Genomic DNA, 55,943 nt, shown 5'->3' with positions numbered 1-55,943 from the left:
CGGTCCAGGCAGTCGTGCAGTTCGTCCCCGGCGACGTCGGCGCCGACCGGTGCCACCAGCACCGCCCGGCCGCCGAGGGCGGCGACGTTGACGGCGGTGTTCGCGGCCCCACCCGCGGCGGAGATCCGCCGGCGCAGGGTGAGGACCGGGGCGGGCGCCTCCCGGCAGAGCCGGTCGGAGTCGGCGAACCGCCATTCGTCCAACATGGCGTCACCGACGATCAGGACTGGGCGTCCGAGCCAGCTCTCCACGACGGTGGCGAACCGGCGCTGCTCCGCTGCTGCTCCTGCCATGCCTCCCCGGGTCCCCAGCGGCCTGGCCGACAAACCTGCGCGCCGACCGGTCCCGCCGCTGGTCAGGCGCTCGTCGGCGGCTCCCGACCGGTCCTCACCGGTCCGAACCTGTCCGACCTGTTTCGGGCGTTCGAGGGCGGGAAGGGGATTGAGGTACCCCCCGGAAAGGAGATGTACCGAGATGGCAGCGACATTGCAGGGCAAGCGGATCGCCTTCCTGGCCGCCGACGGCGTCGAGGAGGTCGAGTACGTCCAGCCACGCGAGGCGGTCGAGAACGCCGGCGCGACGGTCGAGCTGGTCTCGCTGAAGCCCGGTTCCATCCAGTCCTTCAACCACCTGGACCACTCAAAGACGTACGACGTGGACGTCACCGTCGACAAGGCCGACGCCGCCGGCTACGACGCGCTGGTGCTGCCCGGAGGGGTGGCGAACCCGGACTTCCTGCGGGGCGACCCGGACGCGGTGCGGTTCGTGAAGGCGTTCTTCGACGCGGGCAAGCCCGTCGGGGTGATCTGTCACGGCCCGTGGACGCTGATCGAGGCGGACGTGGTGCGCGGCCGGCGGATCACCTCCTGGCCGTCCCTGCGTACCGACCTGACCAACGCCGGAGCCACCTGGGTGGACGAGGAGTGCGTCACCGACGGCAACCTGACCAGCAGCCGCAAACCCGACGACCTCCCCGCCTTCTGCGCAGCAATCACCAAATCCTTCACCACCCCCTAACCGGCCCCCAGCCCTTTCCCCCAGCCCTTCCACCCGGTGATCAAGAGGTTTGCGTCACGCGACGCCGTGCGTCATGACGCAAACCTCTTGATCAACGCCAGGACGCGGGAGCAGGACGCGGGAGCGTGCGAGGGGCGCTGGGTTGGTTTTTTGGTGGTTGGGCGCATGTTCTGCGGCTCGCGGGATAGAAGGCCACATGACCACCGAAGCCTCAGATGCGCCGGTGCTGAACCGTCAGCAGATCCGGCTGCTCATGTTGGGCCTGATGACCGGCATGCTGCTGGCCGCACTCGACCAGACCATCGTTGGCACGGCGCTGCCGACCATCGTGGGCGAGCTGGGCGGGATCAACCACTACTCCTGGGTGGTCACCGCGTACCTGCTCGCCTCGACCGCGTCGACGCCGCTCTACGGCAAGATGGCCGACCTGTACGGGCGTCGGCCGGTCTTCCTCTTCTCGATCGGCACGTTCCTGCTCGGGTCGTTGCTGGCCGGGCTGTCGCAGAACATGACCCAGCTGATCGTCACTCGGGGTATCCAGGGTCTCGGCGCCGGTGGTCTGCTGACGCTCGCGTTCACCATCATCTCGGACGTGGTGTCACCCCGGGAGCGTGGTCGGTACCAGGGCCTGTTCGGCGCGGTCTTCGGGATCTCGTCGGTCGCCGGGCCGCTGGTGGGCGGTTACTTCGCGGAGACCGACTGGCGGTGGATCTTCTACATCAACGTGCCGCTGGCGATTCTGGCCATCGTCGTCTGCTACCACGTGATGCGGTTGATCCCGTTCGAGCGTCGGGACCACTCGATCGACTGGCTCGGCGCCGGCCTGCTGGTGGCCGGGGTGAGTTCGCTGCTGCTCGCGCTGAGCTGGGGTGGCAACGAGTACGCCTGGGGCTCCGGCGTGATCATCGGGCTCTTCGTGGCCGGCGTGGTGCTGGGGGTGCTCTTCGTCCTCCAGGAGGCCCGGGTGGCCGAGCCGATCCTGCCGCTGCGGTTGTTCCGGAGCGCCACCTTCGCGTTGGCCAACTCGGCCCTGCTCATCATCGGTCTGGTGATGTTCGGTTCGATCATCTTCATCCCGCTGTACCTGCAGATCGTGAAGGGCGCCTCGCCGACCCGCAGCGGTCTGCTGATGCTGCCGATGATGGCCGGCATCATCATCACCTCGATCCTGACCGGCCGCGCGATGACCAGGATCGGCCGCTACAAGTGGTTCCCGGTGGCCGGTTCGGTGACCCTCCTGGTCGGCATGTTCCTCTTCACCCAGTTGGCGGTGGCCACCTCGCTCTGGGTGGCGTTCGGGTACATGGTGGTGATCGGCGTCGGGCTGGGTCTGTGCATGCAGTCGCTGATCCTGGCGGTACAGAACGCGGTCTCGGTACGGGACCTGGGTGCCGGCACCTCCTCGGCGACCTTCTTCCGGTCGCTGGGCGGTTCGTTCGGGGTGGCGATCCTCGGCACGGTGCTCTCGTCCCGGCTGACCAGCGGACTCGCCGACCGGTTGCCCGGCGCGATCGCGCAGCTCCCGCCGCAGGAGCAGGCCGCGGTGGCGGCGAGTGGCGGCGCCAACATCTCGATCAACGATCCGGCCACCATCCTGGCCCTGCCGGGGCCGGTGCGCGCGGCCATCCAGGGCGCCTTCGTCGACGCGCTGGACATGGTCTTCCTGACCGCCGGCCTGATCGCGATCGTGGCGGTGGTGGTCACCCTGACACTGCCCAACACGCAGCTTCGGGGTGCCGGCCCGAAGGGTGCCACCGGCGGTGCCGACCCGCTCGGCGGGGAGGCCCCGGCTCCGGGCGGCAAGCCGTTGACCCGCGAGTCGAAGGACGAGGCCGCCGCCGACATGGAGGCCAAGTCGCAGACGATGATCTGAGCATCTCGACACCGATCGCCCCGGGCCGCCCCGGGGCGATCGGTGTCGGCCGGGACCCAGGGGTCAGGCGGGGCGGCGGTAGGCGCCGTACCACCAGGTCGCGGCCAACTCCCGGGCGGCCGCCGCGTCGGTCTCGGGGTCGGCCGAGGTCGTGCTGACGTGGTCGGCGAGGAAGCGGTCGCCGCCGACCACGATCAGCCGGCTGGCGATCACCACGTCCAGGCCGGCGGGGGTACGCCCGGCCTGCTGCTCGATCCGAAGCGCGTCCACGGTGCGGGCCACGAACTTCTCCAGCCCGGCCGCCCAGTACTCCCGGACCGCCTCGTCGTACGCGGCGACCTCGCTGACCGCGGCCAGCACCGGGGCGTACGTCCGGTATATCCGGATCACGTCGGCGAAGACCTCGGTGAGTCGCGCGAGCGGGTCGCCGGGGCCGCCGGGTTCCCAACTGCCGGTGCGGTCGAACGAACTCTCCCGCATGGTGCCGGCGAGGCGCATGAGCAGTTCGGTCTTGTCCCGGAAGTGGGTGTAGAAGGTCGACCGCGCGACGCCGGCCTCGGCGGCGATCCGCTGCACGCCGAGGTCGGTGAAGCGGATCCCCTCCTTCAGGAGCCGTTCGGTGGCCGCCAGCACCCGCGCTTCGACGGCCGCGCGTCCGTCAGGGTTGCGCGGGCGGCGGCGGGTGATCGAGGGCATAGCCGGAATCCTAGGTGGCCGGGGGTCGGGTCGGCGACGTACGCTCGTTGCCGGACACAGTGTCCGACATAGTGACCACGGAGTGCCTGACCTCGGCCTCCGACCCACCACGAGGAGCGACACACGTGAAGTACCGACTGCTGGGCACCACCGGGGTGTACGTCTCGGAGATCTCGCTCGGCGCGATGACCTTCGGCGGCAGCGGGCATCCGCTCTGGGGCACCCTGGGTGGGCTGGCGCTGCCCGAGGTGCAGCGGCTGGTGGACACCGCGCTGGACGCCGGCGTCAACTTCGTCGACACCGCCGACGGCTACAGCGACGGCGAGAGCGAGGAACTGCTCGGCAAGGCGCTCGGCAAGCGGCGTCGAGACGTCGTACTGGCGACGAAGGTGCACTCCCGGACGGGCCCCGGCCCGAACGACGTCGGCACCTCCCGGCTGCACATCATGCAGAACCTGGAGGACAGCCTGCGCCGACTGGGCACCGATCACATCGACCTGTACCAGATCCACAACTTCGACCACATCACTCCCATGGAGGAGATGCTGCGCGCGCTCGACGACGCGGTTCGGCAGGGCAAGGTCCGCTACATCGGCGCCGCCAACTTCGCCGCCTGGCAGATCTCCAAGGCGCTGGGTATCTCGGCCCGGGAGAAGCTGGCCGGGTTCGTCTCGGTGCAGGAGTACTACTCGCTGCTGGGCCGGGACGTGGAGCGCGACGTGGTGCCGATGGCGCTCAACGAGGGCGTCGGGGTGACCGTCTGGAGCCCGCTCGCCGGTGGTTTCCTCTCCGGCAAGGTCAGCCGGGACGGTGCCGTCGCCGACAGCGGCGCGCGTAGCGCCCAGCCCGGGTACGCCAGCTTCACCCCGTTCGACCCGGAGCACGCCTTCGGCGTGGTCGACGTGCTCAAGGGTGTCGCCGAGCGGCACGAGGTGAGCCCGGCGCGGGTGGCGGTCGCCTGGCTGCTGTCCCGACCGGCCGTGACCAGCGTGATCGTCGGTGCCCGCAAGCACGAGCAGTTGGTCGACAACATCGCCGCCTCGGATCTCACGCTGACCGAGCAGGACCTCACCGAGCTGGACGAGGCCACCAAGCTGCCGGTCGCGTACCCGAACTGGATCCAGGAAGGGTTCTTCGCCGGGATGCGCTACCCGCAGTAACGCGGCCCGGCCGTCCTACTTGAGGATGAGCCGGTTCGTCTGCTCGAAGACGTCCAGGTCGGCCAGGGTCTCGATGACCGACGTGGAGAGTGGGGCGGGAAACCGGTCGCGGGCGAAGAAGCCGGCGTCGGTGGTCTCGTCGGTGACCCGGGCCAACTGCCCGTCCCACTCCTCCACCTTGAACGCCGTCGTGAACACCTGGTACGTGTGGCCGTACATGTTGGTGCTCGTCCGGTCCGGGCCGGTGTAGAGGGCGAACGCGCAGACCCGCAGCGCGCGCAGCCCGGTCTCCTCACGGACCTCGCGTACCGCGCAGTCGGCGATCGACTCGCCCAGCTCCATCGCGCCGGCCGGCATGGCCCACTGGCCGTTGTCCGAGCGTTTGATCAACAGAATGCGTCCGGTGTCGTCGTTGACCACGGCACGGGCGCCGACGAACATCAGCGTCCGGTCCCCGGCGAGCGCGCGCAACTGCCCCACGTACGAATCGGCCCAGGAGATGCTCACCTGCGACAACTTACGGGGGTTCCCAACGTGTGACCGCCGACACTAGCTTGTTACCCATGCGTAGCACGATGATGGACGCCCCTCTGCAGATCTCCCGGATCCTCGACCACGGTGCAGTGGTGCACGGCACGGCCGAGGTGGTCACCTGGACGGGTGCCGAACCCCGCCGGATGACGTACGCCGAGGTGGGCCGGGCCGCCGCCCGGCTGGCACACGGGCTGCGCGACGAGTGTGGGGTGACCGGCGACGAGCGGGTCGCGACCTTCATGTGGAACAACAACGAGCACCTGGTCGCCTACTTCGCGGTGCCGAGCATGGGCGCGGTGCTGCACACGCTCAATATCCGGCTCTTCCCCGACCAGGTCGTCTACATCGCCAACCACGCCGAGGACCGGGTGGTCCTCGTCGACAGCACGCTGATCCCGCTGCTGGCCCGGGTGATCGGTGAGCTGACCACTGTGCGGCACGTCGTGGTGGTCGGCGGTGGGGACCCGGCGCCGCTGGTGGCGGCGGCCGGCGACCGGATCACGGTGCACCACTGGGACGCGTTGCTCGCCGACCGGCCCGACACGTACGACTGGCCCGAGGTGGACGAGCGCGACGCCGCCGCGCTCTGCTACACCTCGGGCACCACCGGCAACCCGAAGGGCGTGGCCTACTCGCACCGGTCGATCTATCTGCACTCGTTGCAGGTCTGCATGCCGGAGGGTTTCGGTCTCGGGCCGACCGACCGCGAGTTGGCCATCGTACCGATGTTCCACGCCATGTCCTGGGGCCTGCCCTACGCGGCCTTCCTCTCCGGCGCGTCGCTGATCATGCCGGACCGGTTCCTCCAGGCCGCGCCGATCGCCGAGATGATCGCCGCCGAGCGGCCCACCCTGGCCGGTGCGGTGCCGACCATCTGGACCGACCTGCTGGCCTACCTGGACACCCACGACGTGGACACCTCCTCGCTCGGTGAGGTGATCGTCGGCGGCTCGGCGTGCCCACCGGCGCTGATGCACGCGTTCGACGAGCGGCACGGGATCGACGTCATCCACGCCTGGGGGATGACCGAGATGTCCCCGCTGGGGTCCGTCTCGCGTCCGCCCGCCGGCGCGACCGGTGAGCAGGCCTGGCGCTACCGCTACACCCAGGGACGGGTGCCGGCGGGCGTGCAGGCGCGGATCGTCGGCCCGTCGGGCGACCCGATGCCCGCCGACGGCACGGCCGTGGGCGAACTGGAGGTCCGGGGGCCGTGGGTGACCGCGCGGTACGTCGGTGACGACGCCCCGGACGAGGAGAAGTTCCGCGACGGTTGGCTGCGTACCGGCGACGTGGGCACCCTCTCGCCGGACGGGTACATCAACCTGACCGACCGCGCCAAGGACGTGATCAAGTCCGGTGGTGAGTGGATCTCGTCGGTGGAGTTGGAGAACGCGCTGATGGCCCACCCGGCGGTGCTGGAGGCGTGCGTGGTGGGGGTCCCGGACGAGCGGTGGGACGAGCGTCCGCTGGCCACCGTGGTGGTCCGGGAGGGCGCTTCGGTGACCGCCGAGGAGTTGCGGGACTTCCTGGCCGGGTCGGTGGCGCGCTGGCAGTTGCCCGAGCGCTGGGCGTTCATCGACACGGTGCCGAAGACCAGCGTCGGCAAGTTCGACAAGAAGGTCGTCCGTTCGCGGTACGCCGGGGGCGAGCTGAGTGTCCGGGAGCTGACAGCCCCGTAACGTTTTCCCCGGCACTGTCGCCTGTTGGGGCGGGAGTACTCCTAACCCTCCCCAGGGGCGGCCCCGGCGTTCGCACCGCGCCGGGGCCGCCCGCTCCACGCGGGGTGACCCGCACCGTCATTGTTGCGAAAGTTGTTCGCTTCTGTCCTGCTGACGGGGAAATCGGGTGGTCAGCGACCCGATCAGGCGTCGCTGGTGGTGATGAGCACCTTGCCCACCGTCGAGTCCTCCACCGCCTGGTGCGCCGCGGCCGCCTCCGCCAACGGGTAGTAGTGCAGCGGCAGACCGGCGTCCGCTCCGACCCGGATGCCGCCCTGGCTGGCCGCCGCCGCCACGTCCTTCACGCCCTGCGCCTTCGCCGCCTTCGGCTCGGTGTAGACCAGGACGAACTGCCAGCGGGCGTTCGGCGCCATCATCGCCCGGATCGGGATGCTCACCTCGTCCCCGCCGTTGTCGGCGTACATGCAGACCGCGCCGCCGTGCCGCAGCACCCGTGCGTCGACCGAGGCGTTGTGGGCGGGAGAGACCTCCACGATCGTGTGCACCCCGTCGGGGGCGATCTTGTGGACCTCCTCGACCACGTCCTGCTCCCGATAGTTGATCACGAAGGAGGCGCCGGCCGAGGCCGCGAGCTGGGCCTTCTCCGCGCTGCTCACCGTGGCGATCACCGTGGCGTCGGCCCACCTGGCGAGCTGGATCGCGGCGTTGCCGACAGCGCCCGCGCCGCCCTGCACCAGCACCGTGTGATCCGCCAGCGCGCCGGCCCGCAGTGTGTCCGGCATGAACTCGCCAGCGGTCAGACAGCGGTGCGCGGTGAGGAACGGGATGCCCAGGGCGGCACCCAACTCGAACGGGGCGGGGCCGAGGCGCACCGCCTGCCGGACCGGCACCAGCGTGTACTCCGCCGTCGTGCCCCACGGTCGCTGCCAGGCGGCCTCCCAGACCCACACCCGCTCACCGATCAGGTCGGGGTCGACCCCCTCGCCGACCGCCTCGACCACCCCCGCGCCGTCCTGCCCGGGGATCTGCCACCCGTTCGGCGGGGCGTTGCGGCGGGACTTCCAGTCGGTCGGGTTCACCCCGGAGACCGCCATCCGCACCAGGACCTCGCCCGCACCCGGCTCCGGCACCGGGCGGTCGACCAGATCGAGCACCGAAGGGTCGCCGTTGCGCTCGTACACGATGGCCTTCATCCGTGGTCTCTACCCGGCTCGACCCGGGTCAACCCAGCTCGTCCACCAGCTCCGGGGTCAGCTCACCGATCGCGTTCAGCGTCGCCACCGCCAGCCGGGCGGCGTCCGGATCGAGCGGGTACGAGCCGTGCGGCACCGCCACCACCCGCATCCCCGCCGCCGCAGCGGAGCGCACCCCGTTGGACGAGTCCTCCACCGCCACACAGCGGGCGGGGTCGACGCCGAGGCGCTGCGCCACGCTCAGGTACACGTCCGGCGCCGGTTTGCCCCGCTCGGTCTGCTCGGTGGAGAGGGTCGCGCCGAACGCGTCGGTCAGGCCGGTCGCCGCCAGCGCCGCCTCGATCAACCGGGTCGGCGACGAGCTGGCCAACCCGAGCGGCCACCGCGCGGCCAGCCGGCGGACGACCTCATCGGCGCCGTCGATGAGGGGTACGTGCTCCCGGTAGCGCCGGGTCATCTCCTCGACCACCTCGACGGCGACCTGCTCGGCGGTGCGGTCGACGCCCAGCTCACCGCTGAGATAGTGGGCCCACTCACCGGTGCTCATCCCCATGAGTCGACGTTGCGTGTCCGGCTGCCACGTCCCGCCGTGCGCCGCCACGTACGCCCGACGGACCTCCTCCCACACCGGCTCGGAATCCACGATCACGCCGTCCAGGTCGAAGACCACCGCATCAGTCACGGGCCCATCCTGCCCGACCGGCGGGTGCCCGGTCAGCCGGGCAACGCGGGCAGACCGAGCGGGCTGCCCTCGGGGAGCAGTGTGTGACCGGACCGGGCGATCGGCTCCAGCAGCTCCCGGAGCCGGTCCGTGTCGTGGGCGCCGAGCGCCTGCCACGGGTGCGCGGCGGCCCGGTCGGTGGCGTCCTCGATGGCCTGGAACTCGGCCCGGGCGTGGTCGGTGGCCGCGCCGTCCCCGGTCAGCCAACCGCGTTCGGTGAGCCGCCCGCGGGCGGCCTGCCACTGCTCCTCGGACCAGCCCCGGCCCAGCAGGTACTGCGGCGGTGAACCGTCCAGCGCGACCCGCCCGGTGAGCGTCTCCACCGGGTCGAGGCCGGCGGCCACCAGCGCTGCCACGTGCCCGTCCCCCCGGTGCTCGCGCAGCGTGGTGGCGGCCTGCCAGAGCCGCGCCAGCGGGTATTCGCCCGCGGGGAGGGCTGCGTTGGCCGCACCGAGCACCCGGCCGGCGGTCTGCGCCGCCGCGGCGGCCCGCTCCAGCAGGTCGGCGGCCTCCACCAGGTGCGACTCCGGAAGCTCGTAGGTCAGCTCGGCGAGCGCCTGCACGGCACCCGTCAGACGGGCGCGCAGCGCCTCCTGCGGGGTGGCCAACCGCCACACCGCCGGCAGTGCGCGGGCCACCATCGGCGGCGCGAAGTTGAAGAAGGCGGCGATCACCGGCGCCGCCTCGGCGGCTCCCAGCGGCGCGGCCCGGCCGGCGAAGTAACCGCGCCAGTAGCCGCGCAGCCCGACCGCCTCGTACGCGGCCCGGGCCCGGGGGTGCAGGTAGGTGACAGTGTGCACCGGCTCGAAGTACGCCCACATCGACCGGGCGGTCCGCCCAGGCTCGTCCAGCGCCGTCACATGCACCTCCGCGTCCCGGTTCCGGATGCTCACCCCGGGCGGCGAACCGCCCGGGGTGACGCCGAACCTACTGCCGCAGGGTGACGGGCCGGAAGCCCCATGTGAACAACTCCATCGCGCCCCGGCGACAACCGGGACGACCCGGACAGGTCACTGGGCGGCGAGCACGTCCACCACGAAGCGCAGCGGACCGGTGGGGCGTCCACCAGCCTTGGCCGCGTCGTTGCCGTACGCCAGCTCGCCCGGGATGTCGAGCTGCACCCGGCTGCCCACCGTCACCCCGACCAGACCCTGGTCCCAGCCGGGGATGACCTGGCCGACGCCGATCGGGAAGGTGGCCGGCTGCCCGCTGCTCCAGGAGGAGTCGAACTCCTTGCCGTCCTTGAAGAACACCCCCACGTAGTTGGTGGTGATGTTCTGGCCCTTCTGCACGGCCGGGCCCTTGCCCTTGATCAGCGGGGTGACAGTGAGCTTCTTGAGGTCGCCCGAGCCCGGCGTCACCGCCGGCTTGGTGCCCAGCGCCGGGTCGGCGCCCTCGGGCAGCTGCGGAGCTGGGGGTGCGCCGGCCTCGTCGGGGGCCGGGGCGGATGCGGACGGGGTGGCGTCGGCCTGGTTCTTGGGCTTGTCGTCGCCCCCGCCGATCGCCACGAAGACGGCGATCAGCCCTCCGACCACGGCGACGGCGAGGAGACCGCTGAGCCACGCGTTGCGCTTGCGCCTCGCGTCGGCGGCCTTCTTCTCCGCCAACTGGGCGGCCAGGCGGCGCCCCGACTTGGTTGCCGGGCTCTGGTCCGGGCCCGTCTGCTGCGTCCGCTCGCTCACGTCGTCGACTCCCTGCTGCGAAGTGTGGCCGGCACCCGGTGCCGGGGGGAAAGCCGACGCACACGGTACCCGCACCGCGGCCTACCGTGCCCGCCGCGGACGCCTCGGATCGCCCAGCGCGACAGTTCCGGGGCTTTCCGGGGCGGTTATTCCGGGACGACCATGAAGTCGGTCACGAACGACGTGATCCGGCCGTCGGCAGCACGGCCGATCCAGGTGCCGTAGCAGCCGTCGCCCCAACCGGTGGTCACGGTGACGACGTTGGCGCCGCTGGCCTCGTCCAACACGGCGCTGATCAGCCCCGGGACCGGGGACGAGGGCAGCTCGGTCGGAATGAAGACCTCCTCGACCCGGTCGTAGTCCCAGCTCTCCAGGACGGCGAGCGCTGTCGGGTCGGCGAGGGTGCCGACGCCCGCGTCCACCCCGTAGCCGAAGTAGTCGTCCGCGCCGAGCGTGGCGACGTCCTGGTCGCCCGCGACGGCCGGCTCCCACCGGATCGTCGGTTCCGCCGAGACCACCAGCTCCAGCGCGGCGACCCGGCGGTCCACCTCGGCGTCCTCCCGGAGCACCACCGCCACCCAGGCGCGGGCGGGATGCCGCCCCGGTGGCACTGTGACCGTGAAAGGCTCGGCCTCCGGGCAGACCAGCGGGTCACACCCGACCACCTGGCCGGTGGGCAGCACGATGTCGCCCACCGGGTGAACCTCGATCAGATATCCGCCGTGCTGGTCGGTGAAGCGGGCACCGGGCGTCAGCAACCGGTCCAGATCAGGGGTGTACGGCATGGGGGCTCCTCCGGTCGCCAGCGGCCGGCGGAGCGTACCCGGCGAGGCGGACACCGCCGCCGCTGCCGTACGGTCAGGCGCTCTTGCGGGGTGCGGTCTTGCGGGCGGCGGTCTTCTTCGCCGGCTCCGCCTTCTTCGCGGCGGTCTTCTTGGCGGCGGTCTTCTTCGCCGGCTCCGCCGCCTTCTTCTCGGCCGTCTTCTTCGCCGCCGTCTTCTTCGCGGGGGCCTTGGCCGCCTTCTTCTCGGCTGCCTTCTGCGCCGAGCGGGCCGACGAGATGGGCGTCGGCTCGCCGCCGCCGCCACCGCGAACGGGCTGCTCGCCGCGCGCCGCCTTGGCGCGCTCCACCGAGGCCTTCAGCGCCGCCATCAGGTCCACCGCCGCGGCCGGGGCCTCCTCGACCTCCTCCGGCTGGACGACCTCCCGACCCTCCACCTTGGCGTCGATGACCTCCTGCAACGCGGCCCGGTAGTCGTCGGTGAAGACGTCCGGCTCGAACTCGCCGGTCATCGAGTCGATCAGTGAGCTGGCCATGGCCAGCTCCGGCGGGCGCACCTTGAGATCCTCGTCGAGGAAACCGAAGTCCGGGGTACGGATCTCGTCCGGCCAGAGCATGGTGTTGAGCAGCAGCACACCCTCGCGGACCCGCAGCGTGGCCAACTGCTCGCGCTGGCGCAGCGCCACCTTGACGATGGCCACCCGCTCCGAGTCGATGAGCGCGTCGCGCAGCAGCACGTACGGCTTGGTCGCCGCGCCCTCCGGCTCCAGAAAGTACGCCTTGTTGTAGAGGATCGGATCGACCTGCTCGGCCGGCACGAACTCCAGCACGTCGATGGCACGGGAGCTGGTCAGCGGCAGGTCGGCGAAGTCCTCGTCGGTGAGGATCACCATTTCGCCGCCGCCGATGTCGTAGCCCTTGGCGATGTCGTCGTAGGTGACCTCTTCGCCGCAGACCGAGCAGGTGCGCTTGTAGCGGATCCGGCCGCCGTCCTCGCGGTGCACCTGGTGGAACCGAATGTCCTTCTCCTCGGTCGCGGAGTAGAGCTTCACCCCGATCGAGACGAGCCCGAACGACACGGCTCCCTTCCAGATGGCACGCATCCTGTGCTCCCTTCCCCGGTATCGACCATGCTCGCATCCGAAAGAACCGGACGCGAGGTGTTCGGGCTGCTACTACAGTCGGGTCGTGCCCGGCGCGCCGCTCAAGCCGATGCTCGCGATGACCGGGCCGCTCCCGGCGGGTGACGGCTGGGCCTACGAGTTCAAGTGGGACGGCGTCCGCGCGTTGGCCGACATCTCAGGTGGCAGTCAGCACCTGTATGCCCGTTCCGGCGTGGAGATCACCGCCGCGTACCCGGAGTTGGCCACCCTGCCCGAGCAGGTCGACGACGCGCTGCTCGACGGTGAGGTGGTGCTGCTCGGCCAGGGTGGGCAGCCGTCGTTCACCGCGCTGGCCGAGCGGATGCACGTGCGGGACCGGGCCAAGGCGGCCCGGTTGGCAGCGGTCATGCCGGTGACGTACATGATCTTCGACCTGCTCCGGCTGAACGGCGACGACCTGACCGGTTGGCCGTACGAGCGCCGCCGGGAGGCGCTGGAGGCGCTGGCGCTCGGTGGCCTCCGGTGGGCGGTGCCGCCGATGTTCGCCGACGGGCCGGCCACCTACGAGGCGGCCGGTGAGCACGGCCTCGAGGGTGTGATGGCCAAGCGGATCGGGGCCGTCTACCGCCCGGGGGTGCGCTCGCCGGACTGGGTGAAGGTCAAGCTGGAGGTGACCGGCGACTTCGTCATCGGCGGTTGGCGACCTGGCGCGCGCCGGATTGGCGGGCTGCTGGTCGGGGTGCCCGGCCCGGACGGCCGACTGATCTACCGGGGTCGGGTCGGCGGCGGGATCGGCGCGGCCATCGAACGGCAACTCCTCGCCGAGCTGGAGCCGCTGCGCTCCGGCGTGTCACCGTTCGCGCCGGGTGTGCCGCGCGAGGATGCGCGGGGCGCCATCTGGGTAACACCCCAGGTGGTGGTGGAGGTGAAGTACGGCCAGCGCACCCCCGACGGCCGGCTGCGCTTCCCCCGGGTGCTGCGGTTGCGCCCGGACAAGCCTCCGGAGGAGGTCGACGATGCCGGCTGAACGGCTACGGGTGGACGTCGAGGGCCGCGCGCTGGAGTTGTCCAACCTGGACAAGGTGCTCTACCCGGCGGCTGGTTTCACCAAGGGTGAGGTGATCGACTACTACACCCGGATCTCCCCGGTGCTGCTGCCGCACCTGCGGGACCGGCCGGTCACCCGGATCCGCTTCCCCAACGGGGTGGACGACAAGTCGTTCTTCGAGAAGAACACGCCGGCCGCGACGCCGGACTGGGTGCGGGTGGAGAACCTGCCGGCGCCCGGGTCGACGAAGGGCCGGGAAACCATCGACTACGTGGTCGCCGACGACCTGCCCACCCTGGTCTGGCTGGCCAACCTGGCCGCGTTGGAGCTGCACACACCGCAGTGGAAGGTGGGCGAACACCCGGACATGATGGTCGTCGACCTGGACCCGGGGCCGCCGGCCGGGCTCGCCGAGTGTTGCCCGGTGGCGGTCCTGATGCGCGACCGCCTCGCCGACGACGGCATCGAGTCGTACCCGAAGACCTCCGGCAAGAAGGGCATGCAACTCTGCTGCCCGATCGCCGGCACCCAGTCGTCCGACCTCGTCTCCGACTACGCCCGGCGGATCGCCCAGGAGTTGGAGAAGGCCCACCCGAAGCTGATCGTGTCCAAGATGGCGAAGAACCTCCGACCGGGCAAGGTCTTCATCGACTGGAGTCAGAACAACGCGGCGAAGACCACAGTCGCGCCGTACTCGTTGCGGGCCCAGTCGGTGCCGTCGGTGTCGACGCCGCTGACCTGGGACGAGGTCGAGGCCGGCGCGCGCGGCCGGAAACCGGCCGTCCGCCAGTTCACCGCCGCCGAGGTCCTGGCCCGGGTCGAGGAGTACGACGACCTGCTCGCCCCCCTGCTCGACGGCGGCCCGGAACTGCCGGTCGAGGGCTAGCAGTGGCTGGGGCCGTGGGGCAGTCAGCGGTCGGCGCCCGGCGGTGACCGTCGGTCACCGACGCCCGGGCGGATGCGACAGCGAGCGGTATACCTCAGAGTCATATTCATACCTCTGAGGTATACCGCTCAACAGCACATCGGCGTGACGGCCCTGCCACGCGGGCGATGCGGATCAGCGGCGGCCGAAGACCTTGCGGCTGTCGCCGAGACGCAGCAGCACCGTCTCACCGGTGGCGTCCTGGACCCCGTCGTTGTCGGTGATCGCGTACACCTCACCGTTGCCGGCGACGGTCAGACCCTCCAGCTTCTCCTGCGTCCACCCGTTGGTGGCGCGCAGCGCGGGCAGCACGTCGACGGCGAGCGTCTTCGGCAGCACGGTCAGCGGGCCGGTCGCCGCCGCGCCGGGCAGCGGCACCGTGTAGATCCGCTTGACAGTGGCGGCCGGGCCGTTGAGCTTGTCCCGTTCGATGACCGCGAGCCGGTCACCGACCACGGTGATCTCGGAGAGGCCCATCCAGTCGCCGGGCACTGTGGTGGCCCCCAACTGGTAGCCGAACCAACTCCAGGTGCCCGCCGCCACGTCGTACCGGCCGAGCCGGACGATGCCGGCCCGGTCGGTGCTCAACTCCCGCTGCACCGCCACCCAGACGATCTCCCGGCCCTGCCGGTCGGTGGTCGCGGTGACCCCTTCCAGGCCCTGCTTGCCGAGACCGGCGGCGACCTCGGCGGGCAGCGGAACGGTCTGCCGGGTCACCCCGGCGGCGTCGAGCCGGACCAGCGTGTTCTCCGCGCCCTTGGCGCCCTCCACGGCCAGCCAGAAGCCGCCCTGCGGGCGGGCGAAGATGCCCTCCGCGTCGTACCCGACCGGAGCGCCGACCGCGTCCCGAACCGGCAGCGCGCCGGTGATCACGGCCGGTGTCCGCTTCGCGTCGATGCTGAGGATGCGGGTCTGGCTGTACGCCGCGTCGGTGACGCTGTAGAGCTGGTCCCGCTTGCCCGGGGCGGCGCTCAGCGCGCCGAGCGCGCCCCAACCGATCGGGGCGCCGGTCCGGTCGGTGCCGGAGACGATGCTCGGGAACGTCGGGGCGGCCTTCCCGAGCTGGAAGAGCGACACCGAAGCCCGAACGTTGACAGCGGCGTCGTCCTCCTCGCTGGAAACCGCGAGCAGCCCGCGCGACGGGATGGGCAACAGCCCCTCCGGACCGTTGGTGGTCGGCAGGACCTGCCGGAACACCGGACGGGTGGGGTTGCCCAGGTCGTAGACGGCGACGAAGTTGCTCCGCTCCGAGCCGACGAAGGCGTACCGGACACCGCCGTACTCGGCGACGGCCACACCCTCCGGCTCGGTGCCCTTCTTGCCGGCCCGGTCCTCGTTGTGCAGCCCGTAGCTGACGGCGAGCCGCTCGAAGGTGTTGCCGGCGTCCCAGGCGACGCGTCCGCTGCGGCTGTCGAAGATCGACCAGCCATGGGTGCCGCCGTGCCAGTCGCCCTCGTTCGCCGTGGCGAGATAGCGGTCGTCGACCCAGGCCACCGCGTCCGGCTCGCGCGGCACGTCGGTGATGCCGCCGGTCAGGTCGATGACACCGTCCTTCTTGGTGTCGATGCCGCTGACCGTGGCGGTGCCGGCGCTGAACACCTTCGTGATCCGGCCGGTGGGCAGGTCGACCACTGCGACCCCGTTGTTCTCCTGGAGCGTCACGGCCAACTGGTTGCGGCTGTTGATCGAGACGTACTCCGGCTCGGGGTCCGTGGGCGCGGCGAGGCCGGCCTGCGTCAGCGCGGGCAGTGCACTGCCGTCGGCCCCGGTCAGCGCGACCGGCCGCAGCCGCCAACCGGCCGGAGACTTCCCGACCAGGTCGACGATCTGCACGAAACCGGCCGGCGCCTGGGGCAGGTCGCCCTCCTCGCCGCCAGGCGGGGTGGCCTCCTCGTCGCGCTCGTTCTCGATGGCGATCGCGGCGTACCGCTTGTCAGTGCTGATCGCGATCGAGTCGGGCTGGCCGCCAAGGTCGAAGCTGGCCACCCGCTTGCGACTGGCCAGCTCGATCACGTCGAGGCGGCCGGACGGCTCGGTGTAGCTGGCGCTGGTGTTCACCACCACCAGCACGTACCTGCCGACCACGGCGACCGAGGTCGGCTCGTCCTCGGCGTCGCCGAGCTGGTCCAGGGAGAGCGTGCCGAGGCCGCGCGGCCGGTCGGCACGGGAGATGTCCAGGAAGCCGATGCGCCGGGCCAGCGCGTCGGTGTGGATCAGGGTGCGACCGTCCTCGCTGACCGCCGAGATCTCGGCGACCGTCGCGGTCGTCGGATCCTCGCCGGCCGGACGGTTCTGGAACACCGGGTACGTGGCGACCCGGTCGAAGGTGAGCGACGGGTGGTGGTGGTGCGCGCCGGCCGACGCGGGGGTGGCCCCGGTCAGGCTGGCGGCGGCGACACCGGCTGCGGTGAGCGCGGTGAATGCTCTTCTGAGTGTCAAGGACTTCCTCCGTTAGGTCGTACCCGCACGGAGGCTGACAGTTGCCGGGGAGCATCAGCTTGCGACGACGTGAACAGCCGGCGAAGCACGGCCCAGCCGCCACCAGGCACCGCCGACCAGGGCGACAGTGATGACGGTGACCGCGATGTCGCCGGCCAGGGCCGCCGCCGGGGAGGCCGGGGAGTACGGCGGCACCAGGTACGCGAACGCGGCGGCGCTGACCACGCTCGCCGAGCCGGCCGCGAGCAGGTGCCGCTGCCCCCAGTTCACGCCCGACGACCAGTGAGCGACCAGGCCCCCGACGGCAGCCGCGAGCCCCAAGGCGATGGCCACACCCGCCCAGCCGGGGGTCAGGTCGGTGCCGAGATGAACGAGGACGATCAGCAGACCCACCCACAGCGGATGCGGCGCCCGACGACTGCGGCGTGGCTCCCTTTGCTCTGCTGCCCTCCATGCGCCACCGGTCGTGCGACCCGGGCGTCGCCAGTGCGGCAGGAGGGCCGTCGTGACGAGTGCGAGGACCACCATCGCGGCGAAGGTCAGTTGGAGTGGGCTGGCCAGGAAGTTCTTCCGGCCCCCGTCGGACGCGAAGATCAGCAGGCTGCCGAGCAGGTACAGCACGGTGACCACGGCCAGCCCGCTCCGGCCGAGCCACGGCCGCAGCCGGCGGTCCGATCCGAGGAACGACTCGATGAGCACGATCGGCGCGCAGATCGTCAGCACGATGTGGTTGCCGACGTAGTCGAACGCCTGCCGGAGGCTGAATTCGAGCCCCGGCACGAGCGTCGCCTCGGCGGCGGCACGGGTGTCGGCGTACTGGGTGTCGTCGAGGAAGTCGCTGTTGAACAGCGACTGGTCGACCAGCCCGGCCTGGAGTACGCCGAACGCGGCGGCGAGCAGCACGATGGTCGGCCAGCCCGCGCCCAGGTGCCGTGTGGTCTCCCGGATGAGGATCGCCGCACCGCCGTACATCGGGCCCAGGAAGATCAGCACCGGCAGGAAGTCGTCGATGGCGAAGCCACCCCACGAGCACTCGGCCGCCCACGGCGCGAGCAGCAGCAACGCGATCACCGGCAAGAGCCGTCGGTGCAGCGGCAGACGCCCAGCGGTGGTGGGGCGGTCGCCGGCGGCATGGTCGCTGGCGACGGGATCGGGTCCGGTCGGCATGGGCGCTCCTCGGCGGCGTTTCGGGGATCGTTCCCTGCACCGTGCGCGGGCCACCCGATCACCCGATACGGCCATCGGCCGACGACCGGTGCTACCAAAGTCGTTGAGTACTGTGGTGCCGACGTCGACCCGGGGAGCGTGGAGATGCAGCCAACAGTCACGGCCGACCTGGCAGCCCCGTTGCTCAGCTACCGCGACGAGGCGACCGGCGAGCGCGTCGACCTGACCGCACAGCAGGTCGGTCAGTGGGCGGCCCGCAGCGCGGGCCTGCTGCGGGACGGCTGTGGGCTCGGCCCCGGCAGCCGCGTAGCGGTCCTGCTGCCGCCGCACTGGCGTACCGCCGCGGTGTTGTTGGGCGCCTGGGCCTCGGGCCTGGCGGTGTCGTTCCGACCGCGCGCCACCGCGGGCCTGGCGGTGCTCGAACCGGGCGGCGACCGGCCGTTCGACGCGGTCTTCGTGACGCCGGAGCGGCAGGACGACTGGCTGGAGGACGTGCCGGACGCGCCGCACCGCTATCTCGTCGGCACCGGGCCGGGGCGGCTGGACGACGTGCCGTTGGGCTGGTTGGACTGGTCCGCCGAGGTGCTCCGGCACGGCGACGGCGCGCCCGACCACACCGCCATCCACCCGTCGGACCCGGCCACCGCGGACGGCACCACCTACGGCCAGTGGGGTGCGCTCGCCCAGGAGTTCGCCACGATGCTGGACCTGCGCGCCGGCGATCGCCTGCTGGTCGACGCCGCCGAGACCGAGCAGCCGCTGAAGTGGCTGCTCGCGCCGCTTTCGGCCGGCGCGTCCGTGGTGATCAGCGCCAACCTCGACCCGGCGCGGCGGGACGCGGTCGTCGCCGCCGAACAGGTGACCCGGGTCCTCTGAATTCCGCTGGACCGGCCAAACAGCGCTGGCCGATCCGGTTCCGTTACATCGCCATCTGCCCTGCTCAGAGGGTCTTTTGTCGATGCCGTCGGCGTGTTCTCATACCCGAACAGCGACGTCATCGACCCCGCACCGCCACCCTCATCGAAAGGTGCACCGATGCGCAGAAGACCAACCTTCCGACTGGCGGTCCTCACCGCCACCGCCGCGACGTTCCTGGCGTCCGGCGGTGCCTCCGGGGCGCTCGCCACGGCCGCGCCCGCGACCGCCTCCCCGGGCGTCACCGCGTGTGAGCCAGGCGCCGACGCGCACAGCGCCGCCCGGCTGGCCGAGGGCGCCACCGCCCAGGAACCGGAGCTGTACTCCAAGAACGAAGCCAACGCCTACGGCGTGATCAAGGACGCGCCGCGCCTGCCGAACGGCAGCGTCACCGTGCCGACGGTCTTCCACATGATCTCCGACCATCCGCTCACCGCAGCCGAGACGACCAGGTGGAACACCCTGATCGCCGCGCAGATGACGGTCCTCAACGACTCGTTTGCGGGCCGCACGGCCGCAGACGCCTCCAACACTCCGTTCCGGTTCTCGCTCGTCGACACGACGTGGACGGTGAACAGCGCCTGGTACACGGTCGTGCCGGGCAAGAACGAGCGGGACATGAAGAAGGCGCTGTACACCGGCGACTCGGAGACCCTGAACGTGTACGCGGCCAACATCGGCGGCGGGCTGCTCGGCTGGGCGTACTTCCCGAAGGGTTACAACAACGGGCGCGACTACATCGACGGCGTGGTGATGCTCGACGAGTCGATGCCGGGCGGAACGGCCGGCAAGTACGCCCTGGGTGACACGCTGACGCACGAGGTCGGGCACTGGCTGATGCTGGAGCACACCTTCGCGCACGGCTGCTCCGCGTCCGGCGACTTCGTCGCGGACACCCCGCGCGAGGCGGCGCCGCAGTTCGACTGCCCGGTGGGTGCGGACTCCTGCACCGCGCCCGGGCTCGACCCGATCCACAACTTCATGGACTACACGCAGGACTCCTGCATGAACATGTTCACCGCCGGGCAGGCCGACCGGATGAGCGACGCCTGGGTGGCGTTCCGGGCCGGCGGCGCCGGGTAGCCCACTGGAAGTCGGGGGCCGGCGGGTCGCTCTGCGGCGAACCGCCGGCCCCTTTCGCTTCACCCTTCCGGTGGAGCCCCCTCGTTCCGTCGATTCTCACGTTCTGCCTGCTCCTACGCTTCGCCGAAGGCAACTGGCACTTTCGTCGGCGGAGGGCACATGGCGTCGTGGCGTACACGTCGGACACTGGTGTCGGTGGTCGCCGGTGGACTCTTCGCCCTCGGGGTGGTCGCACCCGGCCCCGCGGCGGCGCCGCTGCCCCGCGCGGCCCAGGCCGACGGCCCGACCGTTTCCGAGCCGCGTCCACCGCTGCTCCCCGCGGACTTTCAGGGCACCGGCCGTTACATCGTGCGGGACCTCGGCATCGAGGTGCCGTTCACCTGGCAGGGCCGCGACGGCAACAGCCAGATGACCGCCGGCGGTCCGGATCACCCGATCTGGTTCACGAACCTGATCTACGAGAACACGCTGTACACGCTCACCTACAGGTGGCCGAACATCCCGCTGTTTCCGCCCCGCGCGTGTAGCAAGGTGCCGGGGTTCTTCAACCGCCAGATCTTCAACGACAAGCTGAAGACCGCCCGCTACGTGGGGCCGGAGATTCTGCAAGGTGAGAAGGACAGGCACGTGGACCACTGGCGGGTCGGGGTCGTCGGCGGTTCCACAGTGCCGGGGGAGTTCTTCCGGTTCCCGATCGCGCTCGGCGACATCTACGTCGACCAGCACGACCCGAGCCGGTGGTGGCAGGTGTTGCAGTTCGGCCTGCAGAACCTCTTCGACCCGGAGCTGGACGAGTGGTTCACCCTGGACACCTTCGACCACCGCCCCGGCGAGGTCACCCTCCCCTACCGCTGCCCACCCCCCACGTCTTGATCAACGCAGGCAGGGTCAGGTTTGGGGCCGAGTCCGGTTACAGGGCGAACAGCAGGGCGGCGTCCAGGAGGACGACGGCGGCGGTGGCGAAGTGGATGCCGAAGGCGACGGCCTTCGTCCCGCCGTTCCGCAGCACGATGAGGGTGTCGCCCAGCGGGACGAGCGCGACCACAAGCATGAACCAGGCGACCGCGTCGGCGGTCGTGAAGGCGATCAGGGCGAGGCCGAGCAGGCCGAAGGTGAGGTCTTTCAGCCCTTTGACCGTCAGATAGGCGGGATCGCCGTCCGGGCGGGCCGGTACGCCGTACCCGGCGGCCGCAGCCTGCGGCACCAGCAGGAACCGCCCGCCGATGAAGGCGACGAAGAGGCTGAGTACGACGGCGAGCCCGTAGGCGAGGGGTGCCAGCATGAGTCTGCTCCATTTCCTAGCGCTGCTAGATATAGGAGCGAAGCTAGCAGAGCGTTGGCAGGAACGCTAGCGATGCTAGGATCGCTTCCATGTCGACACAGGCACGCCGGGAGCGTGAGCGGGCTGAACGGGAGCAGGCGATCATCACCGCGGCACGGGACCTGGCGTTGGCCGAAGGCTGGGACGCGGTGACCACCCGACGGCTCGCCGCCGAGATCGAGTACAGCCAGCCCGTCCTCTACAGCCACTTCAAGGGCAAGGACGCCATCATGGCGGCGGTAGCCGTCGAGGGCTTCGCCGAGCTGGCCGACGCCCTGACCACGGCCCGGGCCTCGGCCGCCAATGCCCGACAGGCGGTCGCCGACGTGGCGGCGGCATACGTCGCGTTCGCCGAGCAGCGGCCCGCGATCTACGACGCGATGTTCACCCTCGCGGTGGACCTGCCGTTCGCCACTCAGGACGTCCCGACGGACCTGGCCCGAGGCTTCGCCGAACTGGCCGAGACGGTGCGCCCGGTCGCCGGGGACCACGACCTGGAGACCTTCACCGAGACGTTCTGGAGCGGCCTGCACGGGCTGGTCACGCTCATGCGCAGCAACCGGCTCCGCCGCCCGGGCCACGACCGCCGGCTGGCGGTGCTGGTGGACCGCTTCTCCCGGTGAGCGTCGCCGTCAGAGTCGGGCGCGCTGAGGCCTGAGGCGGCGCACAAGCCTCCCAACTAGAGCTGCCCGTGGTCGCCGCCCACGTGGACGGCCGACTCGTCTACGACATCAGCTCCATAGCGAGTGTGAGAGACGCTTGGTCCCGGCGCCCAACGCTCTGATCGACTTCACTCTCCGTGCAGCCGGGCCGCGAATCTGCCCGGACCCGCGACTTCTTGGAAGCTGGGCGGATTTTCCGTCCTCATTGCTGAGTCGGAGACGACCCAGAACGCTGAGGCGTCATCTGATCATGCGCCGATATGCTCGGCCCCTTCGATGGCGACCCACGTCATCGTCAACGGGGGGAGGGCATCGTCGTGCGCGTACGAAGATTACTGGCCGCGTCACTCGGCGTAGTGCTCGGTGCGGGTCTGGTCAGCGTGACCGCAGCGCCTGCTCAGGCATACCAGCAGCAGGAGGTGGGCAAGTCGGGTTGGGCTTACACCGACTCCCAATTGCCGAAGACGTCGTTTCTGAACACCAGCGGGGACGCGCCGATCGGCGCCTGGACCGACGCGGGCGGGAAGAAGCACAAATCCCGGTCCTATTTCAGCTTCGACATCTCACGTTTCAGTGGAAGCGTCATCCACAAGGCTGATCTCGTCATTGCCGAGCGGTCGGCGACCGACTGCGCCTCGGCCCAGCCGGTCGAGCTGTGGCGGGTCGATGAGATCAAGGCGACGACGAGCTGGGATTCAGCGCCGCGTCGACGTGAACTGCTCGGTACCGTGCAGGCCGGCGGTGAGGCGACCTGCCCCGGCTATCTCGCTTGGGACATCATGCCCGCACTGCAGAAGCTTGCAAAGCAGGGCAAGAAGACCCTGACCGTCGAGATCCGGGTGCCGCACGGCTACGAGGGCGACCTTTCCCACGGCCGTAAGCTCCGCCCGTTCCCGGCGATCCGCAGCGAATTCAACCACGCGCCGACGGTGACGCAGATCGGGCTCGAGTTTCCGTCGTGGTCCTGCGGCACCAAGGACAAGCCGCAGCCGGTGGGGGCGCGCAACTACGCCTTCATGGTCCGGGGAGCGGACGCGGACGCCAACGACTACAACTACAACGGGCAGTTCGCCGCGTGGCCGGTGGGCCATGAGGACCAACGTTCCGAGTTGTTCGGATCCAGCTACGGAGGTGCCCTCTCCAAGGTCGCCTGGGACATGGGGCAGTACCCCCACGGCACTGTGGTGGCGTGGACCGCCCGCGCCTACGACGGGCACGACTACTCGTCGTGGGCGAAGCCGTGCTTTGTGAAGATCGACGGCGAGCGGCCCGCCACACCCCTGATCAGTTCCGTCAAGTACCCGGACGACGGCCAGTCACACGGCGGGTCGGGCGTACCGGGCACGTTCACCGTCAAGGCGAACGGGTCGTCGGACGTGGTCGGCTACTACTGGGGCCGCTTCGGCGGGACGTACAACTACGTCGCCGCACCGCGCCCGGGGGCCGACGTCACCTTCGAATACACGCCCACCTCGTTCGTCGAGTACCTGAGCGTGCGCAGCGTGGACAGCGCGTCGAACTCCTCCGAGGTGGTTGACTACCGGTTCTTCGTCAAGTCCACCGCGCCGCAGGTGCAGGTGACCGTCGGCGGTGTCGACCTGCCGAGCAAACTGGCGATCTCCACCAACGTGGATGGCGTCACGGAGTTCGGTTACCGCATCGGCGACGATGCAGAGGTTCGGGTCCCGGTGGAAGCCGATGGGACGACTGACGTCCCGGTGGTGTTCACACAGAGCGGCGTCGTACGGCTCCAGGTGCGCAGCTATGTCGGCACAGAGATGGTCGGCGCGTACAGCGAGGACATCCGGGTTCGCGACACCCCCGTCGTGGAATCGGCCGACTTCGCCTTCCCCGACCACGACGGCGTGGTGGACCGTGCCGGCAGCTTCACGTTCCGGCCTGGCCGGTCGGGAGTGGTGGCCTACGAGTACGCGTTCCTTCACGACGAGTTGCAGCGCATCGACGCGGCAGCGGACGGCAGTGCGGTGCTGCGCTGGACGCCGACGGCGCCGAACTGGTACACGCTGAACGTGCGTAGCATCAGCGCCGACGGCACCGTCTCGGAGGTCGAGCAGTACGAGTTCAACGTCATCGACACCAAGCCGAGCGTCTCGTCCAGCACCTACTACGAGTACGGCGCGTGGGGCGGGGTGGGCATCCCCGGTGAGTTCAACTTCGACACCGCGATGCCAGACGTGGACGCCTACGTCTACCGGTTGAACGACGGGCCCGAGGAGATCACCGACCCCGAGTACAGCTGGGCTCGGGTGACGCTCACCCCCGACCACTCCGGCAGCAACACGCTGACGGTGCGTACGCGCTTCCTGGACGGCTCCTTCTCGCCGACGCGGACCTACACGTTCGAGGTCAGCGATGCTCCCGTGGTGACCTCCAGCGAGTACCCGGAGAACGCCGAAGGTGGCCAGCCCGGCCAGCCGGGTCGCTTCACCTTCAATCCGGGCCGCTCCGACACGGTGGAGTACCGCTACGTGCTGGAGTACAGCGGCGAGGAGCAGGTGGTGGCCGCCGGACCGGACGGCAAGGCGACCATCGAGATCACGCCCGCGCACTCCGGGTACACCCTGCTGACGGTCACCAGCCGGACGGCCGACGGCACGGCCAGCGCCGAGCGGCGGTACTACTTCCGGGTACGCGATCCGCGGGTGAACGTGAGCAGCGCGTACGACGAGTACACCCCGCGTGGCGGGATCGGCGCGGTCGGCAGGTTCGGTGTCTACACCGAACTCGGCGAGGTGACGACCTTCGAGTACCAGCTCAACGGCGGCGTCTGGCAGAGCGTGCCGAAGACGCCCGACGCGCTGGTCACCGACATCTCGGTGACCATGGATCGCAACGGCGCGAATGTGTTCTCCGTGCGGGGTCGCACCGAAGCGGGCGAGTACACGCCACAGACGGACTACCCCTTCCTGGTCGGCACCGCGCCACAGGTGTCGTCGACCACCTATCCCGAGAGCCAGTGGGCCGGTGGTGTCGGCGTGCCGGGCGACTTCACCTTCGCCCAGGGCAGCCTCGGCGTGGTGGAGTTCGAGTACACGATCGACGGCGGGGAGCCAGCGACGGTGGCGGCGAACGCCACCGGGGTCGCCACCGTCACCTACACGCCGACCTCGACCAACTCGCACACCATCAGCGTGCGCGGACGTACGGCCGACGGCGTGTGGACCGACCCGACGAACTACTACTTCCTGGTCGACTTCTCCTGATCAAGCGACGAGGCGGTGGGCCGCCCCCGTCCGGGGCGACCCACCGCGCTCAGTCGAAGGACGGCAGGGACGGGCCGAGGACGTCGTCGGCGTCGACGATCGTGTACGCGTAGCCCTGCTCGGCGAGGAAGCGCTGCCGGTGTGCCGCGTACTCCGTGTCGATCGTGTCCCGGGACACCACTGTGTAGAAGTGCGCCTGCCGGCCGTCGGCCTTCGGCCGGAGCACCCGACCCAACCGCTGTGCCTCCTCCTGGCGTGACCCGAACGTCCCCGACACCTGGATCGCCACCGCCGCCTCGGGCAGGTCGATCGAGAAGTTGCCGACCTTCGAGATCACCAGGGTGCGCAACTCACCGGACCGGAACGCGTCGAACAGCCGCTCCCGTTCCTTGTTGGTGGTCGAGCCCTGGATGATCGGCGCGTCGAGGTACTCGCCGAGCTGGTGCAGCTGATCGATGTATGCGCCGATCACCAGCACCTGGTCGTCCGGGTGCCGGTCGACCAGCGCCTTGACCACCGGCAGCTTGGTGCGGGCGGTCGCCGCCATCCGGTAGCGCTCCTCGGCCTCCGCCGTCGCGTACGACATCCGCTCCGCGTCGGTCAGGGTCACCCTGACCTCGGTGCACTCGGCCGGGGCGATCCAGCCCTGCGACTCGATGTCCTTCCACGGCGCGTCGTACCGCTTGGGCCCGATCAGGCTGAACACGTCACCCTCGCGGCCGTCCTCGCGTACCAGAGTCGCAGTGAGGCCCAGCCGGCGGCGGGCCTGGAGGTCCGCGGTGAACCGGAAGATCGGCGCGGGCAGCAGGTGCACCTCGTCGTAGACGACCAGGCCCCAGTCGCGGGCCCCGAAGAGGTCCAGGTGGGTGAACGCGCCGCCGCGCCGCGAGGTGAGCACCTGGTACGTGGCGATGGTGACCGGGCGGATCTCCTTGCGCTCACCGGAGTACTCGCCGATCTCCTCCTCGGTCAGCGAGGTGCGGGCGATCAGCTCCCGCTTCCACTGCCGGCCGGCGACCGTGTTGGTGACCAGGATCAGGGTGGTCGCCTTCGCCTCGGCCATCGCCGCCGCGCCGACCAGGGTCTTGCCGGCGCCGCAGGGCAGCACCACCACCCCCGACCCGCCGGCCCAGAACGCCTCGACGGCCTCCCGCTGGTACGAGCGCAGCGTCCACGGCTTGCGCCCGTCCTTGCCGGCCTCGGCCAGCTCGATCGGGTGCGCCTCACCATCGACGTAACCGGCCAGGTCCTCAGCCGGCCAACCCAGCTTGAGCAGCGCCTGCTTGAGCCGGCCACGCTCGGACGGGTGCACCCGGATGGTGTCGTCGTCGATCTTGTCGCCGAGCATCCCGGCGAGCTTCTTGCTCTTGGCCACCTCGATCAGCACCAGCCGGTCCAGTGCGCGCAGCACCAGCCCGTACGCCGGGTCGTTGGCGAGCTGAAGCCGGCCGTACCGGTCCATCGTCTCGGCCACGTCCACCAGCAGCGCGTGCGGCACCGGGTAGCGGGAGTACTTGAGCAGCGAATCCACGACACCCTCGGCGTCGTGCCCCGCCGCGCGGGCGTTCCACAGACCCAGCGGGGTCAGCCGGTAGGTGTGCACGTGCTCCGGCGAGCGTTCCAGCTCCGCGAACGGCGCGATCGCCATCCGGCAGGCCTGCGCGTCGGGGTGGTCGATCTCCAGCAGCAGGGTCTTGTCCGACTGCACGATCAGTGGTCCACCGCTCACGCCAGCGTCCTCTCCTCGGTTGGCCGACCGGCCGAAACGGGTCGCATACCCGCTGCTGGCCGACCATCCAGTGTTGCACGATGCGGGACGGCGCAAGAAAGATGCTCACCGGGCGCAACCGTGATGGCACTCACGAACGTCTAGTAAAGGGACGACTGTCTGGGGAGGGCCCATGAAGCATGTCCGGATCACTTCCCGACTGGTTGCTCTCGTGGTGGTCGTGCTGGTCGGCGCGGGAGCGTGCGCGTTCGATCCGCAGTCCGGCGGGAGTGGTGGCGGGGGAGCCGCCCCAGCCGGCGCGGCGGAACAGGCAACGGGGGCGGGCGACACGCCCGGGCCCGACCAGCACGGCCGGCCAACCCCGGCCGCGCCCACCCCGAAACCCTCCCGGAAACCCACGCCGAAGCCGACCCGCCCGGCACCCACCACGACCCCCGGCACCGGTACGCCGACCGTCGCCGGCTGCCCCCAGGGGCAGCACCAGCGGGCGGTGGAGACCCACCTGGCCCGGTTGGGCGGGTTCGGGGCGGTCACCGTGGACGGTCGGCAGTCCGCCGCCGACTGCGCGGCGATCAAGAAGTTCCAGAAGAGGTACGGCATTCGCCCCGTCGAGGGTCGCGCCGGACCAACCACCCTCGACGTGGCCCAGCGCCTCGCCACCACCGCCACAGCCAGCTGCAAGGCCGGCGCCGGCACCACGTTCTGCGTGGACCTGACCCGGCAGACCGTCTGGGCGCTCCGCGGCGGCAAGGTGATCATGGCGCCGACGGTGACCCGTACCGGCATGTCCGGCTACCGCACCCCGGCCGGCACGTACGCCGTCAACTACCGCAACCCCAAGGAATGGTCCGACCCGTACGAGGTGTGGCTGCCGTACTGGCAGCACTTCACCCAGGGGATGGGCTTCCACGAGACCACCACCTACCTGCACGACAAGTCGATCGGCTCGCACGGCTGCGTCAACCTGCTGCACGCCGACGCCGTCCGGATGTGGGAGCTCGGCAAGGTCGGCACGCGGGTGGTGCTGATCGGCCGGCGCCCCGGCACCTGAGTGACACGGAGCGAATCGCGGCGGTAACCCCCTGTCCGGCCAGACTTTCGAGTGTCACCCTTGGAGTCCAGGGCCGGACCGGGCGGGGAGGCTGGGGATGACGGTCGACCGTGACGTGATCGCTGAGCACGAGCATGCACCACCCGACGAGGTGTCCCGAGCGACGGTGATCGCGTACGCCGTCGCGGCGACGCTCCTCCTCGGGTGGTTCCTCTTCGGCTGGCTGGTGCTCCAGCAGGGCTTCGTCGACTCGGTCGGGGAATCCGCCGGCGCCGGCTTCGCGCTGCTGCTGATCATCTCGGTGGTCGGCACCGTACGCCGCAGCCGCCGCTGACCGACGGCGCCCGCGCGGTGGCGCCTTCGGTCAGTCCGCCACCACCGCCGCGGTGATCCGGTGCAGCGCGAACGTGTGCAGCATCTCGGTCCGTTCGTCCTCGGCCCGCAGGTAGCCGGCACCGATCGAGACCGGCTTGAGCAGGCGTGACGCCGTCGCCCCGTGCGCGTCGACGTAACCCACCCAGACCAGCGCCTTGTCCCGGACCGCCTGCTGGAGCACCGCCAGGGCCTCGCTGTGGGTGTGCGCCGGCACCGGGCCGCCGCCCAGCCCGGGCGCACCGCCGCGCACCACCGCCGGTGCCCGTCGGGCCGCCCGCGCCGCCGCGTCGCCTCGCCGGATGTGCTCCACCACGCCGAGCAGCCGGGGCATGGGCAGCTTCGGGGCGGCCAGCGGGTCGATCGTACGGGTGGTCACCGACACCCGGGGCGGGGCCCGCCGGATCCGTGGCCGGGCCAGCACCGTGCTGCCGGTGCCGTCCTCCTGCACCGGGGCGTACCCCGCGTCGCGCAGCGCACCCAGCAACCGACCAACCTGGTACTGCGTACACAGCACCGTCGGCGCGAGCCGGCGCAGCGCCAACGACTCCAGCCGCCGGTCGGCCAGCACCTCGCTGATCAGCGTCTCGTCGTCGCTGCGCAGGTACGCCCCGGCCAGCCCGACCCGCAGCCCGCCGTGCTTACGGGCCACGTCGTCGATCAGGTAGGTGAGCCCCTGCGGCACCGGGGTACGCGACCGACGACGGAAGACGTCGTGCAGATCGTCGGCCGTGTAGCCGGAATCCAGAGCCCGCCGCACACTCGCCGTGGTGACCCGGTGCACGCTGGCCCCGCCGGCCGACTCCAGTTCGGTCATTGCCTCCAACTCGACGGCGAGCGCCGGCTCGGGCGGGCCGGGCACCACCACGGTCAGGTCGGCCTGCACCAGGAAGTGGTCGACCGGTGCGGGCAGCAGGGCGTCCAGCGCACGCGCGGCACTGGACGGGTCGCCGCTCTCGACGTCGGCGTGCACGCCCAGCGGGTCGTCAGCCCGCTCGTCGGTCGACGTCAGGTCCCCCAGCAGCAGCCGACCGTACGAGGTGAGCGCCCCCAGCCCCGTCACACCCAGCTGTGCGGCCTCGGCCAGCACCTCCCGGTGGGCGGCGTCCCGGCCCCGACTGCGACGCGGTGCCCGCCAGTCCAGCAGCTCCTGCACCTCCTCCGGGGTGGGTGCCGTCGCCGGCTCCAGATCGGCGAGGACGCCGAGCACCGCCCGTCGGGTGGCCGGCACGCTGGCCCGCTCGGCCTCGGCGGAGAGCGCGGTGATCGGCCGGTCCCGGTCGTCACGGCGGCCCACCAGCCCCACCTGCCGGGTCATGGTCAGCCACGCTCGGGCGAGCTGCTCCCACCGTTGGGCCAGCGAGGCGGCCCGCCACACCTCGTACCCGCCGGTCGGCAGCACCTGCTGATCCGCCCCGTACCGACCGGTGGTCGCGCCGGGCATCTCCAGCTCACCGAGGAGCCCCGCCGCGTACGCCACCTCCAGCAGCAACGCGGTGGTCGGTTCGTCCAGCCCGGCGGTACGCGCCAACCGGCGCAGGTCCCGTACACCGATGCCACCCGAACGCAGCACCGGCGCGGGCTCGTCGGCGAGCTGCTCCAGCAGCCCTTCGGTGTTTCGGACCACCTCCATGGTCTGCCCGGCCCCGGCCGAGTCGACCGCCTTCGGCTCACGCGGCGCGGCGGCCACCGGCGGTGGGCTGGTACGCAGGGGCCCGAGCGGGCCGGTGTCGCGGCGCAGCAGAAGGCCGACCTCGCGGGGCAGCTCGACCGTTCCGCTGGCCGTGGACGAGCCGGTCGTCACCGGGACCAGCAGTCGGTTGTCGACGAGCCACCGCACCGGGGAGCCGGTCGGCGCGCCACCGTTGGTCGGGTCGGAGAGGACCGGGTCCGCCGCGCCGAGCGGCGGCGCCTGCAACGCCCCCGGCGGCACGCTGCCCACCGGCGGGCCGGCCGCCAACCGGTCCAGGATCGCCCGGGCCGAGGGCGGGGCGGCGAGCACCGTCCGTCGGAGCTTCGCCGGGTCCGCGCAGAGCGCGGCCGTGCGCGGGTCCAGCTCCGCGGCCGGTCGGCCGAGCCCGGCGGGGTACGGGGAGACCTCGTCGACGGCGGGCAGCACCTGGAGCGCGTGCTCCGGGCCGTACAGCAGGAAGAGCGCACGCAGTCGGCCCACGGCGGCCCGGACGGCCGTCGGAGCCGGCGGTTGCGGCCCTGCGGTCGCCATCGCGAGCACGGTGTCGGTGGCCGTGGTGGCGTCGTCCGGATTCCGGGTGAGACGAGCGGCGTCGAGGATCTGGAGGGTGAACTGGTCCAGACCGTCCAGCGCACGGGCCACGGAGACCCGGGACTGGGCCCGGATGGCCAGGGCGGAGACATCGGCCGGCACGGGCACGACGAGGTCGGGCCGCAGCTGGAGGAGCGCGGCCAGTGACTCGTCGGGCAGCGACCGCAGGTGGTCGGCGAGTGAGGTGGTCATCGTCTTTCCACGCTAGCCCGGCACCGGGCTTCCGCGCCCCTCGGACGTCCGGTCGACCGGGAGTAGCCGGTACGTTTCTCGACATGCCCGCACTGACCGTCGGATTCGACCTCGACATGACCCTGGTGGACTCCCGCCCCGGCATCGCCGCGGCGTACCGGGCGCTGACCGCGAGGACCGGTGTGCCGGTCGACGCCGAACTGGCGGTGTCCCGGCTCGGGCCACCGCTGCGTACCGAGATCGCGCACTGGTTCCCGCCGGAGCAGGTCGAGTCGGCCGTGCGGGTCTACCGCGAGCTCTACCCGGCGTACGCGATCACCCCGACGCTTCTGCTGCCCGGCGCGCGGGAGTCCATCGACGCGATTCGTGCGCGGGGCGGCCGGGTGCTGGTCGTCACGTCCAAGATCGGCCGGCTGGCCCGGTTGCACCTGGACCACCTCGGTCTCACGGTCGACGAGTTGGCCGGCGACCTGTTCGCCGAGCAGAAGGCGACCGCTCTGCGGGAGCACGGCGCGACCCACTACGTCGGTGACCATGTCGCGGACATGGTGGCGGCGGCAGCGGCCGGGGTGCCCGGCATCGGTGTGGCGACCGGCCCCTGCTCCTCCGACGAGCTGCGCGCGGCCGGCGCGGAAGTGGTGCTGGACGAGCTCACCGAATTCCCAGCGGCGCTCGACGGGATGATCCAGCTAGCCTTGGAGCAGTAGCGGCTCAAGTGAAGCAGGGGTTTTCAGGTGCCTACGGGTCGAGTGAAGTGGTACGACACGGCCAAGGGATACGGCTTCGTCACGAGTGACGAGGGCGGCGACGTGTTCCTGCCCAAGGGGGCGCTGCCGGCGGGTGTCACCGACCTCAAGGGTGGCCAACGGGTCGACTTCAGCGTGGTGGACAGCCGCCGGGGCGCGCAGGCCATGGGGGTCAAGCTGCTGGACGCGCCGCCGTCGATGGCAGAGCTGCGCCGTCGGCCGGCCGAGGAGCTGCACGGCCTGGTCGAAGACATGATCAAGGTGCTGGAGGCGAAGGTCCAGCCGGACCTGCGCCGGGGTCGGTACCCGGACAAGAAGGCCGCGCAGAAGATCGCTCAGCTGGTCCACGCGGTGGCCCGCGAGCTGGAGGTCTGAGGCACCAGGCCGGCGGTGGCGGCCCGGTCGAGCAGTGCCGCCACCGCGGCGAGACCGGCCTCACCCAGGTCCGCGGTGAACTCGTTGACGTAGAGGCCGATGTGCCGGTCGACCACGTCGAGCTCCATCTCCTGGGCGTGCGCCAGCACGTACTCCCGGCTGGCCGCCGGGTCCGCCCAGGCCTGCCGGACCGACTCGCGGACCCAGCCGGCTGCGGCCTCCGGGTCGACCGCCCCGCGTCGGGCCAGGATCGCGCCGAGGGGGATGGGCAGGCCGGTGTCGGCCTCCCACCATTCGCCGAGGTCGACCAGGGCGCTCAGGCCGTGCCGGTGGTAGGTGAACCGTGCCTCGTGGATGACCAGCCCAGCGTCGTAGCGCCCGGCCGCCACGCCCGGCATGATCTCGTGGAACGGAACCACCTCGATCCGGGCCGGCGGTCGCCCGGCCGACCAGAGCCGGAACAGCAGGTACGCGGTGGTCCGGTCGCCCGGCACCGCCACCGTGGCACCCGTCAGGTCGGTGCGGTCCGGCCCGCCGTCCCGGTCGCCCCGGGTGAGCACCAGCGGACCGCAACCGCGACCGAGGGCGCCGCCACAGGGCAGCAGGTGGTAGTCGTCGAGCAGCCAGGGCAGCGCCGCGAAGCTCACCTTCACCAGGTCGAACGCGCCCCGCTCGGCCGCCGTGTTGGTGACGTCCACGTCGGCGTACGTCACCTCGACCGGCGGCGCGCCGGGCACCCGCCCGTGCACCAGCGCGTGGAAGACGAACGTGTCGTTGGGGCAGGGCGAGATCGCCAGGGAGAGCGCCACACCCTCACGGTAGCCCCGCCCTCCGCCCGGGGCCCGCGCCCACCCCACGACTGTGATCCGCGACCGTGACGCGCCGCTGTGATCTGCGCGGCGGTGATCTGCGCGGCTGTGATCCGGGGCTGTGATCTGCGTCGGAGCGTTGCGGCGGCACGAACTCCGGCGGACGCCGCCGGGCGGAAACAACGCACGGAAACGACCGGTCCAGCAGGGTGGAGCACCCGCCCCAGTCTTCCTTTGGAGCTGATGTCGTAAACGAATCGCCCAAAGTCGGTGACCGTCGTCCGGAGCTGGGGCAAGGGTGCGAGCTCGCAGGCCACGAGCCCAGCCCCAGCTCCAGACCGAGGCCGGGACCGAGGCCGAGGCCGGGACCGAGGCCGAGACCGAGACCGAGGCCGAGACCGAGGCCGAGACCGAGACCGAGGCCCAGGGCGAGCCGAGGCCCAGGGCGAGCCGAGGCCCAGGGCGAGCCGAGGCCCAGGGCGAGCCGGGGCCGAGGCAGGTGCCCGAGGGTCCCGTGAGGGTGGTGATGCCGTAAACGAGTCAGCTCCAAAGGGGTCGCGGGAGTTAGGCCATCCACCGGTCGGCGCGGTTGTCCACAGCGTTGTCCACAGCTCCGCGCAGGGTGTTGATAACTCGCTGACCAGCCGGGAACATCGGCCTGTGACCGAGGCGGGTGACCACACCGAGGAGGCCGGCGGAGCCGATCTCGGGCAGGCGCTCCGCGCACTGCGTCGGTGGGCCGATCTGAGTCAGCGGCAGTTGGCCGAGAGATCCGGGGTGCCACAGCCGACCTTGGCACGGATCGAGTCGGGGCGGTCGAGCGATCCGCGATTCCGGACTGTGGAACGCCTCGTGCAGGCGGCGGGTGGGAAATTGGCCATCGGCGTCCCGCCATCCATCTCTGACGTCACCCGACCCACGCCGGTCCCGCACGACGAGATGGGGGACGAGGCAGGCCGCCGATACCCGGCTCACCTGGACGTCTGGCCGGTCCACGAGCCTCGGGACTGGCCCGGCGCGTGGTGGGCGGAGTGGTACCGGTTGCCGCCCGAGCGTTATCCACTTCCGCTGCCACCGGCCGCTTATGAGCTGAACCGGCGTTATCGCGACAACCGGCGGTGGGCCGCCGAGATCCGGCGGACCGCGCAGGTGCGTCGGGTGCTCAGTAACGACCTACCGGTCACCTGCTGGCGGTACGTCGCCGAGCTTCCCGACGGCACGCTGGTCGGTGAGCTGCGGGCCCATGAGCGGAGCCCGTTCCTGGAGTACGGGGAGTGGCATCCGGACCTGCCGGAGCGGGAGATGGTGCTCGACGGCGTGCTCGTCGATGCCCGGTACCGGCGGTTGGGGCTCGGGCGTCGGCTGGTCACCGCACTGGTGACCGGGATGCGCGAGGCGGGCATCGACGACGCGGCCGCAATCGCCGAAGGCTTCGGCGCCGACCTGCTGCTGGCGTGCGGCTTCGAGATCGAGGCACGCCGTCCAGCCGCGCTGCGCCTGGGCCACCGTGGCAACCGCTGGTTCTCCTGAGCGCGCCGCCGGGTCAGCACCGCGCCGGGTCAGCACCGCGCCGAGTGAGCCGCGCCCGGGTCAGCGCCGCGCCCGGGTCAGCGGAGGCCGGTCAGCGCAGCGCCGGGGCTGCTGCGGTCAGGGCGGCCAGGGCTTCGCGCAGCCTCCAGGCGTCCCGGTCGCGAGGGCCGATCGGGTTGGAGATGGTGCGTAGTTCGGCGAAGGGCACCCCGGCCTGCGCCGCGGCGACCGCCACGCCGTACCCCTCCATGGCTTCGGCGACCGCTTCCGGATGCCTCCGGCGTAGCTCGTCGGTGCTGGCCGGGGTGCCGGTGACGGTGCTGACCGTGAGCACCGGGCCGGCCGTGGCCGTCGGGAGGGCGGCTCGCAGTGCCGCGAGCAGGCCCGGGTCCGCCGGCACCCTGCTGCCCGCGCCGAGCAGCGCGGGCGGCATGCCCAGCTCGTCGACCGGGATGAAGCCGTCGGGCGACTCCGCGCCGAGGTCGGCGGCGATGCTGGCGGTGCCGAGCACCGTGTCGCCGACCTCGGCCCGCCCGGTGAAGCCGCCGGCCACGCCGGCGCTGACGACGGCACGGTAGGGGCGGCCGACGGCCTCGGCCAGCGCCAGCAGCCGGGCGGTGGCGGCACCGGCGATCGCCGGGCCCACACCGATCGGCGTGACGGTCACGGTGGGGTCGATCAGCCCGGCGCGGATCGCGTCCGCCTCGGCGGGGACCGCCGTCACCACCAGCAGACCCGTCACGAGAGTGAGCCGGGGGACTCGCGGCGGGTTTCGTCGTCGGCCCCGCCACCCGGGCCGCCAACGGCCGACGACGGACGGTAGATGTGGTAGCCCGGCGGGGCGGGGCTCGGGTCGTCGTACTGCGGTGAGCTGGTCCGGGCCGGCGCCGGTGAGGTTGGTGTGGGGTCCCCGGGCTCGTCCGCCGGCTCGTCCTCGGTCAGCTCGTCGTCACCGAGCGGTCGGCCGGCCAGCTTCTCGCCGCGCAACCGGGCGGCGGCCAGCACACCCCGGATCGCGGCCAGTACGCCGACCCCGGCTGCCACGGCGATGCCCATCCGACCGTCGAACGGCACCAGCCCGAGCCCGCCGCCGGCGACGAAGGCGAGCATCAGCACCGTTTCCGAGTGGGCGAAGGAGCTGGCCCGCAACCGTTCCGGGATGCGCTCCTGGATCGAGGCGTCCACCGCCAGCTTCGCCACCCCGCTGGCCAGCGCGGCGACCAGGCAGAGCAGGGCGACCATCAGCAGCGAGAACTGGATGACGGCGAGCACCGCCACCCCGGCCACGATGATCATGCTGCTGGACTGGATGGCGGTCGGCCGGTGGATGCGCAGTCGGGTACCGATGGCGGTGGCCAGGAAGGTGCCGACCGCGAGCGCGCCGCCGACCACACCCAACGCCCACTCGGCGCCCAGATCCCGACCCAACACCACGGTGGTCAGGTCGCCCTTCTTGATCGCGAAGGCGAGGAAGAGCAGCAGGAAGCCGTAGAGCGCGCGTAGCGTCGCCGCGCCGATCAGGGTGGCGATCACCAACCGGCCGGACGGTCGGCCCCGGCCCAGCGGCCGGTCGCCACGGCGGCGGCCCAGCGCGCGCAGTGGCCGGGGAACCCGCTCGGGTGGCTCCGAGTCGGCCTTCGGCGGCAGCCGCAACGAGATCACCATGCCGACCAGGAAGATCAACGACGCGACCCTCAGCGGCCACTGCGGCCCGAACCAGAACGCGGCCAACCCGATCGGGGCCACCAGGGCACCCGCGACCGTGCCGTAGACGCTGGCCCGGGCACCCACCTGGGACAGGCCGAGGCCCTCCGGCAGCAACCGGGGCACCGCCGCGGAGCGGGCCACGCCGTACGCCCGGGAGAGTGCGAGCACCCCGAACGCGGCCGGGTAGAGCCCGAAGCCGTGGATGTAGTCGGAGATCAACCAGGCCAGGAAGGCACGGCCGAGCATCGTCGCGGCCAGGGCGTACCGCCGGCCGTGCCGGAAGTGATCCAGCAGCGGGCCCACCACCGGGGCGAGCATCGCGAACGGCACCATGGTCACCAGCAGGTAGAGCGCCACCTTGCTGCGGGCCTCGCCGAGCGGCACGTTGAAGAAGATCGTGCCGGCCAGACCGATGGCGATCAGGGTGTCGCCGGCGCAGGAGAGCGCGTGCAGGTCGAACAGGCGAACCATGCCGACCTCGCCGCCGGCACCCCGGGCCCGGGCCCGCCCGGCCCGGCGGGTCACCCAGCGGCCGCTGCCCACCGAACCGCGCAACAGCAGACGGACGGCGCGAATGCCGGTGCCGACGGTCCGCCCGAGGACGGAACGCCCGGAGCGGGAGTACGACGGCATGTGCACCATCCTCGCCCATCTGATCCGGGTACGCCGCACCACCGCTGGGAAAGGTTCCCCGGGAGTCCCTGTCACCCCTGCGAGGCGCATGGGGAACAATGGTCGGGTGACCAGGCCCGCCTCCACCCGTGCCGCCCGCCTCGACCAGGTCTGCGCCGCCGCCGTCGAGGTGGCCCGCGCCGGCATCACCGAGGTGGATGCCGACGATGTCGGCGACCACCTGCAGGTCGTGGCCGAGGGTGATCGGCTGGTCACCCACTACTTCGAATGTCGCCTCGCCGGCTACAACGGCTGGCGGTGGGCGGTCACCGTCACCCGGGTGCCGCGCAGCAAGACGGTGACCATCTGCGAGACGGTGTTGCTGCCCGGCCCGGACGCGCTGCTCGCGCCCGGTTGGCTGCCCTGGCAGGAGCGGCTCAAGCCGGGTGACCTGGGTCCGGGTGACCTGCTCCCGACCTCGCCCGACGACGATCGACTGGTCCCCGGTTACCTGCTCTCCGACGACCCGGCGGTCGAGGAGACGGCGTGGGAGCTGGGCCTCGGGCGCGCCCGCGTGCTCTCCCGGGAGGGCCGCATCGACACGGCGCAGCGCTGGTACGAAGGTGACCACGGCCCCGCCGCGGCCATCTCGACCGCCGCACCGTCCGCCGCCCGCTGCGGCACCTGCGGCTTCTACCTGCCCCTGGCCGGGGCGATGCGGCAGGCCTTCGGGGCGTGCGGCAACTTCTACGCCCCGGACGACGGCCGGGTGGTGAGCGCCGATCACGGGTGCGGCGCGCACTCCGAGACGTTGATCGAGGCGGCCGAGACCGCTGTCGACGAGCTGCCCACGGTGTACGACGACAGCGCGGTGGAGGCCATGTCGGTCAGCCGGGCTCCGGGCTCGGTGGAGGCGACTGAGCCGGCGGAGCCGTACGGGCACTCCTGATCGTCCGCGCCGGAGTGCGCCGGCGCGGCCAGCTCACTTCGCGCGGCGGCGGCGTCTGTTGGCGTCGTGCCGCATCATCACGGCGAGGCCCGGGAAACCCCACAGGAAACCGGCGAGGCAGGTCCAGAGCCAGTTCTGGTGACCGTGGTCGGTCAGCCAGCCCCGGAAGAAGATCAGCAGGACCAGCCCGGCCACCGCCCACGCGATCAACCCGGCGAGGGCGAACGGCACCATCGGCGGATCCAGTGGTGCGGGCCGCGGTGGCTGCTCGTTCGGCATTCGGCAAGCGTACGGGATCTACTTCCCCTGCCCACCGACGATCTGGGACGATGCGCGCGACAACTGGAAGATCACCTGCGAGGACCTGATGGCCGTAGCGCCGCCCGAGAACGGCACACCTCCCAACCCCGCTCATCCGCGTAACGGCTTCGACCGTTTCTTCGAGATCTCCGCCCGTGGCTCGACGTTGAGCCGTGAGGTACGCGGTGGCCTGGCGACCTTCTTCACGATGGCGTACATCGTGGTGCTCAACCCGCTGATCCTGGGCGGCGCCGTCGACGGTGACGGCAAGAGCCTCCCGATTCCCGCGCTGGCTGCCGCGACCGCGCTGGTCGCCGGCCTGATGACCATCCTGATGGGTGTGGTCGGCCGGTTCCCGCTGGCGCTCGCCGCCGGTCTGGGTGTGAACGCCCTGGTGGCGTACGAGATCGCCCCCGAGATGACCTGGGCCGACGCGATGGGCCTGGTGGTGATCGAGGGTCTGATCATCGCGGTGCTGGTGCTGACCGGTCTGCGGACCGCGGTGTTCCGCTCGGTGCCCACCCAGATGAAGAGCGCCATCGGCGTCGGCATCGGTCTGTTCCTGACCATCATCGGCCTGGTGGACGCCGGCTTCGTCCGGCGCATTCCGGATGATGCCAACACCACCGTTCCGGTCGGCCTGGGCATCGGCGGCAAGCTGGTGAGCTGGCCGATGCTGGTCTTCGTGGTGGGCCTGCTGATCACGCTGGTGCTGGTCGTCCGTCGGGTGAAGGGCGCGATCCTGATCGGCATCCTCGCCTCGACGGTGCTCGCGGTGATCGTGGAGGCGATCGGCAACATCGGCCCGTCGTTCGTCAACGGTCAGCCCAATCCGAAGGGCTGGTCGCTGAACGTGCCGGAGCTGCCGAAGTCGGTGCTCGACCTGCCGGACCTGTCGCTGCTCGGCAAGTTCAACGTGCTGGACTCGTGGGGCCGGGCCGGTTGGCTGGTCGTGCTGATGTTCATCTTCACGCTGTTGATCACGGACTTCTTCGACACCATGGGCACGATGGTCGCGGTCGGCCAGGAGGGCGGCCTGCTCGACGAGCAGGGCACCCCGCCGAAGGCCAAGGAGATCCTGCTGGTCGACTCGATCGCGGCGGCGGCCGGCGGTGCGGCCAGCACCTCCAGCAACACGTCGTACATCGAGAGCGCCGCCGGTGTCGCGGAGGGTGCCCGGACCGGCGTGGCCAACCTGGTCACCGGCGCGCTCTTCCTGCTCGCGATGTTCCTGGCACCGCTGGTCGTGATCGTGCCGTTCGAGGCGGCGTCGACGGCCCTGGTGGTGGTCGGGTTCCTGATGATGACCGCGGTGCGGACGATCGACTGGTCCGACTACGAGATCGCCATTCCGGCGTTCCTCACCATCGTGCTGATGCCGTTCACCTACTCGATCTCCAATGGGATCGGCGCTGGTCTGATCACCTTCGTCGTGGTCAAGCTGGCCCGGGGCAAGGCCCGGGAGATCCACCCGTTGCTGTACGGGGTGGCCGCGCTGTTCGTGCTGTACTTCCTGCGTGGGCCGATCGAGTCCCTGGTGCTCTGAGGCACGTCCGGGCGGGGAGTCGATCAAGATTCCCCGCCCGTACCATCTGAATCCCCTCGTGAGCCTGGTCATAACGGATGTCGTTAGCCAGGCTCATTAGTTAAGCTAACTACTGTGACGGAGCGGACGGTGACGGCGGAACGCGTGCCACCGGCGCAGCTGGCTCCCCAGCTGCGTGATGCGATCACCCGACTCAACCGACGGGTCCGACAGGCCCGACCGGTCGGCGACCTCACGGTCACCCAGGTCTCCGCGCTCACCAGCCTGCGGCTGGCGGGCGCGATGACACCCCGTGAGCTGGCCGACGTGGAGCGGGTGCAGCCGCCGACGATGACCAAGATCGTCGGGAAGTTGGAGGACCGCGGCCTCGTGCGGCGGACACCCCATCCGACCGACGGGCGGCAGGTCATCCTCGCGGCGACCGAAGGAGGGCAGGCCGTGCTCGACCAGTTCGAGCGGGCCCGCGACGAGTGGCTGGCCCACCGGCTGGCCGCACTCGACGAGGACGAACGGGAGACCCTGCAGAGGGCCGCCGAGATTCTTCAGCAGCTCGCTCGCGCCTGAGCCGCACCCGCGCCACCGGGTCCGTGCCGTCACGTGTCGATGACGCGTACGTCCGGAGGAGGCGCACCAAGAGTGCAGGCGAAGCTGAGCACGATGTTCCAGTCCCTACAGGTCCGCAACTACCGCCTCTTCGCATCCGGGCAGCTGATCAAGTTGATCGGCGTCTGGATGATGTTCATCGCCCAGGACTGGCTCGTCCTCGAGCTCTCCAACAACTCGGCGACCGCTCTCGGCGTGGTCACCGCCTGCCAGTTCACCCCGGTGCTCCTGCTCACCCTGCTCTCCGGCCGGCTCGCCGACCGGTACGACAAGCGGGTGCTGCTCTTCGCCGCCAACGCCTTCTGGAGCCTGCTGGCGCTCGGCATGGCGGTGCTGGTCCTCACCGACCTGGTGCAGCTCTGGCACGTCTTCGCCTTCGCCGCGCTGCTCGGCACGGCCAACGCGGTGGAGACCCCGGTCCGGCAGGCGTTCGTCTCCGAACTGGTCGGCACGCCGCTGCTGCCCAACGCGCTGTCGCTGAACGCCGCCGTGTTCAACTCCGCCCGGATCGTCGGCCCGGCCGTCGCCGGCCTGGCCATCGCCGCGTTCGACGTGGGCCCCGTCTTCCTCTTCACCGCCCTCAGCTCGGTCGCGCCCCTGGTCAACGTGGTCCGGATGCGTACGACCGAACTGCACCGCGACGCGCTGCTGCCCCGCGACGAGCGGGCGTCCGCCCGGGTCGTCGACGGGCTGCGGTACGTGTGGCGGCGCCCCGACCTGCTGCTGCCGATGGCGATCATGTCGGTGATCGGCATGTCGCTGTTCAACTTCCAGCTCACCCTGGCCGCGTTGGCGAAGACGGTCTTCCACACCGGTGCCGCGTCCTTCGGCCTGTTCAGCACGGCGCTGGCCGTCGGCGCGCTCGGCGGCGCGCTCAGTGGCACCGGTCGGCGTAGCCGCCCGTCGGTGTGGCTGGTGCTCGGCGCGGCGATCGCCTGCGCCAGCTTCGGCACCCTGGTCGGCCTCTCCACGGCGTACTGGCTGGTCGTGGCGCTGCTGGTGCCGACCGGCTTCTGCATGGTCTTCTTCGCCCAGGCCGCCAACCAGCGGATCCAGATGGGCGTCGACGCGGCCTTCCGGGGACGGGTGATGGCCCTGTGGGTGCTGGTGTTCCTGGGCACCAACCCGGTCGGCGCGCCGCTGATCGGCTGGGTGGCGGAGCACTACGGTGCCGGTGCCAGCATCTGGATGGGCGGGCTCATCTCGCTGGCCGCCGCGGTGATCGCCCTCACCTGGCAGCTGCGCCACTCCGGTGCCCGGCTGCGTTTCCGGGTGCTGCCGATGCCCCGTTTCTACGTCACCTCCACCGACTGCTGAGGTTTACCACTGGCGCCGGCCGCGTCCGGTTGCGCGGATCGCGCGGATGCGGCCAAACCGCTGGCGGGGTGGCACGGTGGGGCTTAGCGTCGATACGTGGGAGTCGGACGCGCGCTGATGCTGGCCCTGGCGTTCCTCGCCGTGGCCACGTTGCCGGCGGCATTCGCCCTGATCTTCTGCTATGACGAGATCGTCGACCGGGTGGTCTGCGGCTGGTCCGAGTGGCGTGACCGCCGACGGGAGAAGCGCACGATCGCCCGTCTCGACCGTGCCATCGAGGCCGACGCGCTGACCCGGAACATCGACCTCAGCGAGTTCGACCGCGTCGACCGCCGACCGCTGGAGCAGCTCGCCGCCGACCTGCGCCGCCTGGGCGGTCAGCGGATCGGCGGCGGCGGTCGATCGATGGTCTGGCACAGCGCGCTGTGCCAGGCGTACGACGACCGGCTTCGTCTCGCCTGTCGCGCTCTCGGCATCGTCGAACACCTCGCCGAACTGGAGGGCGTCGATCAGGAGATCGAGCGGGTCCGGGTGGAGGGCGTACTGCACGCCGCCGGGCTGGCCCTTCCGGCGGCCCGGGCCGGGCTTCGGCAGCGGCACCGCTGAGCGGCCGCACGCAGTGCGACTCTTCGTCGCGCTCCGCCCGTCCATCCAGGCGGTCAATCACCTCGGCGTCCAGGTCGCCCGTCTGCGCGTCGCGGCGGCGACCGCCGCGGGCGTCAACGTCCGGCTCGCCGACCCGGCCGACCTGCACCTCACACTGGCGTTCCTCGGCGCCGTCGAGTCTGACCGGCTGGTCGATGTGGAGAGTGCGCTCGGCTTGGCCGCCGAGCGGTTCGGCGACGGCCGGGACGCCGCACCCCGGTTGAGGCTCGGCGGCGGTGGCCGGTTCGGCCGGGGCCGAACCACAGTGTTGTGGGTGGACCTGCGCGGGGAGATCGAGGCGTTGCACGTGCTGGCCGGGCTGATCCGGTCCCGGCTGAGCCACGGCCGGCTGCCCTGCGACGAGAAGCCGTTTCGGCCGCACCTGACCGTCGCCCGGCCCGGTGACCGGATGGACCCGGCCGATGTCGAGGCCGACCGGGCCAGCCTGGACGGGTACGAAGGGCCATCGTGGCCGGCGTCGGAGCTGCTGCTGGTGCGCAGCCACCTCGGCGGCGGCCGAGCTCGCTACGAGCGGATTGCCGCCTGGTCGCTGTGACCCGGCGGCGCGGGGCTGGCCGCGGTGGCAGGCCTGCTGCGGAGAACCTCGCGGGCCTGTTCGGCGGCGCGGGTGATGCTCTCGCTGATGAAGTCGAGGAAGCGGGCGATGTTCTCCAGTCGGGCGGCGGCGGGGGTGTGCGCGCCGAGGAGAGCGACACCCTGGCGTGCGATAGCGACGAGATGGTCGTTGGCCCGAGCACTGGCGACAGTCGCCTGGTAGAAGAGGTCGTCGTCGACGACGTAGCGGTCGCGGCGGCGTTCGTCGCGTTCGCGGCGGACGAGGCTCTGGCTCTCCAGGAAGGTGATCGCCTTGGAGATCGACGCCGGGCTGACCTGGAGGCGCCGGGCGAGCTCGGACGCGCTGAGGCTGCCCGAGTCGGTGAGGAACAGGTTGGTCAACACTCGGGCCCCCATCTTGTTCAGACCGGAGGACATGAGGACGGTGGTGAACGCCTCCTCGTAGTCGGCCACGGCCTGGGCGTCGCCTCCGTCCGGTCGGGGGGCCGCCTCGGCGCCACGGGAAGGGGCGGGCCTGCGCCGGTGGGCGCGGCGCTCGGTCGCGTGGTGGGCCAGGTCGGCGCGGTAGCCGGTGGGGCCGCCGTTGCGCATCACCTCACGCGTGACCGTCGAGGTGGGACGGTCGAGGCGTCGGGCGATCTCGGCGTAGGGAAGGCTGTCGGCCAGCCCCAGCGCGATCTGCTGGCGTTCCTGCTGGGTGAGCCTGCCTCCCGGCATCGCGATCTCCCTCGTGGTCCCGTAGGGCGCGGCCCTCGACTCCGCCACCATAGCGTTAACTCCCAAGCCAATGCAACGCAGCCGTCCACGACGTTGCATTAGGTTCAGGCCCGTTGCAACAATTTCATGGCTCTGAACAGCTAATACACCCCTACTATGCAACAAGGGTGTTGCAAAAAATGGAAAGCAACGTAGCGTTTCCCACATCGGAAACAACCGCCGACCTGGGAGAGCACGATGCAGACGTTCGACACAACCGCCCCCATCTCCGCCGTCCTGGACATCCCCGCCGGACGCATCCAGCTCATCGCCGCGGACCGCGCCGACACCACCGTCGAGATCCTCCCGGCCGACCCCGCCAAGAGCAGCGACACGAGGGCCGCCGAGCAGACCACCGTCGCCTACGCCGACGGCGTCCTGCGAATCACGACCGCACGTCCCATCAACAAGCTCTTCGGCCCCTCCGGCTCCCTGGAGGTCACCATCCGGGTGCCCGCCGACTCCCACGTCCAGGGCAGGGCCGCCAGCGCCGAGCTTCGGGGCGTCGGCCGCCTCGGCGACGTCGCCTTCGACGGGGCGTACCGGGAAATCAAGATTGACGAGGCCGCGAGTGTTCGCCTCACCGCGATCGACGGCGACGTCGAGGTCGGCCGGCTCAACGGCCCCGCCGAGATCAGCACCGCCCGGGGCGACATCAGGATCGCCGAGGCCATGCGCGGCACTGTCGTCCTCCGTACCCAGTCCGGCGACATCTCGGTCGCGGCGGCTGCCGGCATCTCGGCCACTCTGGACGCCGGCACCGGCCACGGCCGCGTCAGCAACGCCCTCAAGAACGACGGCACCGTCGAGCTCGACATCCACGCCAGCACCCTGCAGGGCGACATCAACGCCCGCAGCCTCTGAAAGGACGAATCGAGATGACGAACAACAGCATGTCCTCGACCAGTTCGGCGTGGACCGGCATGGTGCCGGTCGACGACACGGCGCTGGCCGTCACCGACACCGGCGGCCCCGGCATCCCCGTGGTCTACCTCAACGGCCAGTTCGCCACCCAGGGCTACTGGCGGCGGGTCATCGCCGAGCTGGGCACCGAATTCCGGCACATCACCTACGACGAGCGGGCTCGCGGCAGAAAGTCGAAGCGCTCAGCCGACTACTCGTTCGAAGCGGCCGTCCGGGACGTCGACGCCGTACTCGCCGCCCGGGGGGTGGCCCGGGCGGTGCTGGTGGGCTGGTCCTACGGAGCGGTGGTCGGGGCGCACTGGGCCAACCGGAACCCGGAGCGTGCCCTGGGCGCGGTCCTGGTCGACGGCGCGTTCCCGCACGACTGGCTCGACGAGGCCATGGCGCAACGGATCCGCAAGATGTTCCGACGGATGAACCTGTTCATGCCGCTGCTCCGCCCGACCGGCCTGACCCCACGGATGAACGCCGACCAGATGGCGGACAGCAACATCGAACTCGGCGAACTCTCCCGCGAGCGGGAACTGGGCCCGGTGCTGGACGCCATCAGCGTCCCGGTGCGGTACGTGGTCGCCTCGGGAACGTCCCTCGGCAGTCGCGGGGACGAACAGGAGCAGATCCGCACCAGCCTCGACGGGGTGACCGCCCGCAACCCGCACATCACCATCGGGGCGAAGGTCGCCAGTAACCACGGTGCGATCCTCAAGAAGGACTTCCGCGCCGTCGCCGAGGCCGTACGCGGGGTCGCCGCCCCTCATCGCGAAGGCGCCGGAGACGTTCGGTGAGGTCCGAACGCTCGCGTTGACGGGTGACAGTGCGTCACCCGTCAACGCGAAGCGTCAGGAAGATTCGCGGGCGGCCGGGCCGCTGCCGAAGAGCACGTCGTCCCAGCTCGGCAGCCGCTTGCGGGGCTTGCCGTTGGCGTCGGTGGACTCGCCGCCGCCGGCGGCCGCCGCGGCGCCCGTCCGGCGCGGCCGCAGCACCGCCAGCGACGGCACGGCCGGCACCTCCTTGGGTGCGTCCGAGTCGTCGTCGAAGGCCGAGCCCTGGCCACCGCCGAGCAGCGCGGCGGCACCCCCACCGACCGGTCGCTGCCGGGGCGCGTCCGAACCGGCCAGGGCAGCCGGGGTACGCGGCTCCAGCCCGCGACCCGACGAGGCGCCGAGCGGGCGGTCCAGGGAGGCGAGCAGGGCGTCACGGCCGGCCCGGATCGGATCACGGCCAGGGCGCGGGTGCTCGGACGCCGCCGGCAACCCGTGCCCGCCACGACTCGGCTCACCACGCGACGGACCAGGCAGGGCGTGCCCGCCCCGCTCCGGTGCCGGCTCCTGGCCGAGGATCGGCGTGGGGCGCTCGGCGCACAGGTACTGCGCCATGTCGTCGTGCGGGGCGACCGACTGCCGGGTCTTGTCGAGATCCCAGATGGCCTGCGCGGTGGCCTTGCCCGACGGCCAGGTGGCGATGATCCGCCAGGTGCCGTCGTCACGCCGGTACGCGTCCCAGGAGATCTTCTCGGTGTCGATGCCGTGCTGGCTCAGCCGACCGTTGACCACCTCGGCGAGCGGGGTGGGCTTCTCCGCGCCCTTGAGGCGGGTGCGGCGGGCGTGCTGGGCGAGCATCGCCCGCTCCTGCAACACCGGGCCGGCGTAGCGCAGCACCCGGTCGACCGGCACCCCGGCGATCCGGGCGACATCCTCCGCGGACTCACCGGAGCGGATGCGGGCCTGAATGTCCCGAGGAGACAGTGACGGAACCGGGTCGGCCGCCGTCGGCGCCACCGCGAGCGGCGGCGCACCGGGCTCGGCGTGCAGCGCACCGGAGATCCGTTCGTCGATCGGCAGGGCGAGCAGCCGCCCAACCTCGTCGGCGAGAACCAGGGCATGGCCGTCCTCGGAGAGGGCGACGAAGCGTACTGGGCGCATAGCGTTGCCTCCGTCCCGCTTCGCTGGCCGCACGCCACGAGTCGGCCACCCAGGCGTCTCGGACCACCGTACGCGCATCTGCCTCGGGGTGGGGGAAGCGACACCCCGCATGTCGTGACTGAGCTGCGGCGATGATCACGGTCGGTGTCCGTGGAGGCCCCAACGGACACCGACCGTGACGAACGTCAGAGTCGCTCGACCACGTAGTCGATGGACGCGGTGAGCGCCTCGACATCGGCCGGCTCGACGGCCGGGAACAGCGCCACCCGCAGCTGGTTGCGACCGAGCTTGCGGTAGGGCTCAGTGTCCACGATGCCGTTGGCGCGCAGCGCCTTGGCGATAGCCGTGGCGTCGACCCCGTCGGCGAAGTCGATGGTGGCGACCACGTTGGAGCGCAGCGCAGGGTCGGTGACGAACGGGGTGGCAACGCTGGACCGCTCGGCCCAGCCGTAGACCGCGGCGGCGCTCTCGGCGGTGCGCTTCGCCGCCCAGGACAGGCCTCCCTGCGCGTTCATCCAGTCGGTCTGCTCGGCGGCCAGGAAGATGGTGGCCAGCGCCGGGGTGTTGTAGGTCTGCTCCAGCCGCGAGTTGTCGATCGCGGTGACCAGGTCGAGGAAGGCGGGGATGTAGCGCCCGGACGCCTTGATCTCGGCGGCCCGGTCCAGTGCGGCCGGGGACATCAGAGCCAGCCAGAGCCCGCCGTCGGAGCCGAAGCACTTCTGCGGGGCGAAGTAGTAGACGTCGGTCTCACCGACGTTGACCTCCAGGCCACCCGCGCCGGAGGTCGCGTCGACCAGCAGCAGCGCGCCCTCGTCGGCACCGGCCACCCGGCTGATCGGGACTGCCACGCCGGTCGAGGTCTCGTTCTGCGGCGTCGCGTACGCGTCCACGCCGGCCTCGGCGACCAGGGCCGGCGCGCTGCCCGCGTCGGCCTTGCGGACGGTCGGCTCACCGAGGAACGGGGCGTCCTTGACCGACTTGGCGAACTTGGCACCGAACTCGCCGAAGCTGGCGAACTGGGCCCGGTCGCGAATCAGGCCGAAGGTGGCGACCTCCCAGAACGCGGTGGTGCCACCGTTGCCGATCACGACCTCGTAGCCCTCGGGCAGCGAGAAGAACTCGGCGATGCCGGAGCGCAGCCGGGCCACCTGGTCACGGACCGTCTTCTGCCGGTGCGAGGTGCCGAGGTAGGTGGTCGCGACCTCGGCGAGAGCGGACACCGCCGCCGGGCGGACCTTGGACGGGCCGCAGCCGAAGCGTCCATCGGCGGGCTTGATCTCATCGGGAATCCGGATGATCGGTGCGTCAGCCACGGTCTTGAAGATCCTTCCGCAAGGGCGAGGGTGGGCCCGGCGACACTGCCGGCCCTCATCCTCGCACCCGGGCCGGACGGCGATGGGCGGGGTCCCGGCGGTCGGTCTGAGTCCTTCGCCACAGTCGGCTCCGGTGGCCGACGACAATGGCCACCCTTCGACGCGCGGCGACGACAAGGGGCCCCTCCTCGACGTCCGGTCGAGGAGGGGCCCCTTGCCTACCGGCTCAGACGCCGTGCGGGATGGCCGCCCAGCCCTCGACGTCGGACGGCTTGCGGGTCTCCGGGCCCATGTAGCGGGCGGACGGGCGGACCAGCCGCTGCAGGCGCTTCTGCTCCAGGATGTGCGCGCTCCAGCCGCCCATCCGTGCGCAGGTGAACATCGAGGTGAACATGTGCGCCGGCACCTCGGCGAAGTCCAGCACCACGGCCGACCAGAACTCGACGTTGGTGGCCAGCACCCGGTCCGGACGGCGGGCCTGAAGCTCGGCGAGGGCGGCCTTCTCCAGCGCCTCGGCGATCTCGAAGCGCGGCGCGCCCAGCTCCTTGGCCGTACGCCGGAGCACTCGGGCGCGCGGGTCCTCGGCACGGTAGACGCGGTGGCCGAAGCCCATCAACCGCTCGCCGCGGTCGAGCACGCCCTTGACGTAGCCCTCGGCGTCGCCGCTGCGCTCCACCGCCTCCAGCATGCTGAGCACCCGGGACGGGGCGCCGCCGTGCAGCGGGCCGGAGAGGGCGCCGATGCCGGACGAGATGCAGGCAGCCGCGTCCGCCCCGGTGGAGGCGACGATGCGAGCGGTGAAGGTGGACGCGTTCAGGCCGTGCTCGGCGGCCGAGATGAAGTACGCGTCGACGGCCTTGACGTGCCGCGGGTCGGGCTCGCCGCGCCAGCGCTTCATGAACCGCTCGACGATGGTCTGCGCCTTGTCGATCTCCTTCTGCGGCACCGCCGGCAGGCCGAGGCCGCGAGCGGACTGGGCGACGAAGGAGAGCGCGGTCACCGAGACCCGGGCGAGATCCTCACGGGCCTGCTCGTCGGAGATGTCCAGCAGTTGGTTGAGACCCCAGTACGGGGCCAGCATGGCGACCGCGGACTGCACGTCGACGCGGATGTCACCGGAGTGCACCGGCACCGGGAACGGCTCCGCCGGCGGCAGGCCCGGCCCGAACCGGCCGTCGACCAGCAGTGCCCACACGTTGCCGAACGACACCTGGCCGATCAGATCCTCGATGTCGACGCCGCGATAGCGCAGCGCGCCGCCCTCACGGTCAGGTTCGGCGATCTCGGTCTCGAAGGCGACGACGCCCTCCAGCCCGGGTTTGAAATCGGCCATGTCGCTCTCCTGGATCTGGTCGGTGCGCCCCTTCGCTCATCCGGCCCGATCGGCCGAGCGCCTTAGGCGACCCTCAGGGATGTGTTCGCAACATACTGCCTGCTGAGTAAGGGATACGCGACCCGCTGCGACTGTGCTGCACGCGACATCCCCGGACGCGCATTCTCCGTCCGGCTCAGTGAGACTGGGCAGGGCGGGCTGGTCAGCGCGGGAGGGTGCTGGCGGGGCCCGCGAGAAGGAGTGGGGACGTGACGGGTGACACACCCGCCCCGGCCGCGATGCGTAACGAGTACGCCGCGGACCTGGGCCTGACCGAGGCTGACCTGGCCGCCGACTGGCACACCCAGTTCGACAGCTGGTTCGCCGACGCGGTGGCCTTCGGGCTACCCGAACCGAACGCCATGGTGGTGGGCACCGCCGACTCGGCCGGCCGGCCGAGCGGGCGGACGGTGCTGCTGAAGGGGTACGACCCGGAGGGCTTCGTCTTCTTCACCAACCACCTGTCGCGCAAGGGCGTCGAGGCGAGCACCAACCCGTACGCCAGCCTGGTCTTTCCGTGGTTTCCCATGCAGCGTCAGGTGGTGGTCGCCGGACGGGTCGCGCACGTCGACCGCGCCACGAGCGAGGCGTACTTCGCCAGCCGGCCGCGCGGCTCCCAACTGGGTGCCTGGGCCAGCCCTCAGTCCCAGGTGGTGTCGGGTCGGGCGGCGCTGGAGCAGCGGTACCAGGAGGCGGCCGAGCGGTTCGCCGACCAGGCCGAGATCTCGACTCCGTCGCACTGGGGCGGGCTGCGGGTCCAACCCGAGTCGGTGGAGTTCTGGCAGGGCCGGGCCGGCCGGCTGCACGACCGGCTCCGCTTCCGTCGCCTCGACGAGGGTGGCTGGATCGTCGAGCGGTTGGCGCCGTGACGGGTGTGCGGGAGACCCGGCCGCGCGAAGCGCGCCGCTGGGCGATCGACGTACGTCCGCTGCGGGTTCCGGCGTACCGCCGGCTCTGGCTCGGCAACACAGTGGCGATGTTCGGCTTCCAGTTCACCGCCGTCGCGGTGCCGGTGGAGATGTACGCCCTGACCCGGGACTCGTTCTGGGTGGGCCTGCTGGGCGTGGCCGCCTTCGTACCGTTGCTGATCTTCGGGCTCTGGGGTGGTGCGGTCGCCGACGCCCGCGACCGGCGTGCGGTGCTGCTCGGCGGCTCATTGTTGCTCTGGGCATCCACTCTCGGGCTGCTGCTCCAGGCGGTGCTGGACGTGGGCAGCCCGGTGCTGCTGCTGGCGTTGATGGCACTGCAGTCGGTGGCGTTCGCGATCAGCTCGCCGGCCCGCAGCGCCATGCTGCCCCGGCTGGTGCCGGAAGACCTGGTGGCGTCCGCCACCACGCTGAACTACACGACCTTCACCGCCGCCTCGGTCGCCGGCCCGCTCGCCGCCGGTCTGATCCTCTCCGCCTCGCCGGACACCACTGTGGTCCTGCCCATCGCCTACGGGCTGGACGCGGTGCTGTTCACCGCGATGCTCTGGGCCGCGCTGCGGCTGCCCTCGCTCCCGCCCGAGCCCACCGCCGACGGTCAGGCCCGGCGTGCCGGTCTGGCCAGCGTCGTCGACGGGTTCCGCTACCTGGCCACCACCCCGGTCCTGCTGCTCTCCTTCGGGGTGGACCTGATCGCGATGATCCTCGCCATGCCACGGGCCCTCTTCCCGGAGATCGCGCACGAGCGCTTCGGCGGCGGCGGCGCGGTCGGTCTGCTCTACAGCGCCATCGCGATCGGTTCGATGATCGGTGGGTTGACCTCCGGCTGGATCGGCCGGCTCCGCCGCCAGGGGCTCGGCCTCGTGCTCGCGGTGGTCGGCTGGGGCCTGGCGATCGCCGCGGCCGGGTTGGCCCACCAGCTCTGGCTGATGGTCGTGCTGCTCGCCGTGGCCGGCGCCGCCGACCTGATCAGCGCGGTGCTGCGTCAGTCGATGCTGCTGGTCTACGCACCGGACCGGATGCGCGGCCGACTCCAGGGCGTGAACACGGTAGTGGTGGCGGGTGGCCCACGTCTGGGTGATCTGCGCGCCGGCACCATGGCCGCCGGGTTCGGCGGCGGGGTCGCCTGGGTGGCCGGTGGGCTCGCCTCCGCGGTGCTCGTGGTGGTGCTCGCGGTCGCGTTCCCGGCGCTGCTGCGCTACCGGGCGGCGACGGCGTCGAGCGACAACCGGACCTGACCGGTTAGGGTCGCCGGCATGGAAAGCCCCGATCCGCGCCCGTTCTCCGGCGCCCAGTGGACCATCTCCGCCGCCGGCCACGAGGCCGTCATCGTGGAGGTCGGCGGTGGGCTCCGGACGTACCGGCACGACGGTGTCGACCTGCTCGACGGGTACCAGACCGACGAGGTCTGCCCCGGTTGCACCGGGCAGGTGCTGGCACCCTGGCCGAACCGGATCCGCGATGGTCGCTACTCGTTCGACGGGCGGACGCACCAGCTCGCACTGACCGAGCCGGAGCGGCACGTGGCCATCCACGGGCTGGTCAACTGGGTGCCGTGGCAGTTGCTGGAGCAGTCGACGGACGCCGTGACGGTCGGCTACGACCTGCCGCCGCAGCCCGGCTACCCGTGGCCGCTGCGGCTGCGCAGCCGGTGGAGCGTCGACGCGGACGGGCTGCGCGCCGAGCACGAGGTGACCAACATCGGCGGAGAGCTGGCCCCGTTCGGCTTCTCCGTGCACCCGTACCTGCAACTGCCGGGCGTCGCGGTGGACGACCTGCTGCTGCGGCTACCCACCCGGAGCCGGGTGCTGGTGGACGGTCGGCTGCTGCCGGTCGGGGTCACCCCGGTGGCCGGCACCGAGTACGACTGGACCAGCCCCCGCCGGATCGGCGCGGCCGTGCTGGACTCCTGCTTCGGCGAGGTGATCCGGGACGCCGACGGCGGTTCGTCGGTGAGCCTCGCCGCGCCGGACGGTTCGGCCGGGGTGAGCATCTGGGCGGACGCCGAGTTCGGCTGGTGGCAGGTGTTCACCGGGGACGCCCTCACCGGCGAGCGGCACCGTCGCTCGGTGGCGGTCGAGCCGATGACCTGCCCACCGGACGCGTTCCGGTCGGGCAAGGACCTGCTCACCCTCAAGCCCGGCACGAGCTGGCGAGGTGCCTGGGGCATCCGCCCCGGAGCCTGATGGAGTTCGCCGAGGTCGTCCGCCGACGGCGGATGGTGCGCAACTACGACCCGGACCGCCCGGTCCCGCCCGACGTGGTGGACCGGTTGCTCGACCACGCGGTCCGCGCGCCGTCGGCCGGCTTCGCCCAGGGCTGGGGTTTCCTGGTGTTGGAGGAGCCGGCCGATCGGGACCGGTTCTGGGCCGCCACCACCCCCGACGGGGGTGGGCGGGAGCGCTGGCTCGCTGGCATGCGCCGGGCACCCCTGATCGTGGTGCCGCACGCCAACGAGTCGGCCTACCTGCGGCGGTACGCGGAGCCGGACAAGGGCTGGACGGATCAGTCCACGGACCGCTGGCCGGTGCCGTACTGGCACGTGGACGCCGGATTCGCGGCGTTGCTGATGCTGCTCACCGCGGTGGACGAGGGGCTGGGGGCGTGCTTCTTCGGCATTCCGCCGCAGCGGCTCGCCGCCTACCGGGACGCGTTCGGCGTGCCGGCGGAGTACCAACCCATCGGTGCCGTCACAATCGGTTACCGTGCGGCTGACCATCGGTCACCATCGTTGCGCCGTGGACGTCGTCCGATGGACGAGGTCGTGCGGCGCGGCCGGTGGAACTGACGCTGACGTCCTGTTCGTCCGGTTGAGGATCGGACGAGCGATAGCGAAACTGACATCAGGGAGCAGAACGTAGCGTGCGCTGGGCGGCTAGGCTGGCACGGTCATCGGTGCCGCGCCGCGCGGTGCCCGCCGCGGCCCGGCTCGGCGCCGTCGGTCGGCCCGGCCACGGGGAGGGGAGCGTGCCGTCGTGATCTTCAGAGCGGTCCGGGACGGGCGTCCCTATCCGGAGCACAATCTGACGCTCAAGCAGTGGGCGGAGATCCCGCCGAGGCCACTGCGCCTGGATCAGATGATCACCACCAAGCGCGAGTTGGCGCTGGACAAGCTCCTCGCCGAGGATTCCACCTTCTACGGTGACCTCTTCCCGCACGTCGTGCAGTGGAACGGCGGGCTCTACCTGGAGGACGGGCTGCACCGGGCGCTGCGCGCCGCCCTCCAGCAGCGCAACCAGATCCACGCGCGGGTGCTGGTGCTCTCCGAGCCCATCGAGTGACGAGCCCTTCTTTCCCGCGCTGAACCTTCGTTAGGGTGGCGTCCATGACCGCTGTGCTGGACCTGCTCGACCTGGACCCGTCGCTCAGCGAGGAGGAGCGGCAGATCCGCGACGTCGTCCGCCAACTCGTCGACGACCGGGTGCGACCCCACGTCGCCGACTGGTACGAGGACGGCAAGGTGCCCGCCCGGGAGCTGGCCCGCGAGTTCGGCAAGCTCGGCCTGCTCGGCATGCACCTGACCGGCTACGGCTGCGCCGGCGCCTCCGCTGTCGCCTACGGGCTGGCCTGCCAGGAGCTGGAAGCCGGCGACTCCGGCCTCCGCTCCCTGGTCTCCGTGCAGGGATCGCTCGCCATGTACGCCATCTGGCGCTACGGCAGCGAGGAGCAGAAGCAACGGTGGCTGCCGTCGATGGCCACCGGTGAGGCGATCGGCTGCTTCGGCCTGACCGAGCCGGACCACGGCTCCGACCCCGCCTCGATGGCCACCCGGGCCCGCCGCGACGGCGACGACTGGGTGCTCACCGGCGGGAAGATGTGGATCACCAACGCCCCGATCGCGGACGTCGCGGTGATCTGGGCGCGCACCGACGAGGGCGTACGGGGTTTCGCCGTACCCATGGACACTCCCGGCGTCACGGCCCGGGAGATCCGCCGCAAGATGTCACTGCGCGCGTCGGTGACCGGCGAGATCGTGCTCGACGACGTCCGGCTCCCGGCCGACGCCCAACTGCCCGAGGCGGTCGGGCTCAAGGCGCCGCTGAGCTGCCTCACCGAGGCCCGCTACGGCATCGTCTGGGGCGCGGTCGGCGCGGCCCGCGACTGCCTGGAGACCACCCTGGCGTACGCGAGCAGCCGCACCCAGTTCGGTCGCCCACTGGCCGGCTTTCAGCTCACCCAGGCGAAGCTCGCCGACATGGCCGTCGAGTTGGTGAAGGGGCAACTGCTCGCACTGCACCTGGGCCGGCTCGCCGACGCCCGGCGGCTGCGACCCGAGCAGGTCAGCGTGGGCAAGCTGAACAACGTGCGGGAGGCCCTGGCCATCGCCCGGCAGTGCCGCACCATCCTCGGCGCCAACGGCGTCTCCGGTGAGTACCCGGTGATGCGGCACGCCAACAACCTGGAGAGCGTGCTGACGTACGAGGGCACCTCCGAGATCCACCAACTGGTCATCGGGCAGCGGCTCACCGGGCTCTCCGCGTTCGCCTGACCTGCTCGTTTGTCGCTTCCTGGCGCTCGCCGCGCGACTGTCGTATCGGGGCCGTACCGTCATTGACAGACGACGTGTCTGACGAGGACGGTGAGCGTGATGGCCCGCGACGCTGGCAGCAACGAGCCCACGAGGGAGTTCCCCGGTTACCCGACCGGTGACGATCTCAAGGCGCGGTCGACCGCGACACCCGACTGGACCACGGATACGCCGGGGGGCCCCGGCGAGCCGGCCGGTCCCGGTGGACCTGCTGGCCCTGGCGGGCCTGGAGGCCCGGGCGGTCCCGGTGGCCCGACGAGCGGTGGCGACGGCCCTGGCGGTGGCGGTGGGGCGGCCCGAGGTCTGCTCCTGCTGCTCGGCGCCGCCGCGCTGGCCGTGGTCGTGCTGCTCGGCATTCAGGCCACCGGCATCCTGCCGGAGTTCCGCAACCCGTTCGCCAAGGAGCAGACCGACCGCAGTCAGCCGCCACTGCTGAAGTCGATCCAGGACCTCAGCCGCTACGTGGCCGCGGAAGGCAACTTCCAGGTCGTTGTCGACACGCAGAACGACCGGCGCAACGTTCCAGACTTCCTGCTCAACGAGCGCACCCTGTTCGTCGGGGCCGGCAGCGTCGAGGCGTACGTCGACTTCACCAAGATCGGTGAGGGGGCCGTCGTCCAGTCCGCCGACGGCAAGTCCGTCGAGATCAAGCTGCCCGCGCCGCAGCTCGGTGAGACCAACCTCGACATGGAGAAGAGCTACGTCTTCGCCGAGCAGCGCGGTCTGCTCAACCGACTCGGTGACCTGGTCGGCAACGACCCCAACCGGCAGCAGCAGGTCTACCAGCTCGCCGAGGACCGGATCACCGCCGCCGCCCGGGACAGCGGGCTCTCGGCCCGAGCCGAGGAGAACACCCGCAAGATGCTGGAGGGGCTGCTCCGCTCCCTCGGCTACCAGCAGATCACTGTCACCTACATAGCCCCCTGACCTGCCCTCCGTACGCCGAAGCGCCCGCCCCGACTCTCGTCGGAGCGGGCGCCTCCGTGTGGTGCCCCGCGCGGGGGGCCTGCGGCCCCAAGCCGCTCCCTGGCCACCAGCCTGCCGGATCTGAGATGCCGGGTGTGAGGCCGCGTTACGAGCAATCTTGGACAGTTTCCGTCAGCGCGCGACGGAAACTGTCCAAGATCTACTTACGTGCGGTGTGCGGGGCGAGATCAGTGGCCGGTGGACGCCAGGTAGCGGTCCTCGTTCGGCATCAGCACCCACAGGATCAGGTAGACGATCACCTGCGTGCCGGGCAGCAGCAGCGACAGCAGGAACAGCAGCCGGACCATTCCGGCCGACATGCCGAACCGCCGTCCGAGGCCGGCGCAGACACCGGCGATCATGCGCCCCTCGCGGGGCCGGACCAGTTTGCGACTCATCGTCGTACTCCCACTCTGCGGCGGTGCGCCGCGTCTGCAATCCACGGTAGAAAGGGATGGCCACCTCGCCCTCGGTCCCGAGGAGGAGCGGCGACCCGTGGACCCGTAGGTGCTTTACCCGGGCAGCACCCCGCTGACGCCTCCCCGAGCCGCCCCTCGCCCGCCGTCCGCCACCCCCGCCCGCCCGCCCGCGCCCGCGCCCGCCCGCCCGCGCCCGCGCCCGCCCGCCCGCGCCCGCGCCCGCCCGCCCGCGCCCGCGCCCGCCCGCCCGC

The 55,943-nt window shown here is 71.3% G+C and carries 54 protein-coding genes (1 of these 54 running past the window's edge); 31 read left to right on the top strand and 23 right to left on the bottom strand.

Annotated elements, in window-relative coordinates; translation table 11 throughout:
- Positions 1–293: the start of a D-glycero-beta-D-manno-heptose 1-phosphate adenylyltransferase gene (gene rfaE2, locus ABTW72_RS04220; RefSeq protein ID WP_350854123.1), read on the bottom strand. The gene continues 1,543 nt to the left of window position 1, outside the view; the window shows 293 of its 1,836 coding nt (coding positions 1–293); the start codon lies at positions 291–293; its stop codon lies beyond the left edge, outside the window.
- A 181-nt stretch (positions 294–474) separates the two neighbouring features.
- On the opposite strand from rfaE2, the gene ABTW72_RS04215 reads away from it, so the two are divergent.
- Together ABTW72_RS04215 and ABTW72_RS04210 are read left to right on the top strand one after the other, a co-directional pair.
- Positions 475–1,017: a type 1 glutamine amidotransferase domain-containing protein gene (locus ABTW72_RS04215; protein ID WP_350854120.1), complete on the top strand. Its 543-nt coding sequence runs from the start codon at positions 475–477 to the stop codon at positions 1,015–1,017.
- 196 nt (positions 1,018–1,213) lie between these two features.
- Entirely contained in the window at positions 1,214–2,890 is a 1,677-nt protein-coding gene (locus ABTW72_RS04210; RefSeq protein WP_350854117.1) for an MDR family MFS transporter, read from the top strand.
- Positions 2,891–2,953: 63 nt separating this feature from the next.
- Here the strand turns inward: ABTW72_RS04210 and ABTW72_RS04205 are convergent, their stop codons facing one another.
- On the bottom strand, positions 2,954–3,586 hold the full coding sequence (locus tag ABTW72_RS04205) for a TetR/AcrR family transcriptional regulator (protein ID WP_350854114.1): 633 nt from the start codon (positions 3,584–3,586) through the stop codon (positions 2,954–2,956).
- A gap of 125 nt (positions 3,587–3,711) precedes the next feature.
- Here ABTW72_RS04205 and ABTW72_RS04200 point away from each other — a divergent pair, with 125 nt between their 5' ends.
- Positions 3,712–4,746, top strand: coding sequence for an aldo/keto reductase (locus ABTW72_RS04200; RefSeq protein WP_350854111.1), 1,035 nt, complete (start codon positions 3,712–3,714; stop codon positions 4,744–4,746).
- Positions 4,747–4,761: 15 nt separating this feature from the next.
- On the opposite strand, the gene ABTW72_RS04195 is transcribed toward ABTW72_RS04200, so the two are convergent.
- Entirely contained in the window at positions 4,762–5,253 is a 492-nt protein-coding gene (locus ABTW72_RS04195; protein WP_350854108.1) for an NUDIX domain-containing protein, read from the bottom strand.
- Positions 5,254–5,324: 71 nt separating this feature from the next.
- Here ABTW72_RS04195 and ABTW72_RS04190 point away from each other — a divergent pair, with 71 nt between their 5' ends.
- Positions 5,325–6,959, top strand: coding sequence for a fatty acid--CoA ligase (locus ABTW72_RS04190; protein ID WP_350855377.1), 1,635 nt, complete (start codon positions 5,325–5,327; stop codon positions 6,957–6,959).
- Between the two features lie 182 nt (positions 6,960–7,141).
- On the opposite strand, the gene ABTW72_RS04185 is transcribed toward ABTW72_RS04190, so the two are convergent.
- The 6 genes from ABTW72_RS04185 to ku all read right to left on the bottom strand — a co-directional run bounded on the left by ABTW72_RS04185 (position 7,142) and on the right by ku (position 12,439).
- Positions 7,142–8,152: an NADPH:quinone reductase gene (locus ABTW72_RS04185; protein ID WP_350854105.1), complete on the bottom strand. Its 1,011-nt coding sequence runs from the start codon at positions 8,150–8,152 to the stop codon at positions 7,142–7,144.
- A 28-nt stretch (positions 8,153–8,180) separates the two neighbouring features.
- Positions 8,181–8,834, bottom strand: coding sequence for an HAD family hydrolase (locus ABTW72_RS04180; protein WP_350854102.1), 654 nt, complete (start codon positions 8,832–8,834; stop codon positions 8,181–8,183).
- A gap of 32 nt (positions 8,835–8,866) precedes the next feature.
- Positions 8,867–9,694, bottom strand: a complete 828-nt coding sequence (locus ABTW72_RS04175) for an SCO6745 family protein (protein ID WP_350855375.1) — start codon at positions 9,692–9,694, stop codon at positions 8,867–8,869.
- 189 nt (positions 9,695–9,883) lie between these two features.
- Positions 9,884–10,555, bottom strand: a complete 672-nt coding sequence (locus ABTW72_RS04170; RefSeq protein ID WP_350854099.1) for an FKBP-type peptidyl-prolyl cis-trans isomerase — start codon at positions 10,553–10,555, stop codon at positions 9,884–9,886.
- 146 nt (positions 10,556–10,701) lie between these two features.
- On the bottom strand, positions 10,702–11,340 hold the full coding sequence (locus tag ABTW72_RS04165; protein ID WP_350854097.1) for a DUF4241 domain-containing protein: 639 nt from the start codon (positions 11,338–11,340) through the stop codon (positions 10,702–10,704).
- Positions 11,341–11,413: 73 nt separating this feature from the next.
- A complete protein-coding gene (ku, locus tag ABTW72_RS04160) occupies positions 11,414–12,439 on the bottom strand; it encodes a non-homologous end joining protein Ku (RefSeq protein WP_350854094.1) in 1,026 nt (341 codons plus the stop codon).
- 85 nt (positions 12,440–12,524) lie between these two features.
- On the opposite strand from ku, the gene ligD (ABTW72_RS04155) reads away from it, so the two are divergent.
- Together ligD (ABTW72_RS04155) and ligD (ABTW72_RS04150) are read left to right on the top strand one after the other, a co-directional pair.
- Positions 12,525–13,466 (top strand): non-homologous end-joining DNA ligase, encoded by a 942-nt coding sequence (gene ligD, locus ABTW72_RS04155; protein WP_350854091.1) that lies wholly within the window; start codon positions 12,525–12,527, stop codon positions 13,464–13,466.
- Positions 13,456–14,373, top strand: a complete 918-nt coding sequence (gene ligD / locus ABTW72_RS04150) for a non-homologous end-joining DNA ligase (RefSeq protein WP_350854089.1) — start codon at positions 13,456–13,458, stop codon at positions 14,371–14,373. The genes ligD (ABTW72_RS04155) and ligD (ABTW72_RS04150) overlap by 11 nt, the downstream gene beginning before the upstream one ends.
- Before the next feature lie 174 nt (positions 14,374–14,547).
- On the opposite strand, the gene ABTW72_RS04145 is transcribed toward ligD (ABTW72_RS04150), so the two are convergent.
- The gene (locus ABTW72_RS04145) at positions 14,548–16,851 is read right to left on the bottom strand and encodes an esterase-like activity of phytase family protein (RefSeq protein ID WP_350854086.1); all 2,304 of its coding nucleotides are present in this window, start codon (positions 16,849–16,851) and stop codon (positions 14,548–14,550) included.
- A gap of 54 nt (positions 16,852–16,905) precedes the next feature.
- Positions 16,906–18,018, bottom strand: coding sequence for a hypothetical protein (locus ABTW72_RS04140; RefSeq protein ID WP_350854083.1), 1,113 nt, complete (start codon positions 18,016–18,018; stop codon positions 16,906–16,908).
- A 144-nt stretch (positions 18,019–18,162) separates the two neighbouring features.
- On the opposite strand from ABTW72_RS04140, the gene ABTW72_RS04135 reads away from it, so the two are divergent.
- From ABTW72_RS04135 to ABTW72_RS04125, 3 genes are all read left to right on the top strand, one after another.
- Entirely contained in the window at positions 18,163–18,894 is a 732-nt protein-coding gene (locus tag ABTW72_RS04135; protein ID WP_350854080.1) for a TIGR03089 family protein, read from the top strand.
- Positions 18,895–19,053: 159 nt separating this feature from the next.
- A complete protein-coding gene (locus ABTW72_RS04130; RefSeq protein WP_350854077.1) occupies positions 19,054–20,016 on the top strand; it encodes a zinc metalloprotease in 963 nt (320 codons plus the stop codon).
- 159 nt (positions 20,017–20,175) lie between these two features.
- A complete protein-coding gene (locus tag ABTW72_RS04125; RefSeq protein WP_350854075.1) occupies positions 20,176–20,889 on the top strand; it encodes a hypothetical protein in 714 nt (237 codons plus the stop codon).
- A 37-nt stretch (positions 20,890–20,926) separates the two neighbouring features.
- On the opposite strand, the gene ABTW72_RS04120 is transcribed toward ABTW72_RS04125, so the two are convergent.
- The gene (locus ABTW72_RS04120; RefSeq protein ID WP_350854072.1) at positions 20,927–21,298 is read right to left on the bottom strand and encodes a DUF4267 domain-containing protein; all 372 of its coding nucleotides are present in this window, start codon (positions 21,296–21,298) and stop codon (positions 20,927–20,929) included.
- Positions 21,299–21,387: 89 nt separating this feature from the next.
- On the opposite strand from ABTW72_RS04120, the gene ABTW72_RS04115 reads away from it, so the two are divergent.
- Positions 21,388–21,960: a TetR/AcrR family transcriptional regulator gene (locus tag ABTW72_RS04115; protein WP_350854070.1), complete on the top strand. Its 573-nt coding sequence runs from the start codon at positions 21,388–21,390 to the stop codon at positions 21,958–21,960.
- A 356-nt stretch (positions 21,961–22,316) separates the two neighbouring features.
- Positions 22,317–25,223: a CBM96 family carbohydrate-binding protein gene (locus ABTW72_RS04110; protein WP_350854067.1), complete on the top strand. Its 2,907-nt coding sequence runs from the start codon at positions 22,317–22,319 to the stop codon at positions 25,221–25,223.
- Between the two features lie 49 nt (positions 25,224–25,272).
- Here the strand turns inward: ABTW72_RS04110 and ABTW72_RS04105 are convergent, their stop codons facing one another.
- On the bottom strand, positions 25,273–26,952 hold the full coding sequence (locus ABTW72_RS04105) for a DNA repair helicase XPB (RefSeq protein ID WP_350854065.1): 1,680 nt from the start codon (positions 26,950–26,952) through the stop codon (positions 25,273–25,275).
- A gap of 172 nt (positions 26,953–27,124) precedes the next feature.
- On the opposite strand from ABTW72_RS04105, the gene ABTW72_RS04100 reads away from it, so the two are divergent.
- Both ABTW72_RS04100 and ABTW72_RS04095 read left to right on the top strand, forming a co-directional pair.
- Positions 27,125–28,003: a L,D-transpeptidase family protein gene (locus ABTW72_RS04100; protein WP_350854063.1), complete on the top strand. Its 879-nt coding sequence runs from the start codon at positions 27,125–27,127 to the stop codon at positions 28,001–28,003.
- Positions 28,004–28,100: 97 nt separating this feature from the next.
- The gene (locus ABTW72_RS04095; RefSeq protein ID WP_091395293.1) at positions 28,101–28,337 is read left to right on the top strand and encodes a hypothetical protein; all 237 of its coding nucleotides are present in this window, start codon (positions 28,101–28,103) and stop codon (positions 28,335–28,337) included.
- 30 nt (positions 28,338–28,367) lie between these two features.
- Here ABTW72_RS04095 and ABTW72_RS04090 read toward each other — a convergent pair whose 3' ends face one another.
- Positions 28,368–30,851 carry a helicase-associated domain-containing protein gene (locus ABTW72_RS04090; RefSeq protein WP_350854060.1) on the bottom strand — a complete coding sequence of 828 codons (2,484 nt, stop codon included), beginning with the start codon at positions 30,849–30,851 and terminating at the stop codon, positions 28,368–28,370.
- Between the two features lie 83 nt (positions 30,852–30,934).
- On the opposite strand from ABTW72_RS04090, the gene ABTW72_RS04085 reads away from it, so the two are divergent.
- Positions 30,935–31,558 carry an HAD family hydrolase gene (locus ABTW72_RS04085; RefSeq protein WP_350854058.1) on the top strand — a complete coding sequence of 208 codons (624 nt, stop codon included), beginning with the start codon at positions 30,935–30,937 and terminating at the stop codon, positions 31,556–31,558.
- A 27-nt stretch (positions 31,559–31,585) separates the two neighbouring features.
- Positions 31,586–31,972 (top strand): cold-shock protein, encoded by a 387-nt coding sequence (locus ABTW72_RS04080; RefSeq protein WP_074316242.1) that lies wholly within the window; start codon positions 31,586–31,588, stop codon positions 31,970–31,972.
- On the opposite strand, the gene ABTW72_RS04075 is transcribed toward ABTW72_RS04080, so the two are convergent.
- On the bottom strand, positions 31,933–32,781 hold the full coding sequence (locus tag ABTW72_RS04075; protein WP_124853393.1) for a 1,4-dihydroxy-6-naphtoate synthase: 849 nt from the start codon (positions 32,779–32,781) through the stop codon (positions 31,933–31,935). The genes ABTW72_RS04080 and ABTW72_RS04075 overlap by 40 nt on opposite strands.
- A gap of 660 nt (positions 32,782–33,441) precedes the next feature.
- On the opposite strand from ABTW72_RS04075, the gene ABTW72_RS04070 reads away from it, so the two are divergent.
- Positions 33,442–34,311, top strand: a complete 870-nt coding sequence (locus tag ABTW72_RS04070; RefSeq protein ID WP_350854054.1) for a helix-turn-helix domain-containing protein — start codon at positions 33,442–33,444, stop codon at positions 34,309–34,311.
- 91 nt (positions 34,312–34,402) lie between these two features.
- Here ABTW72_RS04070 and ABTW72_RS04065 read toward each other — a convergent pair whose 3' ends face one another.
- Complete coding sequence (locus ABTW72_RS04065) at positions 34,403–35,053, bottom strand: futalosine hydrolase (RefSeq protein ID WP_350854052.1); 651 nt, start codon at positions 35,051–35,053, stop codon at positions 34,403–34,405.
- Positions 35,050–36,651, bottom strand: coding sequence for an MFS transporter (locus ABTW72_RS04060; protein WP_350854049.1), 1,602 nt, complete (start codon positions 36,649–36,651; stop codon positions 35,050–35,052). The genes ABTW72_RS04065 and ABTW72_RS04060 overlap by 4 nt, the downstream gene beginning before the upstream one ends.
- An 88-nt stretch (positions 36,652–36,739) precedes the next feature.
- On the opposite strand from ABTW72_RS04060, the gene ABTW72_RS04055 reads away from it, so the two are divergent.
- Positions 36,740–37,579: a DUF3027 domain-containing protein gene (locus tag ABTW72_RS04055; protein ID WP_350854047.1), complete on the top strand. Its 840-nt coding sequence runs from the start codon at positions 36,740–36,742 to the stop codon at positions 37,577–37,579.
- Positions 37,580–37,612: 33 nt separating this feature from the next.
- Here the strand turns inward: ABTW72_RS04055 and ABTW72_RS04050 are convergent, their stop codons facing one another.
- Entirely contained in the window at positions 37,613–37,858 is a 246-nt protein-coding gene (locus tag ABTW72_RS04050; RefSeq protein WP_350854044.1) for a DUF2530 domain-containing protein, read from the bottom strand.
- An 88-nt stretch (positions 37,859–37,946) separates the two neighbouring features.
- Between ABTW72_RS04050 and ABTW72_RS04045 the strand changes: the two genes are divergently transcribed.
- The 5 genes from ABTW72_RS04045 (at position 37,947) to thpR (ending at position 42,546) form a co-directional block, all read left to right on the top strand.
- Complete coding sequence (locus ABTW72_RS04045) at positions 37,947–39,425, top strand: NCS2 family permease (protein ID WP_350854041.1); 1,479 nt, start codon at positions 37,947–37,949, stop codon at positions 39,423–39,425.
- A 114-nt stretch (positions 39,426–39,539) separates the two neighbouring features.
- Positions 39,540–39,989, top strand: coding sequence for a MarR family winged helix-turn-helix transcriptional regulator (locus ABTW72_RS04040; RefSeq protein ID WP_030486369.1), 450 nt, complete (start codon positions 39,540–39,542; stop codon positions 39,987–39,989).
- Positions 39,990–40,061: 72 nt separating this feature from the next.
- Positions 40,062–41,345: an MFS transporter gene (locus ABTW72_RS04035; protein ID WP_350854038.1), complete on the top strand. Its 1,284-nt coding sequence runs from the start codon at positions 40,062–40,064 to the stop codon at positions 41,343–41,345.
- Positions 41,346–41,441: 96 nt separating this feature from the next.
- Positions 41,442–41,951: a hypothetical protein gene (locus ABTW72_RS04030; RefSeq protein ID WP_350854036.1), complete on the top strand. Its 510-nt coding sequence runs from the start codon at positions 41,442–41,444 to the stop codon at positions 41,949–41,951.
- Positions 41,952–41,964: 13 nt separating this feature from the next.
- Entirely contained in the window at positions 41,965–42,546 is a 582-nt protein-coding gene (thpR, locus tag ABTW72_RS04025) for an RNA 2',3'-cyclic phosphodiesterase (protein ID WP_350854033.1), read from the top strand.
- Here the strand turns inward: thpR and ABTW72_RS04020 are convergent.
- Positions 42,516–43,283, bottom strand: a complete 768-nt coding sequence (locus ABTW72_RS04020; protein ID WP_350854031.1) for a GbsR/MarR family transcriptional regulator — start codon at positions 43,281–43,283, stop codon at positions 42,516–42,518. The genes thpR and ABTW72_RS04020 overlap by 31 nt on opposite strands.
- Before the next feature lie 237 nt (positions 43,284–43,520).
- Between ABTW72_RS04020 and ABTW72_RS04015 the strand changes: the two genes are divergently transcribed.
- Both ABTW72_RS04015 and ABTW72_RS04010 read left to right on the top strand, forming a co-directional pair.
- Positions 43,521–44,186 carry a DUF4097 family beta strand repeat-containing protein gene (locus tag ABTW72_RS04015; RefSeq protein WP_350854028.1) on the top strand — a complete coding sequence of 222 codons (666 nt, stop codon included), beginning with the start codon at positions 43,521–43,523 and terminating at the stop codon, positions 44,184–44,186.
- A gap of 14 nt (positions 44,187–44,200) precedes the next feature.
- Positions 44,201–45,031, top strand: a complete 831-nt coding sequence (locus ABTW72_RS04010) for an alpha/beta fold hydrolase (RefSeq protein WP_350854025.1) — start codon at positions 44,201–44,203, stop codon at positions 45,029–45,031.
- Positions 45,032–45,085: 54 nt separating this feature from the next.
- Here the strand turns inward: ABTW72_RS04010 and sepH are convergent, their stop codons facing one another.
- The 3 genes from sepH to ABTW72_RS03995 all read right to left on the bottom strand — a co-directional run bounded on the left by sepH (position 45,086) and on the right by ABTW72_RS03995 (position 48,814).
- On the bottom strand, positions 45,086–46,168 hold the full coding sequence (gene sepH, locus ABTW72_RS04005) for a septation protein SepH (protein WP_350854022.1): 1,083 nt from the start codon (positions 46,166–46,168) through the stop codon (positions 45,086–45,088).
- A gap of 185 nt (positions 46,169–46,353) precedes the next feature.
- A complete protein-coding gene (gene serC / locus ABTW72_RS04000) occupies positions 46,354–47,481 on the bottom strand; it encodes a phosphoserine transaminase (RefSeq protein WP_350854019.1) in 1,128 nt (375 codons plus the stop codon).
- A gap of 226 nt (positions 47,482–47,707) precedes the next feature.
- Complete coding sequence (locus ABTW72_RS03995; protein WP_091395245.1) at positions 47,708–48,814, bottom strand: citrate synthase 2; 1,107 nt, start codon at positions 48,812–48,814, stop codon at positions 47,708–47,710.
- 278 nt (positions 48,815–49,092) lie between these two features.
- Between ABTW72_RS03995 and pdxH the strand changes: the two genes are divergently transcribed.
- The 7 genes from pdxH to ABTW72_RS03960 all read left to right on the top strand — a co-directional run bounded on the left by pdxH (position 49,093) and on the right by ABTW72_RS03960 (position 55,234).
- Entirely contained in the window at positions 49,093–49,722 is a 630-nt protein-coding gene (pdxH, locus tag ABTW72_RS03990) for a pyridoxamine 5'-phosphate oxidase (protein ID WP_350855372.1), read from the top strand.
- Positions 49,719–51,017 carry an MFS transporter gene (locus ABTW72_RS03985; RefSeq protein ID WP_350854016.1) on the top strand — a complete coding sequence of 433 codons (1,299 nt, stop codon included), beginning with the start codon at positions 49,719–49,721 and terminating at the stop codon, positions 51,015–51,017. The genes pdxH and ABTW72_RS03985 overlap by 4 nt, the downstream gene beginning before the upstream one ends.
- An 18-nt stretch (positions 51,018–51,035) precedes the next feature.
- Entirely contained in the window at positions 51,036–51,965 is a 930-nt protein-coding gene (locus ABTW72_RS03980; RefSeq protein WP_350854013.1) for an aldose 1-epimerase family protein, read from the top strand.
- Positions 51,965–52,567, top strand: a complete 603-nt coding sequence (locus ABTW72_RS03975) for a nitroreductase family protein (RefSeq protein ID WP_112621560.1) — start codon at positions 51,965–51,967, stop codon at positions 52,565–52,567. Before ABTW72_RS03980 ends, ABTW72_RS03975 begins: the two co-directional genes overlap by 1 nt.
- Positions 52,568–52,754: 187 nt before the next feature.
- Positions 52,755–53,060, top strand: a complete 306-nt coding sequence (locus ABTW72_RS03970) for a type II toxin-antitoxin system VapB family antitoxin (RefSeq protein WP_030329612.1) — start codon at positions 52,755–52,757, stop codon at positions 53,058–53,060.
- Between the two features lie 44 nt (positions 53,061–53,104).
- Positions 53,105–54,268, top strand: a complete 1,164-nt coding sequence (locus tag ABTW72_RS03965) for an acyl-CoA dehydrogenase family protein (RefSeq protein WP_350854008.1) — start codon at positions 53,105–53,107, stop codon at positions 54,266–54,268.
- Between the two features lie 99 nt (positions 54,269–54,367).
- Positions 54,368–55,234: a DUF4230 domain-containing protein gene (locus ABTW72_RS03960; RefSeq protein ID WP_350854005.1), complete on the top strand. Its 867-nt coding sequence runs from the start codon at positions 54,368–54,370 to the stop codon at positions 55,232–55,234.
- Positions 55,235–55,461: 227 nt separating this feature from the next.
- Here the strand turns inward: ABTW72_RS03960 and ABTW72_RS03955 are convergent, their stop codons facing one another.
- Entirely contained in the window at positions 55,462–55,671 is a 210-nt protein-coding gene (locus ABTW72_RS03955) for a PspC domain-containing protein (protein WP_030486383.1), read from the bottom strand.
- Between the last annotated feature and the right edge of the window lie 272 nt (positions 55,672–55,943).

Source organism: Micromonospora sp. NPDC127501, from assembly GCF_040302185.1.
Taxonomy (GTDB): domain Bacteria; phylum Actinomycetota; class Actinomycetes; order Mycobacteriales; family Micromonosporaceae; genus Micromonospora.
Note: the sequence above shows the minus strand (reverse complement) of the source record. Positions and strands in the feature narration are given on the sequence as shown.

Excerpts from the sequence above, each read along its gene's own strand:
- ABTW72_RS04085 (WP_350854058.1), top strand. The coding sequence starts at position 30,935 with ATGCCCGCACTGACCGTCGGATTCGACCTCGACATGACCCTGGTGGAC.
- ABTW72_RS04135 (WP_350854080.1), top strand. The coding sequence starts at position 18,163 with ATGCAGCCAACAGTCACGGCCGACCTGGCAGCCCCGTTGCTCAGCTAC.
- ABTW72_RS04115 (WP_350854070.1), top strand. The coding sequence starts at position 21,388 with ATGTCGACACAGGCACGCCGGGAGCGTGAGCGGGCTGAACGGGAGCAG.
- ABTW72_RS04140 (WP_350854083.1), bottom strand. The coding sequence starts at position 18,018 with ATGCCGACCGGACCCGATCCCGTCGCCAGCGACCATGCCGCCGGCGAC.
- ABTW72_RS04165 (WP_350854097.1), bottom strand. The coding sequence starts at position 11,340 with ATGCCGTACACCCCTGATCTGGACCGGTTGCTGACGCCCGGTGCCCGC.
- ABTW72_RS04130 (WP_350854077.1), top strand. The coding sequence starts at position 19,054 with ATGCGCAGAAGACCAACCTTCCGACTGGCGGTCCTCACCGCCACCGCC.
- sepH (WP_350854022.1), bottom strand. The coding sequence starts at position 46,168 with ATGCGCCCAGTACGCTTCGTCGCCCTCTCCGAGGACGGCCATGCCCTG.
- ABTW72_RS03995 (WP_091395245.1), bottom strand. The coding sequence starts at position 48,814 with ATGGCCGATTTCAAACCCGGGCTGGAGGGCGTCGTCGCCTTCGAGACC.
- ABTW72_RS03975 (WP_112621560.1), top strand. The coding sequence starts at position 51,965 with ATGGAGTTCGCCGAGGTCGTCCGCCGACGGCGGATGGTGCGCAACTAC.
- pdxH (WP_350855372.1), top strand. The coding sequence starts at position 49,093 with ATGCGTAACGAGTACGCCGCGGACCTGGGCCTGACCGAGGCTGACCTG.
- ABTW72_RS04045 (WP_350854041.1), top strand. The coding sequence starts at position 37,947 with ATGGCCGTAGCGCCGCCCGAGAACGGCACACCTCCCAACCCCGCTCAT.
- ABTW72_RS04190 (WP_350855377.1), top strand. The coding sequence starts at position 5,325 with ATGGACGCCCCTCTGCAGATCTCCCGGATCCTCGACCACGGTGCAGTG.
- ligD (WP_350854089.1), top strand. The coding sequence starts at position 13,456 with ATGCCGGCTGAACGGCTACGGGTGGACGTCGAGGGCCGCGCGCTGGAG.
- ABTW72_RS04205 (WP_350854114.1), bottom strand. The coding sequence starts at position 3,586 with ATGCCCTCGATCACCCGCCGCCGCCCGCGCAACCCTGACGGACGCGCG.
- ABTW72_RS04185 (WP_350854105.1), bottom strand. The coding sequence starts at position 8,152 with ATGAAGGCCATCGTGTACGAGCGCAACGGCGACCCTTCGGTGCTCGAT.
- ABTW72_RS04050 (WP_350854044.1), bottom strand. The coding sequence starts at position 37,858 with ATGCCGAACGAGCAGCCACCGCGGCCCGCACCACTGGATCCGCCGATG.
- ABTW72_RS04090 (WP_350854060.1), bottom strand. The coding sequence starts at position 30,851 with ATGACCACCTCACTCGCCGACCACCTGCGGTCGCTGCCCGACGAGTCA.
- ABTW72_RS03980 (WP_350854013.1), top strand. The coding sequence starts at position 51,036 with ATGGAAAGCCCCGATCCGCGCCCGTTCTCCGGCGCCCAGTGGACCATC.
- ABTW72_RS04060 (WP_350854049.1), bottom strand. The coding sequence starts at position 36,651 with ATGCCGTCGTACTCCCGCTCCGGGCGTTCCGTCCTCGGGCGGACCGTC.
- ABTW72_RS04010 (WP_350854025.1), top strand. The coding sequence starts at position 44,201 with ATGACGAACAACAGCATGTCCTCGACCAGTTCGGCGTGGACCGGCATG.
- ABTW72_RS04215 (WP_350854120.1), top strand. The coding sequence starts at position 475 with ATGGCAGCGACATTGCAGGGCAAGCGGATCGCCTTCCTGGCCGCCGAC.
- ABTW72_RS03955 (WP_030486383.1), bottom strand. The coding sequence starts at position 55,671 with ATGAGTCGCAAACTGGTCCGGCCCCGCGAGGGGCGCATGATCGCCGGT.
- ABTW72_RS03960 (WP_350854005.1), top strand. The coding sequence starts at position 54,368 with ATGGCCCGCGACGCTGGCAGCAACGAGCCCACGAGGGAGTTCCCCGGT.
- ABTW72_RS04210 (WP_350854117.1), top strand. The coding sequence starts at position 1,214 with ATGACCACCGAAGCCTCAGATGCGCCGGTGCTGAACCGTCAGCAGATC.
- ABTW72_RS04125 (WP_350854075.1), top strand. The coding sequence starts at position 20,176 with ATGGCGTCGTGGCGTACACGTCGGACACTGGTGTCGGTGGTCGCCGGT.
- ku (WP_350854094.1), bottom strand. The coding sequence starts at position 12,439 with ATGCGTGCCATCTGGAAGGGAGCCGTGTCGTTCGGGCTCGTCTCGATC.
- ABTW72_RS04015 (WP_350854028.1), top strand. The coding sequence starts at position 43,521 with ATGCAGACGTTCGACACAACCGCCCCCATCTCCGCCGTCCTGGACATC.
- ABTW72_RS04020 (WP_350854031.1), bottom strand. The coding sequence starts at position 43,283 with ATGCCGGGAGGCAGGCTCACCCAGCAGGAACGCCAGCAGATCGCGCTG.
- ABTW72_RS04100 (WP_350854063.1), top strand. The coding sequence starts at position 27,125 with ATGAAGCATGTCCGGATCACTTCCCGACTGGTTGCTCTCGTGGTGGTC.
- ABTW72_RS03965 (WP_350854008.1), top strand. The coding sequence starts at position 53,105 with ATGACCGCTGTGCTGGACCTGCTCGACCTGGACCCGTCGCTCAGCGAG.
- ABTW72_RS04120 (WP_350854072.1), bottom strand. The coding sequence starts at position 21,298 with ATGCTGGCACCCCTCGCCTACGGGCTCGCCGTCGTACTCAGCCTCTTC.
- ABTW72_RS04055 (WP_350854047.1), top strand. The coding sequence starts at position 36,740 with ATGGGGAACAATGGTCGGGTGACCAGGCCCGCCTCCACCCGTGCCGCC.
- ABTW72_RS04095 (WP_091395293.1), top strand. The coding sequence starts at position 28,101 with ATGACGGTCGACCGTGACGTGATCGCTGAGCACGAGCATGCACCACCC.
- ABTW72_RS04175 (WP_350855375.1), bottom strand. The coding sequence starts at position 9,694 with ATGTGGGCGTACTTCGAGCCGGTGCACACTGTCACCTACCTGCACCCC.